Below are 57,101 nucleotides of genomic sequence, written 5' to 3'. Positions count from 1 at the left end.
CATCGCCCACGACCTCGGAGTGGTCCGTCACGTGTCGGACCGGATCGCCGTCATGTACCTCGGCGAGATCGTCGAACTCGCCGAGACGGAAGCGCTGTACGACGCCCCCGCCCACCCTTACACGCAGGCGCTGCTCTCCGCGGCCCCGGACATCGACGACGGCACCCCGGCGGCGGACGTACCGCGCCGGGAACGCATCGTCCTCACCGGCGAAGTGCCCAACCCGGTGGACAAGCCGACGGGGTGCGCGTTCCGCACCCGCTGCCCGTACGCCCGCGAGCGCTGTGCCCTGGAACGCCCCGGACTCACGCGGACGCCCTCCGGCCGGCACACGGCCTGCCACTACCCGCTGATCGACTGACCACCGCCAACTCTCTTGTCAGGGGCGGGGTTCACCCAAGCGAGGCCGTCCTCGGAGGCCACCAAACCGCCGGCACGGACGGGGGTCTCCTCCTCCAAGGGCCCGCCGAACACGCCCCGTTCCTGCAGGATCGCGCCTTCCTGGAACACCTGGCGGACGGTGGCGGACTCCAGGAGCGGGTTGCGCAGGCCGTCGGAGCCGGGAAGGCGGCCCACGGCCCGGTCGAAGTCGGAGGAAGCTGCCGTCAGGCGCGCACCCGCGGCCCCGGGCCCGGTGAGCGACGCGTCGCCGGACGCCAGGCCGCCCACCAGCTCGACGAACGCCTCGAGTTCGGTCGCGCCGACGTTGGTGAGCTTGCGCGCCTTCCAGAAGTACGACCGCTCGTCCTGGTGCATGTCGTAGAAGGAGACCAGGAACTCGTAGAACAGGCCGTACTCGTGCCGGTAGCGGGCCTCGAACTCGTCGAACAGGCGGCCCTCGTCCAGGACTCCCGCGAGGCCGCTGTTGATCGACCGCGCGGCGAGGAGGGCGCCGTAGGTGGCGAGGTGCACGCCGGAGGACAGGACCGGATCGACGAAGCACGCCGCGTCTCCGACCAGCACCATGCCGGGCCGCCACAGCCGGGACTTCCAGTACGACCAGTCCCTGCGCACGCGGACCTCGTCGTACGGCGCCTCGGTCGCCCGGGGTACTCCGTCGAGGAGGTCCCGGACCTCGGGGCACGCGTCGATCAGGCGGCGCCAGGCGGCGGCCGGGTCCCGCTGGATCGCCGCGGCGTTCTCCTGGCTCACCACCGCGCCCACGCTCGTCAGGTCGTCCCGCAGCGGGATGTACCAGATCCAGCCCTCGTCGAAGGCGGCGCAGAAGATGTTGCCGTCGTTCGGCGCGGGGAGCCGCTCGCCTCCGGCGAAGTAGCCGAAGACCGCCATGTTCCGGAAGAAGTCGGAGTACGTCCGCTTCCCGCCGACGCGCGCGTGGATCCTGCTGCCGTTGCCGGAGGCGTCCACGACGTACCGGGCCCCGGCCTCGCGGGGCTCTCCGTCGGGGCCGGTCCACCGGACGCCGCGCACCCGCTCCTCGTCGGCAAGTACGCCGGTGACCCGGCAGCCCTCCCGTACGTCGACGCCGACCCGGCGGGCGTTGTCCAGGAGGATCGTGTCGAACCGGGACCGCTCGACCTGGTAGGCGAACGAGGTCGGATCGGCCAGCCGGGGCGACAGCGCGAACGAGAACTGCCACGGGTCCCGGCCGCGTCCCCAGCGGAACGTACCGCCGCGCTTCGGTTTGAAGCCCGCGGCGGCGACCTCGTCCTCGACACCCAGGATGCGGCACACGCCGTGCACGGTGGAGGGGAGCAGCGACTCGCCGATCTGGTATCTCGGGAACGTGTGCCGCTCGACGAGGAGAACGCGGTGGCCCTTCAGGGCGACGGCCGCCGAGACGGTCGCCCCGGCCGGACCGCCTCCGACGACGATGACGTCGTACTCCTCCATGCTCTTCGAGTGACTCACCGGTCTCCTTCCGTCGTGCGCGCGTCGATCCAGGTGCGGATCGCCGACGCCGTGGTCTCGGCGTGCTCCCGCATCATCGTCACGTGGTCGCCGGGGACGTCCATGACGTCGTGCGGCACCGGCCAGGACGTCCGCCAGCCGTCGCCGTCCTCGGCGGCCGCCATGGCCGGGGTGGGCTCCAGCGGGCGGACCAGGAGCGTGGGGGTGTCGACGGGCTCGGGGTCCCAGCCGAGGAAAAGGCGGTGGTAGGCGCCGATCGCGGCCAGGGCGCTGTCGTCGACCCCGATGACGACGGGCTCTGCGAGGTTCCGGGAGACCGGGGCGCCCAGGGACAGCAGCCATTCCTTGTCCATGGTGGCCTCGTTGACGTGGTAGGTGTCGATCAGCACGAGGCCGGCGGGTGCGGTGCCGATGCCCTCCAGGTAACGGGTCACCTCGTGGGCGACGTTGCCGCCCGCGGACCGTCCGACGATCACGAAGGGCTTGTCCCCGACGTGCCGCAGCACGGTCTCGGCATGCGTACGGGCCAGTGCGGCAGGGTCCTCCGGCACGGCGGCGCCCCCACCGATGCCGGGATGCGGGAACTCCACCACGTCCAGGTCGCCCTCGAAGCACCGGTGGAAGCGCGGGTACTCGCCGCCTTCGGACGCGTACGACGGGTGGTGGGCCGGGAAGTAGACGACGGTCGGCCGCCCCGTGCCCCGGCGCCCGCCGGCGCGGCGGATCGGCGGCAGGGCATGCTCGCGCGCTTGTGCGGCGGTGAAGGTCGGCAGGGCCCAGGACGCGGTGACCAGCAGGTGCATCGCGGCCACCGGACGGCCGCTGCCGCTGACCTTGCCGAACAGCGAGGAGAGGGAGAGGGTGTGCGCGGGCCGTTCCGCCTCCGGCGCGGGCAGGGATCCGTCCAGCAGGCCGAGCAGACCGCGGGCCAGGTCCTCCGCCGTGGGGTGCTCGAACACCACGGCCGCGGACAGCCTGAGCTTCAGGGCCAGGCTCAGCCGGTTGCGGATCTGGACCGCGGTGAGGGAGTCGAAACCCAGGTCGGCGAGGGCCTTTCCGGTGGGCAGCGCGTCGGCGTGCGGGTAGCCGAGGATCGCGGCCACGTCGGCGCGCAGCAACCGCGTGAGTGCCGCCTCCCGTTCGCCGGCCGGCACCCCGGCGAGCAGCTTTCGCCACGCCCCCGGCTCCAAGGTCTGCTCCGGGCCGGGCGCGGAGGTTCCGCCGCCCGAGGCGGTCGGCCGGGCCGGACGCACCAGTCCTCGCAGCAGGGGTGGCAGGGGTTGTCCGGCGGACCGGAGCGCGGCCCGGTCCAGCAGGATCGGCGCCAGCACGGGCGCGTCCGCTCCCAGCGCCGCGTCGAACAGCGCCAGGCCCTGCTCCGTGGAGAGGCCCGGGAACCCGCCGCCGTCACGGGACCCTGCTGGTGCGGCCATTCCTGCGCCGTGCTCCCACGGGCCCCAGGCCAGGGAGACCGCGGGCAGCCCCTGTGCGGTGCGATGGCGGGCGAGGGCGTCGAGAACGGAGTTCGCCGCCGCGTAGTTGCCCTGGCCGGCCCGGCCCAGCAGACCCGAGGCCGAGGAGAACAGGACGAACGCCGACAGATCCAGGTCCCGGGTCAGCTGGTGCAGATGCCAGGCCGCGTCCGCCTTGGGCCGCAGTACGGTCGCCATCCGCTCGGGGGTCAGCGCGGCCAGCACGCCGTCGTCGAGCACGCCCGCCGCGTGCACCACACCGGTCAGTGGAGGCTCACAGCTCTTGATCACCTCGGTCAGGGCGGCGCGGTCGGCCGCGTCACAGGCGACGATCCCGACCTCGGCGCCCAACTCCTCCAGGGAGCCGCTCAGTTCTTCGGCTCCCGGTGCCTGCGGGCCACGGCGCCCGGTCAGCAGCAGATGCCGTACGCCGTGGCGGCAGACGAGGTGCCGGGCGACTTCCGCGCCCAGTGCCCCGGTGCCTCCCGTGATCAGCACGGTGCCGTCGGGTCCGAAGGCGGGGCGGACGGAGCCGGCATCCGTGCCCTGGCCCAAGGACGCGGTCAGTCGTGGCACCGTCACCTGCCCGGCCCTGACGCGCAGTTGGGGCTCGCCTCCGGCCACCGCGGCGGGGAGCAGCCGCAGGGACTCGGGCCGTCCGTCCACATCGACCAGGACGACACGTCCGGGCAGTTCCGACTGCGCGCTGCGCACCAGCCCCCAGACCGCGGCTCCGGCCGGATCGGGCACCGGCGCGGTGGCGTCCCGCGTCACCACCAGGAGCCGTGACCCCGCCGTGCGCGGATCGTCCTGCCAGTCCTGCAGCGCCCGCAGCACTGTGCCGGTCAGCGCGTGTACGGCGGGCAGCGGATCGGCGTCCGCCGGCGGGCCGATGGCGGTGACGACCACGCACTCGGGGTCGGTCGGATCGTCCGTCCTCCCGATGCCGGGGAGGAGCCCGCCGAGGTTCAGCTCGTCCGGGCCGAGTACCGCCCAGCGCGCGGCTTCCGCGTGGTCGGGATGGCCGGGCAGTACCGCGTCGATCCAGTCGGGGCGCAGCAGGGCACGTCGTACGACGTCTGCCGCCGGGCTCGCCTGCCCGGCCGGGAGGTCTCGGGTGGCCAGGGAGTCGACCCGGGCCACCGGACGCCCCATCGGGTCGGTGAGGGTGAGCGAGATCGTGTCCGGGCCGGCCGGGGTCACCCGCACCCGCAGCTCCGACGCTCCGGCGGCGTGCAGGCGCACGCCGTTCCACGCGAACGGCACCCGGGCCGGGCGGCCCGGCTCGGGTTCGGGCGCGGCGAGGAGCGAGGCGTGCGACGCGGCGTCGAACAGCGCGGGGTGGAGGCCGAACCGGCCGGCCTCCGCCGCCTGCGACTCGGGCAGCCGGACCTCCGCGAAGAGTTCGTCGCCGCGCCGCCATGCCGCCCGGACACCCCGGAACGCGGGCCCGTAGGCGAGACCGGCGTCCGCGAGGGTGTCGTACGCGCCGGTGAGGTCCACCTCGGCGGCGCCCCGCGGCGGCCACTGCCCCGGCTCGGTCACCGCCGGCCCCGTCCCGGGCTCCTCGGTCGCTCGGCCCAGCAGCCCGGTGACGTGGCGGGTCCAGGAGGCCTCGGGGTCGTCCGCGGCGGATGCGTCGGCCTCGTCGGACTCGTCGGCCTCGTCGGCCCGGGAGTAGATGTCGACCTGCCGCCGCCCGGAGTCGTCCGTCTCGCCCACCACGACCTGAAGGCGTACCCGCGCGGTGCCGGGCAGGGTGAGCGGCGACAGGACCACGAGTTCGTCCACGGTTGCGCGGCCCACCTCGTCGCCCGCCCGGGCGGCCATCTCCAGGAACGCCGTCGCGGGCACGAGGACCGTCCCGCCGATCACATGGTCGGCGAGCCACGGCTGGGTCAGGGTGGACAGCAGCCCGGTCAGCACCGTTCGGCCGGTACCCGGGACCGCGAACGCCGGGCCCAGCAGCGGGTGATCCCCCACGGCCGCGGCCGAGCCGAGGGGCGGGGCGTCCAGCCAGTACCGCTGCCGCTGGAAGGCGTACGTCGGCAGGTCCACGCGCCGCGCGCCGGTGCCCGCGAACACCGCGGACCAGTCGACGCGCGCCCCGCGCACCTGGAGGCGGGCCACGGCGGACAGCAGCGTCTGAGGTTCCCGCTCGCCGCCGCGCGTGGCCGCGACGAGGACGGGACCGCCCCGCGCGGCGAGGGAACCGTCCCCGTCGGCCAGGCAGTCCTCGGCCGCCGCGGTGAGCACGGGCCCCGGACCCAGCTCCAGGAAGGCAGCGACCCCGTTGTCCCCGAGCCACCGCACGGCGTCGGCGAACCGCACCGGCAGCCGGGCGTGCCGCACCCAGTACTCCGGGGAACACAGCTCCCCCGCATCGGCCTGTCGGCCCGACACGGCGGAGACCACCGGGATCCGTGGCGGCCGGAAGCTCAACTCCCGTACGACCGCGTGGAATTCGTCGAGCATGGGCTCCACGAGGGGGGAGTGGAAGGCGTGGCCCACCCGCAGTCGTACGGTCCTGCTGCCACGCGCCTCGAACCCGGCCGCGACGGCGAGTACCGCGTCCCGCGCGCCGGAGATCACCACCGAGCGCGGCCCGTTCACGGAGGCGACCGCCACCCGGTTCCCGGCGTCCGGCAGCGCGGCGAGGACTTCGTCCTCGGTCGCGTCCAGGGCCACCATCGCACCGCCGTCGGGCAGCGCCTGCATCAGCCGGCCACGGGCCGCGACGAGTGCGGCCGCATCGGGCAGGTCCAGGACGCCGGAGACATGGGCCGCCGCCAGTTCCCCCACGGAGTGACCGGCCAGGAAGTCGGCCCGCACCGCCCAGGACTCCAGCAGCCGGAACAGGGCCACCTCGAAGGCGAAGAGTGCGGCCTGGGTGAAGTCGGTACGGTCGAGCAGGGCCGCCTGAGGTGAACCCGGCTCGGCCTCCGTCACCGTACGCAGCGGGTGTTCGAGACCGTCGTCCAGTTCCCGGCAGACCTCGTCGAAGGCTGTGGCGAACACGGGGAACGTGGCGGCGAGTTCGGCTCCCATGCGGGCGCGCTGCGCGCCCTGGCCGGTGAACAGGAACGCCGTACGCATGCCGGGGTCCGCCAAGCCCCGCACGGTTCCCGCTGCCGTGCCGTCGGCGAGCGCCCGCAGCGCCTGGAGCATCCGGGCCCGGTCGCCGGCCGGGATCACCGCCCTGTGGGTCAGGGCGGGCCTCGACACCGCCAGGGAGAAACCGATGTCGGCGGACGACTGGCCGGGCCGGTCCGCCAGATGGGCCGCGAGCCGTCGTGCCTGGGCGCGCAGGGCGCCTTCGTCGGCTCCGGAGAGCAGCCAGGGCACGGGCAGGGGCAGGGGGGAGTCCGCCGGGTCTTCGCGGGAGCTTCGAAGCGTCTGCTTCTCGGGAGTCGGTGGGGGCTCTTCCAGGATCACGTGCGCGTTGGTCCCGCTGATCCCGAAGGCCGACACGCCGGTGCGCCGCGGCCGGTCCTCCGACGGCCACGGCCGGGCCTCGGTCAGCAGTTCGACCCGGCCGGAGGACCAGTCCACGTGCGGCGAGGGCTGCTCCGCGTGCAGCGTCCGGGGCAGTTCCCCGTGCCGCATGGCCTGCACCATCTTGATGACTCCGGCGACCCCGGCCGCCGCCTGGGTGTGCCCGATGTTCGACTTCACCGAGCCCAGCCACAGCGGGCGTTCGCGGTCCTGCCCGTACGTGGCCAGCAGCGCCCGTGCCTCGATGGGGTCGCCCAGCGTGGTGCCCGTACCGTGCGCCTCCACCGCGTCCACGTCGCTCGCCCGCAGCCCCGCGTCGGCCAGCGCCCGCGTGATCAGCCGTTCCTGGGCCGGTCCGTGGGGTGCGGTCAGGCCGTTGGACGCGCCGTCGGAGTTGACGGCGGAACCGCGCAGCACGGCCAGCACCGGGTGGCCGTGGCGCCGCGCGTCGGACAGCCGCTCCAGCAGCACCAGTCCCACGCCCTCGCCCCAGGCGGTGCCGTCGGCCGCCGCCGAGAACGACTTGCAGCGGCCGTCCGGTGCCAGGCCGCGCTGTCGGCTGAAGGCGATGAACGGCTTGGGCGTCGACATCACGGTGACCCCGCCGGCCAGGGCCAGGGAGCACTCCCCCGAGCGCAGCGCCCGGGCCGCCATGTGCAGCGCCACCAGCGAGGACGAGCACGCGGTGTCGACCGTGATCGCGGGACCGCGCAGGCCGTACACGTAGGAGATCCGGCCGGAGGCCACGCTGCGGGCCGAGCCCAGACCCAGATGCGCCTCCAGATCATGGGTGCGGTGGAAACGGGAGGAGTAGTCGGAGTGCATCACGCCGACGAACACGCCCGTGTCGCTCTCGCGCAGCGAGCCCGGCGCGATGCCGGCCCGCTCCCACACCTCCCAGGAGGTCTCGAGGAGGAGCCGCTGCTGCGGGTCGGTGGCCAGCGCCTCCCGGGGCGAGATCCCGAACAGGCCCGCGTCGAACTCCGCGGCCCGGTGCAGGAATCCGCCGCTGCGGGTGTACGAGGTGCCGAGGCGGTCGGGGTCGGTGTCGTAGAGGCCGTCCAGGTCCCAGCCCCGGTCGGTGGGGAACTGCGAGATCGCGTCCCTGCCCTCCGACACCAGCTGCCACAGCTCCTCGGGAGAGTGGACGTCGCCGGGGTAGCGGCAGCCCATCGCGACGATCACCACCGGATCCTCGCCGACCGCTCCGGGAACCGGCCGCGCGGCGGAGGTGCGCTCCCCGGCCGCCGGCTCGAAGAGGGCGGCACGCAGGTACCCGGCCACATCGGACGGAGTCGGGTGGTCGAAGACCAGCGTCGTCGGCAGGTCCACGCCGGTCGCCGCGCCCAGCCGGTCGATCAGCGTGACGGCGCCCACGGAGGTCAGCCCGAGATCGGTGAAGGGGGTGTCCGCGTCGAGGGGGTCGCCCGGAGCGTCACCGCGGACCGCGGCCGTCTCGGCGAGCACCGTCTCGCGCAGGACGCGTTCCCGCTCCTCCCGCGCCAGGGTCAGGAGTCGCTCGCGCAGGGAGGCGTCGGTCGCCGGGGGCGGGGCGGACCGGTCGTCGGGGGCGAGGCGGGCCACTGTGGGGACGACCGCATGGCGGGCGATCTTGCCGGAGGCGGTGCGTGGGACGGCGGCGATCTCGTGGATCTCGACGGGCACCTTGTACTCGGACAACCGGGTGCGGCACTCGGCCAGCACCCGCCGCGGGTCGATCCCGTCGGGGCCCGGTACGACGAAGGCCACCGGGACCTCGCCGAGGACGTCGTGCGCCCTGCCCACGACCACGGCGTCACTCACGCCGGGACAACGCAGCAGGGCCTGCTCGATCTCCGTGGGGTGGATGTTCTCGCCGCCGCGGATGATCAGCTCGCTGACCCGGCCGGTGAGGGTGAGGTGGCCGTACTCGACGCGGCGGCCGAGGTCCCCGGTGCGGTACCAGCCGTCCTTCAGCGCGGCGGCCGTCGCCTCGGGCTGGTTGTGGTACCCGGTCATGAGCCCCGGCCCGCGCACCCAGATCTCGCCCTCGTCGCCGTCCGCGACATCGTTGCCACCGCGCGGATCGACGACCCGGACGTCCATGCCCGGCACCGGCGGTCCGCAGGAACCATCGACCCTGAGCCCCTCCGGAGGGCTGACCGCGATCATGCCGCAGGTCTCGGTACTGCCGTACGCGTTCAGCAGTGGCGCGCCCAAGGTCTCCTCGACCGCCGTGTGCAGCGACGGGGGACACGGTGCGCCCGCGACGACGCACAGCCGCAGCGCCGGGCGGGAGGACGACGAGGCCTTGCCGGCCGAGGACATCAGCTGGTGATACGTCGTGGGAACGCCCGCCAGCACCGTGAAGGGCCCGCCGAGTTCTTCGGGCGGCGAATGGAGCTCCTGCCACAGCCCTCCGGGCGGAAGGTGTTCGCCGGCGATCCTGGCGCTCGCGCCGACAGCGGTGACGCCCAGGATCGCGAAGGAGTGCCCGAAGGAGTGGAACAGTGGCAGCGGCCAGAGAACCCGGTCCTCGGACGAAAGCCCGAAGACGGGGGCGTAGACGGCCGCCGGCGACCACAGTGCGGCGCGCTGCGTGGACAGCACTCCCTTGGAACGGTGGGTGGTTCCCGAGGTGTAGAGCATCCAGGCCGGGTCGTCGAGCCCGAGCCCGAGGCCGTCGCCGGGCGGCCCACCGGGGTCCGGGGACCCGTCGTCGCCGACGGCGGTCCGGAAGAGGACGGTGCTGTCCGGGGCGTCCGCCGGAACGGGGCCGGCACCGGTGAGCAGGATGCGCAGACGGTCGTACTCGGGCTCCAGCCGCCGGAGTTGAGCCAGGTGCGCGGTGTCGGTGACGAGGACCGAAGCTCCGCTGTCCCGCAGGAAATGGGCGAGTTCGGCGTCGGAGGAGCGCGGGTTGAGGAGGACGCCGACCACTCCCGCCCGCACGGTGGCGAGGCAACTCTCCACCAGCTCCACGCGGTTGCCCAGGCAGATCGCGACCCGGTCACCGCGGCCGAGGCCCGCCCGGGTCAGATACGCGGCCAGCCTGCCGGTGCGCCGCTCCAACTCGGCGTAGGTGACGCTCCGTGAGGAGTCGGAGAACGCGACACGCTCCCCCGACAGCTCGGCGTGCCTCCTCAGTAACTCCGGTAACGGCCGGATCAGCTCGTCGTGCCTCATACGCCCTGCCTCCCCGATGCTCGGCCGTCGGCCAAGCCCCTTGCGGTACACGGGCGTCGAGCCTAGTGGCGAGGAGAGCGCGAAACGCGGGGAAAGATCGAACTCACAGGTCGAGAACGAGGCGGGGCCCGCACGAGCGGGAGACGCAGATGAGCATGGTGTCGCCGGTGGCCCGCTCGTCCTCGCTGAGCAGGGAGTCGCGGTGGTCGGGTGTGCCGTCGAGTACGTCGGTCTCGCAGGTGCCGCAGGTGCCTTCGCGGCAGGAGAAGTCCACGTCGACTCCGGCCTCCTCCACGGTTTCCAGCACCGAGCGGTCGGGCGGCACGGTGAGCGTGAGCCCGGTGCGGGCGAGCACCACCTCGAAGGCCTCGGCGGTGCGGGTTTCGGCTGTCCGCACCGGGGCGAACCGCTCGACGCCCAGCGTGCCGGTCGGCCAGTCGGCGCACTGTTCCTGCGCCGCCCGCAGCAGGGGTTCGGGGCCGCAGGCGTGCACCAGGGTGCCCTCCTCGGGTGAGCCGAGGAAGGCGGCGAGGTCCAGCAGGCCGTACTCGTCCTGCGGGCGGACGAGCACTCGGTCCCCGTAGGGCGTGAGGCGGTCCAGGAATGCCATGGAGGTACGGGTGCGGCCGCCGTACAGCAGACGCCAGTCGGCCCCCGCGGCCTCGGCCGCCTCGACCATCGGCAGGATCGGCGTGATGCCGACACCGCCGGCGATGAACAGATGGCGCGCGGCCGGCCGCAGCGGAAAGTTGTTCCGCGGCCCGCGGACGCGTACGGCGGAACCTTCCGGGAGGTGGTCGTGGACGTACGCGGAGCCGCCGCGGCCCTGCGGCTCACGCAGGACGGCGATCCGCCAGGCCTCCCGGTCGGCAGGGTCCCCGCACAGCGAGTACTGGCGGATCAGGCCGCCCTCCAGGAGCAGATCGATGTGCGCTCCGGCGGTCCAGGACGTCAGGGGCCGGTCGTCCGGGCGGCGCAGGGTGAGGGAGACGACGCCGTCGGCGGCGCGGGTACGGGTCGCCACGACGAGGGTCTGCTCGTCCGGGGGCAGCTGGTCGGTCATGGTGGGTCAACCTGGTCTCGTGCGGGGGATGCGGGCAGGTCAGGCGACGGCGTCGACGGCGCGCTCGGCGACCATGTGGGCCGTCTCGTTCACCGAGTGCGGAACGACGCGTCCGCCCGGCAGCCGTCGCACCCGGCTGACCGAGGTGTAGTCGGGGTGGAACCAGAACATGCGGGAGAGGCCGAGCACCGTCGCCAGGTAGGTGTTGGTGATGCCGCCGTGGCACACGACCGCGACCCGCCCGCCGGGGTGGGCGTCCAGGATGGTGTTCATGCCCCGCGCCGCCCGGGCCCGGAAGGCGTCCCAGTCCAGGTCGGGCACGAAGTCCTCGTACCGTCCCTCGGAGAGCGCCACCGACCGGGGGTCGTCCGCGCGGATCTGCTCCGGCGGTGTGTAGGGGTGCGAGACGTCGGTGTCCCATTCGCGCAGGTCGTCCAGGACGGTGGCGGTCATGCCGGTGAGCCGCTCCAGCGGCGCGACCGTCTCGCGGGCCCGCTGGAAGGGGCTGGTGTAGAGGGCGTCGAGGTCCTCGTGCACGAGCCAGGCGGCGAGGCGTTCGGCCTGGGCGGTGCCCTCCGGCGACAGCCCCGGGTCGTAGACGCCCGCCAGGGGGAGGCCGTGCCGGATGAGGAGGAGTTCGGTCATGGTGATCCTTCGTATGTACGGGTGGCGGGCGCGGGTTCTTCCGTGACACAGGCTCTTAGCCGGCGATGGTCCGCTCGGAGCGCCAGTAGGGGCGACGCATCGCGCGTTTGTCCAGCTTGCCCATCGCGTTGCGCAGCAGGCTCGGGACGAACTCGTAGGACTTGGGACACTTGTAGGCGGCCAGCCGGTCGCGGCAGAACCGGTCCAGCTCCTCGGCCGACGGCTCGTCCGCGGCGGGCACTACCAGCGCGCGCAGGGACTCGCCGAAGTCCGGGTGGGGCACGCCGATGACCGCGACCTCGGCGACCGCGGGGTGCCGGCGCAGTACCGCCTCGCTCTCGGCCGGGTACAGGTTGACCCCGCCGGAGACCACGACGTCGGCGGCCCGGTCGGTGATGAAGATGTAGCCGTCTGCGTCGACGTAGCCGATGTCGCCGAGCGTGAAGAGACCCGGCGCGAGATAGGCGGCCTTGGTCTTGTCCGGGTCCGCGTGGTAGCGCACTCCCCGGCCCTCGGGTGCCTGGAACGCCAGCAGTCCGAGCTCGCCGGGCGGCAGAGGACGGCCGTCGTCGTCGGTCACCAGGACCTCGAACGGAGGCTGGACGCGCCCGACCGAACCCGGATGCGCCAGCCACTCGGTGCTGCTGATGCGTGCCACGGTGCCCGCCTCGCTGGCGCCGTACGACTCGGTCAGCACCGGGCCGAACCACTCGATCATGGTCCGCTTCACGTCCGGCGGGCACGCGGACCCGGTGTGGGAGACCTGGAGGAGGCTGGAGACGTCGTACCGGCCACGGACCTCTTCCGGCAGGGCGAGCAGGCGTTGGAAGTGGGTGGGGACCATGACCGTGGAGGTGACCCGCCACTCCTCGACGCGGCGCAGGAACGCCTCCGCGTCGTACCCGCCGAGTACGACGACCTGCTGTCCGGCCGCCAGGTGCCGCAGGGACGTCAGCGGCGCGTTGTGCTGCAGTGGGCCGCACACGAGGTGCGGTCCCGGCGGGAATCCGGGCCGGTCGGCCATCGCGGCCACGTAGGCGGAGCTGTCCGCGACCGGACCGCCCACCCAGCGCACCTCGGTGCCGCGCGCCCGGCCGGTGGTTCCGGAGGTGTAGACGAGGGGCGGGCGGGCGGCCCGACCTGTGGGGTAAGTCCACCCGTCGGGCGCCGCACCCAGCCACAGGTCCCAGTCGAAGGCGTGCCCGATCGGCGGTGTTCCGTGCATCACGACCGGCAGGCCCAGTTCGCGGGCCGCCTCCAGGGCGGTGACCGCGCCGGCGGGGCCGGAGACGATCCCCGTCACGCCCGCGTCGATGATCTGGTCGACGAGTTCGCCCACCATCAGGTGCCGGGAGGTGGCGACGGTTCCCACTCCGGCGCGCAGGCCGGCCAGATGGGCCACCAGGGTCGGGATCGCGTTGTCGCCGAGGACGGCGACCCGGTCGTCGGGGCCGGGTGCGATCTCCAGCAGCCGTGCCGCCGCCCGCGCGACCTGGTCGGCGAGCTGCGACCAGGTCAGCACGGCCTGATCGTCGACGAGAGCGGGCTCGTGGGGTGTCTCCTGGGCGCGACGGTCTAGTGGTAGCAGAGACATGGCTCCTCCGGCGGCTCCTCGGGCCCCTCCCGGTGCGTGGGAGAGTCGATGCCGAGACTGTAGCGTTTATCAAGAAAGTGCGGAACACTCTGACCCGAGCCGGAAGCATCCGCCCCTGGCTTTGGCGGGCAAGGGGCCGCACATCCCGGTCCCTGTTACTGAAACCGTCATCTGGTAACTGTCCTTGAGGAGGAGCCATGTCCCAGCCCGATCTGGACGCATGGCGCACACAGGTCCGGCAGTGGCTGGCCACCGTGCTCGAACCGGCCCGGGAAGCCGAGGCCACGGGTGACCTCGCCGTCTTCCACAACCTCCCGGAGGGCGAGGAACGCCTGCTGCTGGAACGCTGCCGCGTCTACCAGCGCGCCCGCTTCGACGCCGGGTACCAGGCCCTGACCCTCTCCGAGGACAAGGGCGGAGCGGGCCTGACCGCCGCCCACGTGGCGGCCTTCGCGCAGGAGGAGTCGGCCTTCGAGGTGCCGCCCTCCACCGAGCTGATCAGCGTCACCGTGCGCCTGGTCGCGATGGCGGTCTCCCTGTTCGGGACGGCCGAGCAGCGTCAGGACCACGCCCGGGCGTTCCTGCGTACGGACCTGCTGGCCTGCCAGCTCTTCAGCGAGCCCGGCGCCGGATCCGACCTCGCCGCGCTGCGCACGCGCGCCCGGCAGGAGGGCGACGAGTGGGTGATCGACGGTCAGAAGGTGTGGACCTCGGGAGCCCAGTTCGCCGACTACGGGCTGCTGCTCGCCCGCACCGATCCGGACGTCGTCAAACAGGCGGGCATCACCGCGTTCCTGGTCCCGATGGACGCGCCCGGCGTGGAGGTGCGCCCCATCCGCCAGATGAGCGGCGGTGCCTCGTTCAACGAGGTGTTCCTCAGCGGCGTACGCGTTCCGGACCGGCTGCGGATCGGGCGCCCAGGGCAGGGATGGGAGGTCGCCACCACCACCCTCGCCTTCGAACGGACCGCCTCCGGCACCGGCAACCGGCGCAAGGGCGGCACCTTCCCGGACGTGCTCGCCCTCGCGCGCTCGCTCGGCCGCACGGGGGATCCGCTGGTCCGCCAGCAGCTCGCCGATTTGTACGTACGCACCGCGCTGCGTGCCGCCACCGTGGACCGCGTCGCCAGGACGAGCGCCACCGGCGGCCGACCGGGCCCCGAGGCGTCCCTGACCAAACTCATGGCCTCCGACCTGCTGAGCCGCACCGGACAGGTCGCCGCCGAGCTGATGGGCGCCCGGATCAGCGCCGACACCGGGGAGCCGGGCACGTTCGCCTGGACCCAGCACCTGCTGGGCGCCCCCGGCTACCGGCTGGCCGGTGGCACCGACCAGATCCAGCGCAACCTCATCGGCGAGCGCGTACTGAAACTGCCGCCGGAACCACGGGTGGACCGGGTGCCGTTCTCACAGCTCCCCGGCAACTGACACACCGGCCGCTACGGCCATCACGCCATCTCGTCATCACAAAGGAGTGACATCCATGGATCTGGGACTGACAGGTGCGAAGGCACTGGTGACCGGTGCGAGCCGGGGTATCGGCCGGGCCATCGCGGGAACCCTGGCCGCCGAGGGCTGCGCGCTGGCGCTGTGCGCCCGGGGCGAGGAGGCGCTGGCCAAGGCCGCCGCCGAGTTGCGCGGCGAGGGGGCGACGGTGTTCGCCGAACCGGTCGACGTCACCGACCCGGCCGCGCTCGCGGGCTTCGTGGAGCGGGCGGCCGGCGAACTGGGCGGCCTGGACCTGCTGGTGTCCAATGTCTCGGCGGGCAACGTCAAGGGCCCCGAGTCATGGGAGGCCAGCCTGCGCGGTGACCTGATCCCGTTCGCCGGACTGGTCGAGGCGGCCATGCCCCACCTGGAGGCCTCCGACCGGGCAGCCGTCGTCGCCATCGGCACCACCAACGCCTCCGACACGGCCCGCCCCGCCGGAGCCAACTCCTACTCCGCCATGAAGGCCGCGGTCGTCCAGCATGCCTCCGCCCTGGCGCACGCGCTCGCTCCGAAGGGCATCCGCGTCAACACGGTCTCCCCCGGCCCGATCGACTTCCCCGGCGGCGCGTGGGAGACCATCCGCACCAGCCGCCCGGAGGTCTACGAGGAGGTGCTGGCCAAGCTGCCGATCGGCCGCTACGGCACCGCCGAGGACGTGGCCGCGGCGGTGGCGTTCCTGCTCGGGCGGACCGGCTCCTTCTGCGTCGGCGTCAACCTCGTGGTGGACGGCGGGCTGCTGACCCGCGTCCAGTACTGAGCCGTGGCGGGCCCGGCCGGCCGCCTCGACGCCGTACTGGTCTGCGGCGGCAAATGGCACGACTTCGACTACGCGCGGCTCCGGCTGCTGGAACTGCTCGGCGATCACCCGCGGGTACGCACCAGCGTCCACCAGGGCTACGACTGTGTCGCCGCGCTGGAGCAGGCCGACCTGCTGGTCACGTACACCTGCGACGTCCGGCCCCGCCCGGCCGAGCGGGCCGCGCTGGCCCGGTTCGTCGAGCGCGGCGGGCGCTGGCTCGCCCTGCACGGCACCAACGCGGTGATCGAGGCGCCGGCCCCCGGCGGGCCGCGGGTGTTCACCACTCCGCGGCTCCTCGGGGAGCTCGCCGAGGTGCTCGGCAGCCAGTTTCTCGCGCACCCGCCGATCGAGCCGTACGTGGTGCGGGTGACCCGGCCGGACCATCCGCTGGTCGCGGGGATCGAGCCGTTCACGGTCACCGATGAGCTGTACGTCTGTGAGCTGCACGGGGAGCTGGAGGTGCTGCTGCACGCCGAGTACACGGGGCCGTGCCGGGGGTTCGCCGAGGGTGACACGGCGGCGCTCGATGACGCGCCGCGGCCTGTGCTGTATCTGAAGCGGCACGGCTTGGGGGAGGTGTGCTGCTTCACCCTCGGGCACTGCCGGGGGCGGTACGACGTGCAGGACCTCGGTGTGGACGACACGGGGTGGGTGGACCGGGGCCCCTGGGAGACGACGGAGTTCCTGACAGTTCTGGGACGGTGTGTCGAGAGGGTCGTGGGTGGTGTCAGAAGCCCGGTGGGCAGCTGAGCGAACCTGGGGCGCCGCCCCGGGGGTTTTTCGCCCCCGCCGCCCCTACCCGTCCCATCCCTGGGGGCTGCCGCCCCCAGACCCCCGCTTATCGGCCTGAACGGCCTCGTCCTCAAACGCCGGACGGGCTGATTTCAGCCCCTCCGGCGTTTGAGGAGCGGGGGTCCAGGGGGCAGAGCCCCCTGGCGGGGTCTGGGGCGGAGCCCCAGAAGGATGGGACGGGTAGGGGCGGCGGGGGCGAAGAAACCACGCCCGCAGCCCGCCTCACCCGTGCGGCAGCACCACCGCACGGCCGTTGATCTCCCCCGCATGCAGACGCTCGTACGCCGCCGGAGCGTCCTCGATCGAGAACGTCTCCACATGGGAGGAAACAAGCCCCTGCCGCGCGAGCCCGACCACGTCGATGAGCTCCACCCGGCTCCCCCAGTAGGGCGCCGACGCGGACACCCCGAACGGCACACCCCCACCGAACCCGATCGCCAGAGTCCCGCCCCCGATCCCGACGACGGTCACATCCCCCGCCACCGCCACCACCGCGGCGGCCACCGCCAAGGTCGCCTCGGCCCCCACGAAGTCCAGCACCACCTCCGCCCCCGTGCCGCCGGTGAGTTCCCGTACCCGTGCCGCCGCCTCGCCATCGGAGAGCAGCGTCTCGTGGGCGCCGACCGCACTCGCCAGCTCCAGCTTCTCCTTGCTCACATCGAGAGCGACCACCCGGGCCGACGTCAGCGCACGCAGCAACTGCACGGCGAGATGCCCCAGACCACCGACACCGATCACCACCGCCGTACTGCCGGGCACCAGCTTCGGCAGGGACGTCCTGATCGCATGATACGGCGTCAGCCCGGCGTCGGTGAGCGGTGCCGCCTGCACCGGGTCCAGTCCGCCCAACGGCACCAGATGGCGGGGCGAGTCCACGACCATGTACTCGGCGAGGGCACCGGGAGAGCCCAGACCGGGCGGCATGATGCCGAGCCCGGCGGCGTGCGGGCAGTAGTTCTCCCTGCCCTCGGCGCAGGTGCGGCAGTGGCCGCAGCCCCACGGGCCGTACACGGCCACCTCGTCGCCTTCCGCCACCTCGGTGACACCGCTGCCCAGAGCGGCGACGGTTCCGACGCCCTCGTGGCCGAGCGTCATCGGCAGCGGATAGGGGAACTGTTCCTCGGGCCAGCTCATGACCGCCAGGTCGGAGTGGCACAGCCCCGCAGCCGTCACCTTCAGCAGCACCTGGCCCGGGCCCGGTTCGGGCACCGGAACCTCGACCACCTCGGGCCCGGCACCCACCGTCCGGTACTGAACCGCTTTCATCATCAGATCTCCTTGTCAGGGGTGGTTTGAGGCTCGGCGGGCGGCGACTTCCGGCGGCGTAGAGCCGCCGGTAGCGCGATCCGCCCACCCGTGAGGACCAGCGCGACGATGAGGACCGAGCCGGTGAACAGGCTCGCGGCCCACTGCGCGCTGGTGGCGAGCCCGAGCCCGGTGATGCCGGTGCCGAGCAGCAGCACCGCGAGGACGGTGCCCCAGGCGTTGAAGCGGCCCGCGCGCAGCTGGGTCGCCCCGACGAAGGCCGCCGCGTAGGCGGACAGCAGATACGGCGTGCCGGCGGTCGGCGATCCGGATCCCACCGAGGACGCGAAGACGATCCCGGCGAAACCGGAGAGCAGCGCGGACGCCACCAGGGTCAGGAACCGCAGCCGGTCGGTGCGCACCCCCTGCAGGCGTGCCGCGTCGGCGTTGAAGCCGGTCGCGTACAACCGGCGTCCGCTGGCGGTGTGTTCCAGCAGGAACCAGATGGCCGCCGCGGCGAGCAGCAGATACAGCACCGGCAGCGTGATGCCGCCCGCGTCCAGCTGGGCGATGCTCGCGAACGGCTTCGCCAGCAGCTGCACACCGGTGATGGAGCTGTCGTTGGTGACCATGGTGATCAGGGATTGGATCAGTGCCCCGGTGGCCAGGGTGGCGATGAACGAGTCGACGCGCAGCACCACCACCACGACCCCGTTGACCACGCCGATCAGCAGCGCGGCGGTCATCGCCAGGGAGATCGCCGCGCCTGGGCCCAGGCCCGTGGAGACCATGAAGTAGGCGGTCAGGACGCTGGTGAGCGACATGGTGTAGGCGACGGACAGGTCGAAGACGCGCGCGGCCAGCGGCAGTACGACGCTCAGGGCGACGAGCCCGGCCACGGCGTTGCCGTTCAGGATCTGCTTGACCGTGATGGCCGTCGGGAACGTCTCCGGTGCCCAGACGGAGAAGAGCACGACGATGACCAGCCACACATAGACGGCGCCGATGTTCCGGAACGACAGGGCCGCCGCTGCCCGCCGGCCCCACGCGACCGGGGTGGGCGCGGGTCTGTCCGGTTCGGGCGGTGGTGCGGCGGGGCTGAGTCCCGCGGCCCGGGTCGGGGTGGATGTCATGTCACTTAAGTCCCTTCCATGGCATGGACGAGCGCGGGCTCGGTGATGTCCCGGCCGCCGATCTCCCGTACGACCCGTCCGTCCCTCACCACGAGGACGCGGGTGCACAGCGCGAGCAGGTCCTGGGTGTCGGAGGAGGACACGATGACGCCCATGCCCTCGTCGGCCTGGCGCTCGATCAGGTCGTACAGCTGCAGGCGGGTGCCGATGTCGACGCCGGCCGTGGGTTCGCACAGGACCAGCACCGGTGGGCGCTGGGCCAGGCAGCGGGCCATCACGACCTTCTGCTGGTTGCCGCCGCTCAGCGTGGTGATCCGGGCGCCGCGACCTGCTGTGCGCACCCCGACCCGCTCGATCCACTCCTCGGCGAGAGCGGCCTCCCGTCCTCGGTGCAGCCGGCCGACGCGGGCGCGGAGGCGGTCGAGGAGGGGAAGGGTGAGGTTCTCCCCCACCGAGAAGTCGCCGATCACTCCCTCGCCGGCCCGGTCCGCGGGGACCAGCGGGAGGGCCAGCCGGCCTGCGTCGCGCATGTCGGTCCACCGCTCGGTGCGCTCCGGCAGCCGCAGCCTGCCGCGCACGGGCCCGGTGTGGGCCCCGCACACCGCGTACGGCACGATCTCGTGGCCGGAGCCGACGAGTCCGGTGATGCCCAGGCGCTCGCCCCTGGCCAGGTCGAAGGCGACTGAGCGCAGGGGGCCTGCCCACAGGTCGCGGACCTCCAGTACGGCCTCGGAGGGACGGGCAGAAGGCACCGGCCGGTGGTCGGTCTCCGTCTCCTCGCCCGCCATGAGCTCCGCCAGCGAGCGCGGAGTGAGGCCGGCGACGGGGAGGGTGGCGATCCGTCGCCCGCCGCGGATCACGGTGACCCGGTCGGCGAGGGCGAAGATCTCGTCCATCCGGTGCGAGACGTACAGGACGCCGGCGCCGGTGTCGCGGATCTCCCGCACGATGTCGAAGAGCCGGGCCACCTCACCGGGCGGCAGTACGGCGGTCGGCTCGTCGAGCACCAGGACACCGCGCCGGCCCTCCCAGCCCTGCAGCGCGGCGGCGATGGCCACCACCGCGCGCTGGACGGGAGAGGCCAGGGCCAGGGGCCGGCGTACGTCGATGCCGAGGCCGAACCGTTCCACCAGCGCGGTCGTCCGCCGCTCCATCTCCGGCCAGCGGATGTTGCCGATGGCCGTACGGGCGAAGCCGCGGCTGAGCGCTAGGTTGTCGATGGCGCTCAACTCGCCCACCAGGCCCAGCTCCTGGTGGACGAAGCGGAGCCGGTCGTGCCGGGAGGCGGCGACCTGGCTCAGGTCGAACGGCTCGCCGTCCAGTTCGGCCACCGCCCCGGGGTCGGCGTGGTGGTAGCCGGCGAGGATCTTGATGAGGGTGGACTTGCCGGAGCCGTTGGGTCCGATCAGCGCGTGGATCTCGCCGGGTGCGACTTCCAGATCGACGTCCTTCAGCGCCTGGGTTCCGCCGAACCTCTTCGACAGGGCGGCCACCCGCAGCACCGGCCGGGTCAACTCAGCCCCCACAGCGCCTTGAACTGCGCCTGGTAGTCCTCGACGAGCGGGAAGTCGCCGTCGGCGGAGGGGAGGTTGTCCTTGGTGACCAGCATGTTGGGCAGCACCGCCTTCTGGTCCACGTCCATGGACTGGCCGGTGAAGTGGCGGGCCAGCGCGTCGGCCTGGAGCCATGCCGTCTCGTGGGAGTTCAGCGCCATGGCCCCGTCGGTGAGGCCGCCCTCGATGTACTGGTAGCTCTGCGCGTCACCGACGTTGACGACGAGGTGCTTGCCGGTGATGCCGGCGGTCTTCAGCGCGGCCGGGACGCCCACGTTGAGCAGGCCGAGGGAGAAGACGACGTGGGTCACCTTGGGGTGCGACCTGAGGTACGACACCACGCGGTCCGGCATGTCCTTGCCGACCGCCGTGATCGGCACGTCGACGGCGTCGAGAGCGCAGCCCTCGCACCATTCCTCGTACTTGGCCGCGAACCCTTCCTTGACGGGCTTGAGGATTGTGTAGGCCGGAAGGTCGAAGTACACGGTGTCGGCCTTGGCGCCGCTGTCCGACACGACCCATGAGGCGATCATCTCGCCCTGGATGCCGACGTCCTTCGGCCCGTTCTTCAGCAGGGAGATGCCGTCGCCCACCACGTCGTCGGCGTTCGACTGGATGACGGGGATGCCCGCCGCCTTCAACCGCGCCAGTTGCTTGGCGTAGACCGCGCGCGGGAAGCCCGAGGCGACGACGGCGTCCGGCTTGTCGCGCAGGGCCTGCTCGTAGGCGGCCTGGACGGACTCCGGTGTGCCCTGCGTGGCGATCTGATTCACCGTCCAGCCGAGTTCCCCGGCGGCGGCCGTGAAGAAGTCGGCGAGGTCCTTGCAGGACTGGACGCCGCAGAGAATGAAGTCGATCTTCTTGCCCGCGGGGATCTTCTTGCCCACCGGCTCGGTGACGGGGATCCGGGCCGGGCGCTCGGCGTACTTCGCCAAGGCCGCACGGGCCGCCGCCAGGCCGGGGCTGTCCGACGCCGGCTCCTGGGACACATCGGCCGCCGGAGTCGTGTCGGTGTCGGTGCCGCACGCCGTCAGGGCGAGCAGGGCCGTGACGGGGATGATCGCGGTGAGGGCGCGGCGGACCGCGCGAGCGGGTCTGGAACTCATCGTTGAGTACTCCCACGCATGAAGGGTCGAGAAGGCTGCGTGCACCGCCGTCGTGGGGTACGGCGCGGGCCGCAGGGGTGCCCCCGCGGCGCTGCGGCCGGGGCGGGAAGACTCCGCCTCGAACCAAGAAACTTATGAGGCACTACAGCCTCAAGTGCGTCGGAGTGTGACACGCCCCGGCAGACTTGGGGAGAGGTCGGTCGCAACAAATTCAAGGCTCGCTGGCACATTGTCTCGACGACCTCGGCCAATGCGGTGCCCGAGCGGCGTCGCGAGTGTTGCCCCCGGCCGCACCCGCTAACTACACTCACTCTAAAGTTTCTGCCGGAGGAGAGATGATGGACGAAACGTCGGAGTCGGTCACCGCGCGGTGCCCCGGGCCCAGCGTCCAGGACTACCTCGCCCAGGACAGCCGCCCCGTTCCCGCCGCGCTGAAGTACGACAGGAACGACTACATCGGCAGCGAGGACATCGACTCCGCGCGCTTCGTCTCCCGAGAATGGGCGGAACGCGAGATGCGCCAGGTGTGGCGGCGCGTGTGGCAGTTCGCGTGCCTGGAGAGCGAGATCCCGGAGGTCGGCGACCACGAGGTCTACGAGATCGGCGACGACTCGCTGATCGTCGTACGGACGGCCCCCGACGAGATCCGCGCGTACGTCAACGTATGCCTGCACCGCGGCCGCAAACTGCGCACCAGCGGCGGCAACGTCGGCGAGTTCCGCTGCTCGTTCCACGGTTTCGCCTGGAACCTCGACGGCACCATGCAGACCCCGCCCTGCGCCTGGGACTTCCCGCATGTCACCCCGGAGAAGTTCTCACTCCCCGAGGCCCAGGTGGCCACCTGGCGCGGCTTCGTCTTCATCAACATGGACCCGTACGCGGAGTCCTTCGAGAGCTACCGCGGCACCTTCGACGAGTACTACATCTGGCCGCTGGAGGACCGCTACAAGTCGCTGCACATCGCGAAGGTGCTGCCCTGCAACTGGAAGGTCGCCCAGGACGCGTTCATCGAGTCCTTCCATGTGATCGCCACCCACCCGCAGATGCTGCCGTGGCTCGCCGACGCCAACTCCCAGTACGACGTCATGGCGGACCAGCCCAACTGGAACCGGATGATCAACATCCAGGGTGCGCCCAGCCCCCACGTGGCGGACTCCGTCACGGAGGAGGACGTACTGGAGACGTTCTACGACTCGCGTGCGTTCTACGCGGCGGCCCAGGGCCGTGACCTGGTGATGTCGGACGGGGAGGAAATGCCCCCGATCCCGCCCGGTGGCACCGCCCGACAGGTCCTCGCCGAGCGGATGCGCGCCCAACTGGCGGCCACCTCGCACCAGGACTTCTCCCAGACCGCCGACACCGAACTGCTGGACGCCATCAACTACCTGCTGTTCCCCAACTTCAACCCCTGGGGCGGCGCCAAGTCCAACATCATCTACCGGTTCCGGCCCAACGGGCTCGACCCCGACTCCTGCACCGCCGAGATCATCTTCATGTCGGCGCCGAAGAAGCCCGGCGAGATGCCGCCCCCGGCCAAGATCCGCTGGGTGCCGGAGGACATGCTCTTCGCGGACATCCCCGAACTCGGTGTGCTCGGGCCCGTCTTCGACCAGGACTGCGAGAACCTCCCCTACGTCCAGCAGGGGCTGAAGGCGATGCGCAAGCCGGGCATCACCCTGGCCAACTACCAGGAGAGCCGCATCCGCCACTTCAACCAGACGCTCGACCGGTGGATGAACACGTGACCCACCGTGTGGCGGTCCGGCCCTCCGGCGCCGAACTCGAGGTGCTCGACGGCGAAGACCTGTTCAGCGCCGCCCAGCGGCTCGGGTATCGCTGGCCCACCGTCTGCGGTGGCAAGGGCACCTGCCGTACCTGCTTCGTACAGGTCGACGAGGGCACCGAGAACTGTTCTCCCGTGGACCCGCTGGAACGCGAGGGCATCGAAGCCCTGCGCAGACCCGTGGACGGCCTGACCCGGCTCGCCTGCCGGCTCCGGGTCGAGGGCCCGGTGACCGTGACCAAGCGCGGCGTACGCCGCCGAGTGCAGGAGTGAGCGCCATGTCCAAGCAAGTGATCCATCCGCTGACCGGGCATGTGTACCGGCTCACCGAGGACGGTCTGGTCGAGGTGACCGACCCGAAGACCGGAGCACAGGGCACCTTCGACTTCCAGGCCCGGTGGCAGTCGGGCGAGCTGCGCCACGCCGACCTCCAGATGGCCGGCTGGGTGGGCCGCCTCGCCCGGCGGCGTGTCGACCGGCAGCCGGAGGAGTGACCCCGTGACACTCCGTACGACCCGGGTGGTCTGTCTGGTGCGCCGGCCCGACGGAGAACCGGTCCGCGGTGACTTCGCCGTCGAGGAACGCCCGCTGCCGTCCCTCGGTGAGGGGCAACTGCTCGTCCGCAACCTCTACATGAGCGTCGACCCGTCCATGCGCGGGCGGCTGGAGAGCACCGAGAAGCACTACACGCACAACTTCACGCCCGGATCGCCGCTCGACGGCCGGGCGCTGGGCGTCGTGGAGGAGAGCCGCTGTTCGTCCGTGCCGGCGGGGGCGTATGTACGTCACCAGCTGGGCTGGCGGGAGTGGGCCGTGCTGGACGCCGCGGACACCGACGGCGCCGGCCGCATCGACCCCCAACTCGCCCCGCTCCCCACCTGGTTGGGGTTGCTCGGGCAGACCGGCTTCACCGCGTATGTCGGGCTGGCCCGGATCGCCGCGCTGCGCCCCGGCGACACCGTCTTCGTGTCGGCGGCGGCCGGGGCCGTGGGCAGCGCCGCCGGCCAGTTCGCCCGGCTGCTGGGCGCGGAGCGGGTCGTCGGGACCGCCGGAGGGCCGGACAAGTGCGCCCTGCTGGTGAAGGAGTTCGGCTACGACGCCGCGGCGGACTACCGCACCGAGCCGGTGCGCGAGGCGCTGGCCCGGATGGCGCCCGACGGCATCGATGTCTACTTCGACAACGTGGGCGGGGAGCAACTCGCCGCCGCCCTGCACGCGTTGCGGACCGGCGGCCGGGTCGCCCTGTGCGGCATGATGTCGCAGTTCGGCGGGGACCGGCGGTCCGCCGACATCAACCAGCTGATTCAGGCGGTCCTCAAGCGGCTGACCCTGAGCGGCTTCATCGTCCGCGACCACGACGACCTGCGGCCGGAGTTCGAGCAGCGGGTCGCGAGCTGGCTCGGTTCGGGCCGGATCACCGCCCGTGAGACCGTCGTGGACGGTCTGGAGAACGCCGCGGGGGCGCTGCTGTCCCTGCTGGCGGGCGGCAACGTCGGCAAGATGCTGGTCCGGCTGGGCGATTCCGCGTAAGAGCCTGTGTCACATCTCCGGTCGGATCAGCGCGCGGCGTCTGGTGCGTGCGATCGCAAGGCGCCGGAGCGCCCTCGATGGGGGTGCCCCCGCGCGAGTCGGCGAAGCCGGTTCGAGCGTGGGGGAGGAGCCACGTGGGCGGTTCGGCAACGCGGCTGGGGGTTCCCCCACGCCTTTAAGGCAGTGGGGGAGTGCGTGCCAGACGCCGCGCGCCCGGCCGGAGATGTGACACAGGCTCTAAACCGCGGAGGCTTCGCCGTCAGCGCATGGGGCGTGACTCGGCCACGATGTGGGACTGCAAGGAGACCCCCACCCGGGTCAGCCCGGCCACGGCCGCACGGAAGTCCTTGATGTGCGCGGTGGTGAAGTGGTCGTCGAGGGCCCGCTGGGAGGCCCACCGCTCGTACACGCGGATCCGTCGTTCGTCGCTCGGGTCCGCGGTCATGGCGTAGTCCAGACAGCCCGGCTCCTCTTCGAGGGTCCGGTGCCCCAGTTCGACCAGATGCCCCAGCATCTTGTCGCGGTCGCCCGGCTCGTAGTCCATCCAGCCGGCGACGATGACTTCCTCTGACACGGTGGTCCTCTCCTCGGGTCAAGCCCGCGGGCCCGTCGCCCCTGTCAGCCAGGAACGACGGGCCCGCGGCGGTTTCAGATGACGAGCGCCGCCGGGGCGCTGTCCACGGTGACCGTTCCCTTGTCGCCGTCGATCGTGATCACCATTCCGTCCCGCAGCCGCCGCGTACCGCCCTCGACGGAGATGACGGCCGGAATGCCGAGCTCGCGGCAGACCACGACGGCGTGGCTGTTGAGCGCGCCCACGTCCACGACAGCGGCTCCGGCGACGAGGAACAGCGGGGTCCAGGCCGCGTCCGTGATCGGCGCCACCAGCACCTCGCCCGGCTCCAGCGCCTCGCAGGAGGCCGGGTCGGTGACCACCCGCACCCTGCCGGTGTAGGTGCCGTGGCTGCCGCCGACGCCGCTGAGCACGTCGCCCTCGACGGCGGCCTCGGTGCGTTCCTCGGTGCGCCGCGGCCAGGTGTCGATCTCGGTCTGCGCGTCCTCGGCGACGAAGAACGGCGGTTCCAGCTCGTGCAGGCCGGCGTACTCCGCGAGCCGCTGCGCGATGACAGGGCCGTAGGGCTCCGGGTCGGCGACGTAGTCGTCGAGCTCGGTGTCCAGGAGCATCATGACGTCCTCGGGCTTCGCGAAGCGCCCCGCCTCGACCCCGCGCCGGCCCAGCTCTCGTACCGCCATCCGGATCTCGTTGACGACGGTCACGCAGTTCGCCTTGGTGCGTTCGCGGGCCGGGATCCACACCTGGGCGGCGTGCATACCGGCGTCGAACATCGGCTGCGCGTCCTCGGGCAGTACGGCCCGGACTTCCCGCGCCGTCTGCTCGCGCCGCTCGGTCAGCCGTCGGTGGCGGGCGGCCGGGGAGTCGTCGTCGGCGCTGTGCCGGATCCGGTCGACCAGGGCCAGCGCCTGGACGGGCGCCGCCTCCCAGGACAGCGCGTGGATGTCCCACTCGTTGGGGCCGCGGTCGCCGGACTCGGCCAGGAACTCCTCGAACGCGTCGCGGAACGCCTTCACGTCCCCGGTCGCCCCGTCGAGCGCCCCCTCCACCGCGGCCGTGCCCCGGTCGAACAGCGCGGTCAGCTCGGTGGAAGCCGCCACCTGGCGGGACAGCGTCCACAGCCCGGTCGACGGCGAGGCCGAGTCGACGTCTCCCAGCCCGCCGATGAGGTCGAGCAGGTCGCCGGAACGGTCCACGCTCGCGCACAGCGGGCCGAGGATCGCCGGTCCGACGGACGCGGGCAGCGAGGACTCGACATGCCGCTGGAAGGTCGTCTCCACCTCGTCGAGGAGCGAGCGGGCGTGCGCCACCAGCTCGGCGTCCGACAGCCGCGTCAGGTCGGGCCGCTCGCGGCGGATCCGGCGCAGTCGCTCCCGGTCGGCGTCGGCCTCCGGGAAGGAGGTCTGGCCGAGCATCCGCTGGAGCGTGCCGCCGGCCTTGGCCGTCAGATCGGCGTCCTGGTCCTCGGGGTGCGCCACGTACACCGGGGTGTCGGAGCGCTGGCCGACGAAGGCCGTGTCGATCTGGTCCGCGGTCTGGCCCATACGGATGCCGAACAGCCGCATGTGCGACAGGTTGAGGTAGAAGTAGCCGCCGAACATGCCGACGAACGGCGGCCGCGGACCTGCCACCTCCTCCTCGCGGTAGATGCCGAACCCGACGAAACCGCGACGCCAGCCCTGCAGTCCGCGCCCCCACACCAGGGTCCAGCCCAGCGGGCTCGCCGGCTCCGGAAGGGTCTCGCCCGCGTTGGCCCGGGTGTAGTGCGGCAGCCGCTCACTGCGCTGCCAGTCCGTGATCCAGCTCTTCATGACCGAGGGCCTCCCGCCGTCCGTCCCGGTGCCTACCACTGCGCCGTGCCGCCGTCGACGCTGATCAGCGTGCCCGTGATACCCGCGCCCGCGTCGCTCGCGAGCAGCGAGGCGACGCCGGCGATCTGCTCCACGGTGGTGATCTTCTTGGTGGCGGCGTGCTCCGCGAAGCGGCCCAGCCACTCCTCGTACGAGATGCCCTCCGCCTCGGCCGCGGCCGGCCCCGCGGCCCGCATCAGGTCGGTGTCGACGGCGCCGGGACAGATGGCGTTGCAGGTGATGCCCTGGGTGCCGTACTCGAAGGCGGTCGCCTTGGTCAGGCCGTGGATGGCGTGCTTGTTGGTGATGTAGTGGCTGATCGCGGGCTTGTTGGCCTGCTTGCCCTCGACGGAGGAGATGTTGATGATGCGGCCCCAGCCGCCCGCCAGCATCTTCGGCAGGGCCCGGCGGGTGCCGTAGAAGTAGGCGTTGAGGTTCAGGTTGAGGGCGTTGTGCCAGGCCTCGTCGCTGAGCTCGTGGACGGGGGCGAAGCCCGAGGTGCCGCCCACGTTGTTGACCCAGATGTCGAGTCGGCCGAAGCGCTCCGCGGCGAAGTCCGCGAGGGCTTCGATGTCCTCCTGGCTGTTGGCGTCGCAGGGGTGGAAGGCGGCCCGGTCACCGGCGCCCATCTCCTCCAGGGCCTGCTTGCCCTTGAGTTCCGAACGGCCGCTGATCACGACCGTGGCGCCGTCGGCCAGGAAGGCCTCGGCGATGGCGCGGCCGATGCTGCGCGTGCTGCCCGTGATCACTGCGACTCGTCCGTCGAGGCTGCCCGTAGCCACCATGGTGTTCTCCCGCGAATAGTGTCGGCTCGTCACCTGGCGGCTCTTTCCAGGTGCTGGTGAATGGTGCGGTGGAAGTGCTGTAGTCCGGGCTCGTTGCGCCCGAAGACGAAGTCGGTGCCGCTGAGGGCCTGCAGGCCCTGCTGGACGCCGTAGGTGGTCGCGTAGTCCTCGTCACGGACCACCTCGTAAAACCATTCGCCGAACCGGTCGGCGGCCTGGCGTTCCTCCTCGGTGACCGCCGGTTCCCGCAGCAGGATGATCTGCTGGGTCACCGACTCGGTGGCCGTCCGGGGAAGCACCAGGGAGACGGCGATCTTCTGGCGCCAGCCGCCGGCGATCGCCAGACCGGGGAACAGCCAGTAGATCGGGCCGACGCAGTCGCCGGGATCGCGCTTGTCCGGAGACAGCTCGACCGCCTGCGCGATGGGGCGCAGAGCCGGTGCGAGGCGCTGGTGAGGGCCCCAGGTGTCGTGGGCCATCATGTTGGAGAGGTTCGTCTCGAACACCGTCTTCGGGTGCAGCGAGGCGAAATGGTACGTCTCCAGGTATCCGTCGAGGGTGACCTTCCAGTTGGGACTGGTCAGCTCCTTGGTGGAGTAGTGGTGGCACTCCCCCAGCCGCATCCCCTCGAGGAGCGGCTGCAGATCGCCCAGCCAGGCGTCGAGGTCGTGCTCGGCCGCCGGGTCCAGTGAGACGAAGACGATCCCGGCGCGCTCCCCGGCCGGCAGCCGCACCAGGCTGCGCCCCTCACGGGGCACGTCACCGAAGGTCTTCTCGGCGTACACGCCCCGCAGCTGCCCGGCGAGGTCGTACGACCAGGAGTGATACGGGCAGGTGAGACGCTTGGACACCCCGCAGCCGGGCTCCATGATCTTCGCGCCCCGGTGCCGGCAGGCGTTGATCATCGCGTGTACGGCGCCCTGGCGGTCCCGGGTGATCAGCACTGGCACGCCCAGCACGTCCAGGGCCTTGTAGGTGTTCGGCCCGGGAAGCTCCGCGGACATGGCGAGCGGCAGCGGCACGCTCCGGTGGACGGCGTCCGTCTCCCGTCGCCAGCGGTCGGCGTCGTGGTAGTGGGCGACGGGCTCGGTCCACTGGCCGTCCGCCTCGTGCGTCGTGTTGTCGCGGTAGTGCGTCATCACGCGCTCGACGAGTTCGGCGGCCTCTCGCCGCATCGTCACGGATGCGGCGTCGGTGGAACGGTCCTGGCTGATCCACGAGGAGTACTCGGGGGCCGGGGGCGGCTGACGCCGGGCGTCTGTCTCCGAAGCCTCCGGCGCACTGATCTGGACCACGTTGTCCTCACAATCCTCCCAGCCGCGAGCCGGCGAAGGGCTTCTAACGCGACAGCTGGGCTGTGACGCAAACGACAACAGCACTTAGTGTTGTCTGTCAATAGAAAGTGGTGAAGTTGCCACACGGCGGCCCGCACGCCACCTCGCTTTCCCCGGTGGCCGGAGGCTCGACGGGCCCCGGTCTTTCTGTGAATCCACTCCAGTCACGCGAGCGCGATGGCCGGACCTTCGATGAGTGGTGGTGGCTGGATGAGCGAGGACGCGGCGGCTCCGGCGCACCGGATGCCGACGCACATGACCGAGCCGTTCGAGGCGGGAGTGGTCGTACGTGATCTGGCGCTGATGGAGCACTTCTACCGCGAGGTGCTCGGCTGCCCCGCGGTGCATCGCTCGCGCATACCGGAGTCCATCGGTGCCCCGGCCGGACTGGGCGGCGAGCTCTTGGTCGTCTGGCTGCAGGTGCCCTCCGGCGGGCGCGTCAAGCTGATCCTGCCTCAGGCGCCCCCGGCACCGGCGGAGTCGACCGCGCCGCTGACCGGGCGCCGGGGGCTGTCGTACCTCACCTTCCACCTGGACGATCTGGACCCGGTGGTGGCGGCGCTGACGGCCGCGGGCGCCACGCCCCTGTCGGATCCGGCCGTCGTCCGGGCACGGGGGCGGCGGATCAGCTTCTGGGCGGACCCGGAAGGCAACGCGGTGGAGCTGGTCGACGGGCGCGGCGGCGATCCGGAGCCGGATCGGACAGAGGCGTAGTAATTAGAGAGCCTGTTCAGTAAGGTGCCACCACTGCTACTTACTGTAGACCGACATAACAAAGTCCGATTGCGTGGCACACCTCCCTCGGGCGAAGGGGCGGACGATGGCTCAAAGGGCATCAAGTACATCCAGGTCATCAAGAGCACAGAAGAAGTCGGCCGATCCGGCCGCGAACCAGGCATCCGCGCAGGTCGTCAGGGACCTGCACGAGCGCATGGTGCGCATCCGGCTGTTCGAGACCGAGGCGGGCAAGCTCATGGAGGCCGGCAAGCTTCCGGGCTTCCTGCACCTGTACGTCGGCCAGGAAGCCGTGGCCGCGGGCGTGATGGCGGCACTGCGCGACGACGACCAGATCACCTCGACCCACCGCGGACACGGGCATGCCGTGGCCAAGGGCGTCAGCTTCCGGCACATGTACGCCGAGCTGTACGGCCGGGTCACCGGAGCCTGCCTCGGACGCGGCGGCAGCATGCACATCAACGACCTCAGCCTCGGCATGCTCGGTGCCAACGGCATCGTGGGCGCCGGCGTCCCGATCGCCGTCGGAGCTGCCTTCGCCGCCCAGTACAAGGGCGAGGACAGCGTCGCCGTCACCTTCTTCGGTGACGGCGCCACCAACATCGGCGCCTTCCACGAGGGCGCCAACATGGCCGCCATACTGCGCCTGCCGGTGCTGTTCATCTGCGAGAACAACGGCTACGCCGAGTTCACCCCCCAGTCGAAGCACATGCTGATCACCGATGTCGCCGACCGGGCCGCGGCCTACGGCATGCCCAGCGTGATCGTCGACGGCATGGACGCGGCCGCCGTCCACCAGGCCGCCGCCGAGGCCGTCGCACGCGCCCGGGCCGGCGAGGGTCCGATGATGATCGAGGCCAAGACCTACCGCTTCTACGACCACCAGGGTGTCAAGGGACTGCGCCACCCCTACCGCTCGGACGAGGAGGTCGCCGAGTGGAAGACCCGCGACCCGATCGACCTGCTGGAGGCCCGCGCCCTCGCCGACGGCACCGCCACCCGCGCGGAGCTGGACGACACCTGGCAGCGCACCCGGGACGAGATCGCCGAGGCCATCGCGTACGCCGAGGCCAGCCCGCTGCCCGACACCGCCGACCTGCTGCTCAACGTCTACTCGGGGTGACCGCCATGACCACCATCACCGAAGCACCCGCCGCCGCCCCGGACGCCACGGCCCGGAAACTGACCTACGTCAAAGCGTTCAACGAAGGACTCGCGCAGGCCATGCGGGAGGACGAGAACGTCTTCGTCGCCGGCGAGGACGTCGCCGGATACGGCGGCGTGTTCCGCATGTTCGACAACCTGCTCGACGAGTTCGGCCCCCGACGGATGATCGACACGCCGATCTCCGAGGCCGCCCTGGTCGGCCTCGGCGTGGGCGCCGCGGCCCGGGGTCTGCGACCCGTCGTCGACCTGATGTTCATGGACTTCATCGGCGTCTGTCTGGACCAGATCGTCAACCAGGCCGCCAAGATGAAGTACATGTTCGGCGGCGCCCTCTCGGTGCCGCTCACCATCACCACCGCCTCCGGCGCGGGCCTGGGCGCCGCCGCCCAGCACAGCCAGAGCCTGGAGGCCTGGCTCGCGCATGTGCCCGGCCTCAAGGTCGTCATGCCGTGCGACGCGTACACCGCCAAGGGCCTGACCGTCTCGGCGATCCGGGACGACAACCCGGTCGTCGTCATGCTCAACAAGGTCCTGCTGGGCAGCAAGAGCGAGGTGCCCGAGCCGATCTACGGCATCCCGCTCGGGCAGGCCCACACCGCGCGCCAGGGCTCCGACGTCACCGTCATCGCGCTGGGCCGCATGGTGGGCGAAGCCCTCTCCGCGGCCGAGGAACTCGCCGCGGAGGGCATCGAGATCGAGGTGATCGACCCCCGCACCGTCCAGCCCCTGGACACCGAGACCATGATCGCCTCCGTGCGCCGCACCAACCGGGTCCTCGTGGTGCACGAGGCCGTCACCTTCGGCGGGCTCGGCGGGGAGATCGCCGCCCAGATCCAGGACGCGGCCTTCGACTACCTGGACGCGCCGGTCCTGCGCATCGGCGCTCCCTTCTCTCCGGTGCCGTTCTCCCCGGTGCTGGAGAAGGCCTACGTGCCCGACCAGGCCCGCATCGCGCAGGGCTGCCGCCGACTCCTCGAAAGGTCGTGACGACATGGCGGTCGAGGTTCTGCTGCCGAAGATCGGCCTGACGATGCAGGAGGGCACGATCGACGAGTGGCTGGTGCCGACCGGCACCGCCGTCTCCGAAGGCGACGCGCTGCTGCGGCTGGCCACCGACAAGGTCGACGTCGACGTCGAGGCGGAGGCCGGTGGACTGTTCCACCCCGTGGTCCCTGCCGGGGCCACCGTCCCGGCGGGGGCTCTCATCGGCTGGCTGCTGGCCGACGGCGAGCAGCCACCGGACCCGGCGGGTACGCCGATGCCGGCCGGGCCCGGGTCGAGCGGCGCACCGGCGCCGGAGGCCTCCGGCGCCCTGGTGCCCGCGCCTGGAGGTGCCTCGTCCGCGGGGTCCTCTTCTCACGGGCCGGCGGGCCTCAATGGCAGCGGTGGTCATGACAGCGCCACCGGCGTCCATGGCACGGCGGCTCCGACCGGCGCCAGAGGGCGGCTCCTGGCCTCCCCGAACGCCCGGCGGGTGGCGGCCGAGGCCGGCGTGGACATCACGGCCGTACGCGGCACCGGGCCCGGAGGCCGGATCGTCTCCGAGGACGTGGAGGACTACCTCGCCGCCGCTGCCGCCGCGCCGGGGATCCCGGCGCCCTCCCCGGTGGCACCGGCGCCCTCCGTCCTGCCCGGCGATTCCGTCATCCCCGTCTCGCCCCTGGTCCGCCGGCTGGCGAAGGAGCGGGGCATCGACCTCTCGACGGTACGGGCCACCGGTGCGGGCGGCCGGATCCGCAGATCCGACCTCGACGCCGTCAACGGGACACCGGAACCGGCGGCCGCCCGCCCCGCCCCCCGCCGGGGCACCGCTCCTCAGGCGGGTGATGTCCTCCCGCTCACCGGGATGCGCGGCACCATCGCCCGCCGGATGCACGCCAGCCTCCAGGAGATGGCGCAGCTGACGCACGGCTACGAGGTGCGGATGGACGCGGTCGTGTCCTTGCGGGCCCGGCTCAAGGAGGAATGGGCGGACAGCGACCTGCCGGTGCCCAGCCTCAACGACTTCCTGCTGAAGGCCGCCGCCCTGGCCCTGCGCGAGCACCCGCTGCTCAACGCGACGGTGCGCGAGGACGGCATCCACCTGCTCGGCGCCATCCACCTCGGGTTCGCGGTGGCCGTTCCGGGCGGCCTGATGGTCCCCGTGATCGAGGACGCGGTGGAGTTGCCCCTGCCCGAGATCGCCCGCCGGTCGAGGGCTCTGGCCGAGGCCGCGCGCGAGGGGCGGATCTCCCCGGCCCAGCTGGAAGGAGCCACCTTCGCCGTCACCTCGCTGGGCGGATACGGCGTCGACTTCTTCACCCCCGTGATCAACCCCGGCAACGTCGCCATCCTCGGCGTGGGCAGGCTCAGGGACGGTGTCGAGTGGGTGGACGACCGGCCGTCGCGGACGCAGGTGCTCACCCTGAGCCTGACCTTCGACCACCGTGCCGTCGACGGGGCGCCTGCGGCCGAGTATCTGCGCACGGTCGGTGAGTTGCTGGGCAAACCGCTCCGGCTGCTGGTCTGACCTCCTGGTGGAAGGGCTATTCGGCCGCCGGGTCGGCGATCCGCTCGGCGAGGCGGCCGACCTCGCGGACGAACGAGCGGTGTCCGAGGGAGCGGTAGACGTCGTCCCCGCGGACCTGCGAGATCGCCGCGGTCTCCAGCAGCGACAGCAGGCCCAGGGCGATGACCGCCGCCTCCGCGTCGGAGACCGACTCACGGGCCCTGCGGGTCAGCCGTACCAGTTCCTCCAGCAACTGCGTCCGGCTCTCGTGGCGCAGCGCCTCCGCCTCCTGGCTCATGCCGGCCGAGGACGTGAAGAACACGGTGGCGGCGGACCGGTGTTCGCCCAGCCAGGCCACCAGGGCGGTGACGGCCGGTCCGACGGGCGAGCCGGGCGCGTGGGCCTCCGTGAGCGCATGCAGCTCTTCGCGCAGCGCGGTGGCGAACACCCGCATGCCCTCCACGAGCACCTTGTCCTTGGAGGAGAAGTGGTAGTAGACCGCTGCCGAGGTCATCTCCGCACGGGCGGCGATGTCGGCCACCGTCACCTCGTCCGGCGACTGGGTGGCGAACAGCTCCGTGGCCGCTTCGACCACCCACTGCTTGCGCGAGGGACGGTGCGCGGCGCGGGCTCCGGATGTCGTCATGGTGTCAAGTATGCAGGGGTCCGCGTCCTCTGACAGCACACGGGTACCAGGAATTACGCCGTCCACCTGGCGGAGTTACTGGATAGCATGGTCAGTGGACAAGGCCCACAGACGCGGGTTCACGCCAGCCGCCAGGGAGCATGATGGCCACCACGCAGAACGGCAAGCAGCCCGCCCACCGACCCTCGCGCCGGCAGCACATCATCACCGCCGCCGTGCGGGTGTTCGGACGCAACGGATTCGCGGAGACCAGCATCCAGGACATCGCGGACGAGGCCCAGGTGGTCCCCACGGCCGTCTACTACCACTTCGACGGCAAGGAGGAGCTGCTCGAACTCGCCATGCGGCGGGTCTTCGACCAGCTGAACGCGGTGGTGGAGGCGGCCCGCCCGGAGTCCGAACCAGGCAGTGCGGAGGGTCTGCTGCGGGTCATCGACGCAGTGTGGGACTGGTTCGAGCAGAACCCGGAAGAGGCCCGGCTGTACCAGGTGCAGATCGCCTCGGCCAACGGCAATGTCAAGGTGTTGCGGGACGAGTTCGAGCAGCGGCACATCCAACGGGCGTACGACTACCTGCCGGAGGGCACCACGCGCAGTCCCCGGGCGGCCAAGTCACGGCACGCGGCGCAGGCGCTCGCGGTCCGCACGCTGACCAGTATGAACATTCTGGTCACCGCGCTGCGAGCGGAGGGCGGGCCGCTGTCCCAGCTGCCCCCACGGTCCGTGCAGGAGGCGGTCAGGTCGCTGGCGCTGCGGATCGTCGCCGCCGAGCAGAAGCCGACCACCGCGTCCACCTGAGGCGGTTCACCAGGGCAGTGGCTCGCGTTCGGCGAACAGCCCGCCCGTCGTGCCGTCGCCCTCGGGCAGGGTCGCCAGCCAGACCGGGGTGTCCGCGCCGGTCTCCGGACCGCGCGGCGCGGACGGACCGCCCATGCCGCTGCGCGTCCAGCCCGGATCGGCGGCGTTGACCAGGACGCCGGTGCCCGCCAGTTCGGCCGCGAGCATACGGGTCAGGGCGTTGAGGGCGGTCTTGGAGATCCGGTAGGCCGGGTGGCGGCCGGAGTCCATCAGCGCGAGCGAACCGTAGGAACTGGTGACGTTGACCACCCGTCCGTAGCCGGCCTCCACCATGCCCGGCACGACGGCTTCCGCCATGCGCCAGGCACCGGTGAGGTTCGTGTCCAGGGTCGTGCGCAGGATCTCCTCGTCGAGGTACGGGGGCCGTAGATCGCCGTCGAGGGACAGGCCCGCGTTGTTCACCAGGACGTCGATCCCGCCGGTCAGCTCCCCGGCCTCCCGGACCGCTTCGGTGACGCTCTTCGCGGAGGTCACGTCCAGGGCCAGCGGCAGCGCCGCCGGACCGATGGAGCGGCACGCCTCTTCGGCCGCCTCGAGTCTTCGCGCCCCGACCAGGACCCGTAGCCCCTGGTCCGCGAGCTGTCGGCATATCTCCACGCCGATTCCGCGCGCTCCGCCGGTGACCAGTGCGGTTCTGTTGCCGTGCCCCATGGTGTGCCCGCCTCCTTTCAAACCGTCGGCACCGATGTCAGACCGTCAGCACCGAGCAGGCGCTGATCCCGGGCGCCCCATAGACGTGGGTGAAGCCGACCCGGGGAGCTCCGGGCACCTGCGCTCCCGGTGCCCGGCCCTGCAACTGCCGTACGACCTCGTGGAACTGGCGCAGCCCCGAGGCGCCGACGGGCTCACCGCCGGCCAGGCAGCCGCCGTCGGTGTTGACGGGGATCCGGCCCGTGGGGTCGGTGTCCCCGCCGGCCAGCAGTTCCTCCTGCTCGCCGTGGCCGCACAGGCCGGTCTCGGCCAGGTGGATCAGTTCCGATCCGCTGTCGGTGTCCTGCAACTGGGCGACCTGTACGTCCGCGGGCCGTAGACCCGCGGCGCGGAAGACCGCCTCCGCGGCGTCGACGCTCGGGCTGCGGTGCGGTCCGGGCGGCAGCCAGGGCGAGAACACCTCGAACGAGCCGAACCGCCGGGTCCGGAAGGCCAGCGAGGCCAGCTTGACCGGCCGTTCGCACAGGTCGAAGGCACGATCACCGAGTGCCAGCACCAGCGCGACCGCGCCCTGTCCGGGCGAGCAGAACATGTACTGGGTGAGGGGCGGGCTGACCTCGGCGGAGTCGAGGATCTCCTGTTCCGTCAGCGGTTTGCGCCGCCAGGCCAGGGGGTGCTGTGAGCCGTTGCGGAAGGCCCGCGCGGCCACCCTCGCCAGCGCCAGTTCGGAGATCCCGTGCTCGTGCAGGTACCGCTGGGTCTTCAGGGCGAAGAACTGGGTGGTGAGCATCATGCCGGTCTCGGCGTACCAGTCGGGCAGTCCGTAGCGGGCCGCGGAGACGTTGAAGGCGCCCCGCTCGTGCTTGTCGAAGCCCACGGCCAGCCCGAGCGACGCCTCGCCGGCGCGCAGTGCGTTGGCCACCGCGAGAACCGACGAGGCACCGGTCGCGCAGCCGTTCTGCACGTTGACGAACGGGACACCGGTCAGGCCGAGACGGCTCACCAGCGTGTCGGGCTTGCCGGACACGTCGGAGCCGCCCGCCGCGTACCCGATGTCCTCCCATGCCGTGCCCGCGTCGGCCAGGGCCTCGCGTACCGCGCGCTCGGCCATGTCCATCCCGGTGACCGTCTCGTCGCGGCCGAAGGGGTGCATGCCACAGCCGACGACATAGATCTCGTCGGACCTCGCCCTGGTCATCGGTCCTCTTCCGGGTCCGGGCGGAACGCGAAGGTCAGCACTTCGGTCCCGTCCTCGTCGTGGTAGGCGGTCACCGTGGTGAGCCGGACCGGAAGCCCGATCCGTATCTCGGCGCGGTGAACCTCCAGCCGCGCCTCGACCAGCACCTCCCCGAGGTCGACATAGCCCACGTGGTACGGCTGGTAGCCCCCGGTCGGCGGCCGGTACGGAGACTTGGGCCGGAACGCCTGCAGCGTCCACGACCACACCCGCCCGTTCACCGGCAACACGTGCGCGGACATGGCTCCGTCGGAGCACTTGGGGCACGAGTCCTGCCGGGGGAAGACCACGGTGGCGCACCCGGAGCAGCGCGCACCCGTGAGCCGCGGTGGATGCACGCTCTCGAACAGGTCCTCGTCGATGAGTCTGGTGATCATGGCGTCCTGCCCTTGTCTGCGCGGTCGTCGTGCGGTCGTGCTGTGCCCGCGGGCGAAGTCACCAGCCCAGGAGTCCGGCCAGCCGTTCCCGGTGATGCGCGGCGCCACCCAGCAGGACGGCGTCGGACTGGGCGCGACGGAAGTAGAGGTGGGCGTCGTGCTCCCACGTGAAGCCCATGCCGCCGTGCAGTTGGACGCACTCGGCGGCGACGAACACGAACGCCTCGCCGCACCACGCCTGCGCCACCGCCGCCGCTTCGGCCAATGTCCCGGGCGAGTCGGCCGCCAGTACCGCTCGCACCACCGCCGACCGCGCGGCTTCGACCTGGAGCAGCATGTCGGCACAGGTGTGTTTGATCGCCTGGAAGCCGCCGATGGCCCTGCCGAACTGTGTGCGGTCGCGTACATGGGCCACCGTCATGTCCAACGCGGCCTGCGCGCCGCCGAGTTGCTCGGCGGCCAGGGCCACCAGGGCGACGTCCAGGGCGCGGCTCACGATGTCCGCCCCCTCGCCCCCGGCGGTCAGCGGCCGGGCTCGGGCGCCGGAGAAGGAGACAACCGCCTGTCCGCGGCTGAGGTCCAGGGTGGGCACCCGGCGGACCGTCACCCCGGGCTCGCGCGGGTCGGCGAGGAAGAGATCAAGGCCGTCGGCTCCGGTAGCGGTGACGACCAGACCTTCGGCGTCGGCACCGTCCAGCACGAACGGGGCGGTGCCGTCCAGCAGTGGGACGCCGCCCCGCCAGGTGACAGCCACCGGTACGGCGTCCGGCCGCCACACCCCGTCGGGCGCCGCCACCGCCAAGGCGTGCACCTTGCCCTCGGCCAGCTCCGCCAGGGCCCGGTCGGCCGTGCCGCAACCGGCCAGGACCTGCCCGGCCAGCACGGTGGAGGACAACAGCGGCACCGGCGTCAGTGTCCGGCCCAGCTCCTCGCAGACCGCCGCGATCTCGGCGAGGCCGCCGATGCCTCCGGCCGCCTCGGGCAGACCGAGGGCCGCGAGCCCGACCTGCCTGCCGAGGGTGTCCCACAACTTGGCGTCGACACCCGGGGAATGCTCGGACAGACGACGTACCGCGGCGGTGCCGCCGGCGTCGGCGCACACCGACCGTACGGTCTCGCGCAGGTCGTCCAGTTCGGCGTCCGACAGGGCCGTGCCATCGGTCACGGTGCTCGTCATCGTACGCTCCCGCTCTCGTCGTGCCGTTCCCGCACGGCACTGTGCGCCGCCGCCATCCGCGCGACCGGCACACGGTGCGCGGAGCAGGAGACGTAGTCGAGGCCCAGTTCGTCGCAGAAGGCGATGGACTCCGGGTCTCCGCCGTGCTCACCGCACACGCCCAGCTTGATGTCGGGGCGTACGCTCCGTGCCCGCTCCACCGCCAGGGCGATCAGCGCGCCCACCCCGTGCGGATCGAGCCGGGCGAACGGGCTGGCCTTCAGGAACCCGCGTTCCTGGTACGAGGCGAGCACCTGGCGCTCGACGTCGTCCCGGGAGAATCCGTAGGTGAGCTGGGTGAGGTCGTTGGTGCCGAAGGAGAAGAACTCGGCGTGTTCGGCGAGTTCGCCGGCCAGCAGCGCGGCCCGCGGTGTCTCGATCATCGTGCCGAGCCGGTACGGGACCTCCACGCCGGTGCGGGCGGCGACCGCCTCGGCGGCACCCCGGACGTACGCGGCAGCGGCGGCGAGTTCCTCCGGCAGGCTGACGAGCGGGATCATCACTTCGAGCTGGGGGCGGACTCCCGTGGCGGCGACATCGGCCCAGGCGGTGAAGAGCGCCTCGGCCTGCGCCGGGTAGAGCCGCTCGTGCAGCAGCGCCAGGCGCACGCCGCGCAGCCCAAGCATCGGATTCGCTTCGCGCAGTGCGGCGGCCCGCTGCTCCTCGGCGGCGTCCCGGGCCTCCCCGCCGGCGGGCAGGAACTCGTGCAGGGGGGCGTCCAGCAGGCGTACGGTCACCGGCCGGTGCCCGACCGCGGTCAGCAGGGCCTTGAAGTCCTCGTGCTGGGCCTGTTCCAGTGCCGACAGCGCCTCGTCGCGGGCCGCGGCGTCGGCGGCCAGGATCACCCGGCGGATCAGCGGCAGCCGGTCGCCGAGGAACTGGTGCTCCGTACGGCACAGCCCCACGCCCTCCGCGCCCAGGGCGACGGCGGTGCTCACCTCCGCGGCGGTGTCGGCGTTGGCCCGCACGCCCAGCCGGCGCATGCCGTCCGCCCACTCCAGCAGGGTGGACAGTTCGGGCGGCGGTCCGGCGACACTGACGCTCAGCGTCCCCGCGTAGACGGCTCCGGTACGGCCGTCCAGCGAGACGGCATCGCCCTCGCGCAGCACCCGGTCCCCGATCCGTACGGTGCCGGCGACCCGGTCGGCGCGCAGTCCCTCGGCGCCGCACACGGCGGGCTTGCCCGCACCCCGCGCCACCACGGCGGCGTGCGAGGCGATGCCGCCGCTGCCGGTGAGTACGGCGACGGCGGCCAGCATCCCGGGGACGTCGGCCGGAGTCGTCTCATGGGCCACGAGCACGACCTGCGTGCCGTCCGCGGCCAGTTCGAGGGCACGTTCGCTCGACAGGACGATCGCGCCGGTCGCCGCCCCCGGGGAGGCGGGCAGTCCCTTCACCAGGAGCTGCTCGCCGCCGGTCAGCCGGAGCTGGGGGTGCAGCAGTTCCTGCACCTGGGCGGGGCTGATCCGCCGTACGGCCTCTTCCCGGTCGATTGCCCCGTCGCGGGCCAGGTCCACGGCGAGACATACCGAGGCGCGCAAGGGCGGGCGCTGCTGCGCCGAGGCGGCGAGCAGGGAGATCTCGTCGTCGCGCACCTCGAAGTCGACCGACACCGGAGCGTGCAGATGGCGTTCGAGGGTGAGCAGCGAGTGCTCCAGCAGCGCCGCCGCGCCCGCGAGACGGTCCAGCGGTTCACTGGTGTGCGGCGGTGGCGCGCTGCGGCGCACACCGCGGAAGAAGGAGCCCTGGGGAGCGAAGCGGCCGGTCTCGGGGTGGCGGCTGACCGCGGTGCCGTAACCCGAGTGGTCCGCCGGGCCGATGCGCAGCGCCTGCACGTGCAAGGCGATGCCCAGATCGGCGGGGAGTCGCTGGGACCGGCGGGATCTTCGCGCGCGGGGTGAGTCCCACCGCCCGAGGACCGCTCGGGCGGCCAGCGCGAGCTGCTCCGCCGGGTCGTCGGGGAAGGGCCGGGAGGCGTGCCGGGCGACCAGGGACAGCAGCGCCTCGACCCGCGCTCGTGGCTCGGGTGTGTCGAGGAGGGCGTCGTCGAGCAGCGAGCCCGGTACGTCGAGGGCGTACTCGGCGATCATCCGCACGGTGGCGGCCCATACCTCGTACAGCGCCTCTTCGCGCCCGATGACGGCGCACAGATCGCCGGCGTTCGCCGGAGTGACGCCGAGACAGGCGAGGTCGGGTGGCAGCCCGGCGATCTCGGTCGGCGCGCTCGCCGCCAGGCGCAGCAGCAGCGGCCGGCCCGCCTCGCCGATCCGGCGCCCCGCCAGCTGTTCGACCAGTTCTACGGCGGCCCGGGCGGTGCCGGGTTCGCACAGCGACGCGGCGTCACCGGCGGGGACGGTGACTCCTGGGACCACCGGCAGGCCGAGGGCCACCAGCTCGTCCATCGCCATGCCGTGCGTACCCAGCTCGTCGGCGTCGAGTCCACGGATCCGTCCCTGGCCGTACGGCACCAGGATCCGGCCGGGGGTTGTCGGCTGTACGAGGGCGTCGGGGATCTCCGACGGCGTGAGTCGGCCCGCTTCGCGGTCGGTGACGCTCAACCCCGGCTCCTGGTGACCAGTTCCTCTTCGAGCGCCTCGTCCTGTGCCCTGCTGATCCCCAGAACCAGCAGCAGCTCCTGGTGCAGCCGCATCCACACGGTGTGGTACGAGTCGCACAGGGGCGAGGCCAGCCACTCCACCGCGCCGTCGTCGAAGCGGTCGAGGGCTTCCTCCAGGGCCGTGACATAACGCCCGCTGCCCGAGGGCAGCCCGTCCAGCCTGCGCAGCACGGGCTGGATGGCCTCGTGCACGTCCTCCAGCGACTCGCGCACCCCGGCGTCGTAGACACTGTCGCTGTGGTCGTTGACCGTGCCGTCGGGCCGGCACTGCCAGGCCGTGCACACCTCGCGCAGCTTCCGGTTGACGGGCAGGAAGGCCTCGTAGGCGGCGTTGATCCGCTGCTCCTGTTCGGAACCGGCGGCGACCCGCAGGATCCGGGACGCGGCCGCCCTGGCGGGCTCGGTCGGCAGCACCATCGGGCCCTTCACCATCGCCAGCCCGGCATCGACCAGCGGGCGGTGGTCGGACTCGGGCCTGCCGCGCCACATCCCACGCAGAACGAGGTCGACAACGGCTTCGGTGAGAGCCTCGTCTTCGATGAGGGCCTCGTCGAGAGCGTCCGTCCGGCCCACGGCAGGAGATTGCATCGCCACACCATTTCCCCGGTTCTGTTGCCCGGTTCCTCAGTTCTGTGTTGCCCGGAGGTTACGCTCCGGCGGAGGTGTTAGTGAAGAGGTAATCAAGAAACACTTTGCGGAGCGTTCGGCAGGGACGGGCCGCTGCCCGCCCTCCTACGCACCCGGGCGGTGAGGAACGCCGTCATCCGCGCCTGCGCCTCACCGCTCCCCGCCAGGCCTGCGATGAGCCGCGCCTCCTCGTCGAGGTGACGGCTCAGCCCCTCCCCCGCACCTTGGTCACGCAGCAGGCGCTTCGCGGCGCGCAGCGCCTCGCCCGCCCCGCCCGCCAGTTCGGCGGCGGTCCGGTAGGCGGTCTCGTCCACTTCGTCGTCCCCGACGGCCCGGGTGACCAGGCCGAACCGCTCGGCGTCCTCGCCCGTGAGGACCCGGTTGGTGAGGACCAGGTCCGTCGCCAGACGGGGGCCCACCAGGCGCGGCAGGAGCCAGGTGGCCCCGCAGTCCGGGGTGAGCCCCATCGCCGTGTACGCCAGCCGGAAGCGCGCCGACTGTGCGGCCAGGACGATGTCGCCGACCAGGGCGAGACCGATTCCGCCGCCCGCTGCCGCGCCGCGTACGGCGGTCACCACGGGCACGGGCAGCTCGTACAGAGCCCGCACCGCGGCGTGTGCGGCGGTCGCCACGGCGTGCACGTAGGCGCCCGTCTCCTCGCCCCGGCCGGCGAAGGCGCGCAGGTCACCGCCCACGCAGAAGGTGGCGCCGGCCGCCCGCAGCAGGACCGCGCCGCCCGGGTCGGCGGCCACCTCGGCGGTCGCGTCGCGCAGCGCCTCGGCCGTCGGGAGGTCCAGGGCGTTGCCTCTTCCGGGGTCGTCCAGCCTCAGCTCGACGACTGCGTCGGGATGGCGGACGACCCGGACCGGCTTCGTGCTCATGGGGGTCTTCTTCCGTCGTCGAGGCCCGCTCCGGTTCGAGCGCACCTCGGACCAAGCGCTTCACACATCGAGCGCCACCCAGCAAGATACTGAAGACGCTGTACAGTTTCTAGAACGCGACGGGCGCCGATGCCCGGAGCTCTTCGGCGGGAGGAACCGTGCCCATCCAGTTCGACATCGATCCGCCTGTCGCCCGACTCGCCGCGGCCACCGCGGAGTTCGTGCGCGAGGTCGTGATCCCGGCGGAACGCGAGTGCGGCGGGTCCGTGCACGACGCTCCGGAGACCCTGCGCGAAACTCTGCAGAAAGGCGCCCGCGAGGCAGGCGTGTTCGCGCCGCATGTGCCGGCGCGGTGGGGCGGGCACGGGCTCGACCTGCGCGGGCAGGCGGTGGTGTTCGAGGCCGCCGGGTACTCGCTGCTGGGTCCGCTGGCGCTGAACTGCGCGGCCCCGGACGAGGGCAATATGCATCTGCTGGAGAAGGTGGCCACGGAGGAGCAGAAGGACCGGTTCCTGCGGCCGCTCGCCGCCGGCGAGGTGCGGTCCTGCTTCGCGATGACCGAACCGGCTCCGGGAGCCGGCGCCGACCCCCGCTCCCTGCGGACCACCGCGACGCGGGTCCCCGGCGGGTGGCGCATCGACGGGCGCAAGTGGTTCATCAGCGGGGCCCATGGCGCCGGCTTCGCGATCGTCATGGCCCGCACATCCGGCAGTCCCGGCGCCCCGGGCGGCGCCACCATGTTCCTGGTCGACGCCGACACACCGGGCATGCGCGTCGTCCGGGACATCGAGACCCTGGACGAGGGGCTCTTCGCGGGACACAGCGAACTCGCCTTCGAGGAGTGCGTGGTGGGCGAGGACCGGGTGCTCGGTGCCGTGGACCGGGGCTTCGAGAACGCCCAGGTCCGGCTCGGCCCCGCCCGTATGACCCACTGCATGCGCTGGCTGGGAGCCGCCCGTCGCGCCCAGGACGTCGCCCTGGAGCGGGCGGGCAGCCGGACGGCTTTCGGCTCCGTGCTGGGAGACCTCGGCATGGTGCAGCAGATGCTGGCCGACTCCGAGATCGACATCGAGGCGAGCCGCGCCCTGATCCTGCGCACCGCCTGGGAGCTGGACACCGGCTCGGCCGCCGCCCCGCAGCTCACCTCGGTGTCCAAGACCTTCGTGGCGGAGGCGGTGAACCGGGTGGTCGACCGGGCGGTGCAGATCTGCGGAGCGCTCGGCATCTCGGCCGCCGACGCCCCGCTGGCGCGCCTGCTCCGGGAGGTACGGCCGTTCCGGATCTACGACGGCCCCTCGGAGACGCACCGGTTCGCCATCGCGCGCCGCGCGGTGAAGCCGTACCGGCAGCCCCGTCCGGAGGCCGCCGCCGACTCGTGACAGCATCGGCTCCTGCGCGGCCTCCCTTATGGGGAGGCCCTGTCGGAACCGATCTCGGAAGGCGAGGCGGCGTAAACGACCGCGATCCGGGGTGGAAGAGCCTGCCCAGCGCCGTCATCGCGGATGTGGTCGAAACGGAGCCGCTCTCCGGAGGTGCGGTCAACGACGTCTGGCGGCTGACGCTCACCGACGGGACCAGACGGGTCCTCAAGGGCTCCGCCCGAGTGCCGGCCGACCTCTTCGCCCTCGAAGCGGAGGGCCTGCGTGCCCTCCGTGACCAGGGGAAGCTCCGAACGCCCCGGGTGCTGGAGGTGAGTTCCCGTCACCTCCTCCTGGAGTCACTGGAAGCCCGCCCCGACACCGACGGCTTCTGGGAGGCGGCCGGCCGGGCCGTGGCACGGCTGCACACGGTACGGGGGGACCGGTCCGGCTGGCACACCAACGGATGGCTCGGCCTCCTCCGCCAGGAGAACGCGTGGACCGACAGCGGCCACGCGTTCTCGCCGAGCGCAGAATCCTTCGCTACGTCCGGGAACCCAAGGTCCGGCAGGCCTTGGAGGCGGCGGATCTGGCAGGCCTGGAGCGCTTCTGCGACCGCTTGCACTTGTTGGTCCCGGAGGCTCCGAGCGTGCTGAACCACGGCGATCTGTGGCGCGGCGACGTCGTGGCGGACTCCGACGGCGACCCCGCGTTCATCGACCCGGCGGTCTGCTGGATGTGGGCGGAATCCGAACTCAGCATGCTGTACTGCACCGACCCGCCTCCGGACTGCTTCTTCGGCGCCTATCAGGAGATCTCGCCCCTCGCCGACGGCTGGCAGGAGCGCATGCCCCTGCTGAACCTGCGCGAACTCCTCAGCGTGGTCGCGCACTTCGGCGCGGTGGGCGACCACGTGGCACGGATCCGCGAGATCGTACGGGCATTTTCCTGACCGCTTCCCGACCGCTTCGCGACCGCACAGCGCGACCGCGGCCCGATGCGAGTCCTTCCCGGGGTATTGACGCGCCCCTCACCCGCTGTCATTGTTTCCGCCACATAGACATCTGATGTCTGACGTCAGACATCAGATGCGCCAGGCACCTCTCCCCCGAAACTCAGGGATTCGCGATGTCACTCCCGGACGATCTCGCCGAGCAACTGCTCACCGCCATCATCGACGGCGCGTATCCGCCTGGCTCCGCCCTCCCGCCCGAGGGCGAGTTGTCCGAGCAGGGAGGTGTCAGCCGGCTGACCGTGCGCGAGGCCATCAAGCAGCTGCGTGCGCAGAACGTCGTCCGTGTGGTGCGCGGCCGAGGCACCTACGTCAACCCGCCCGACCGCTGGACGGCACTGGACGCAGTGGTCAGGGCCGCCTCGCGCACCGCGAGCGGGGCGCTGTCGGAGCAGCTGATCGAGGCCCGGCGGCTGATCGAGAACGGTGCCTGCGAGCTGGCCGCCTCCCGGCGCGACGAGTCGCATCTCGAAGAGCTGCGGCGGCACCTCGCCACCATGCGGGAGGCCGCCGAGGCCGCGGACACCGAGCTGTTCGTCCAGGCCGACATCGACTTCCACGACACCGTCATGCGGGCCACCGGCAACCTCTTCGTTCCGCTGCTCTTCGAGCCCTTCGGCGCGCTGCTCGTCGAGGGCCGCCGGCAGACGTCCGCGGTGCCGGAGATCCGTACCAACGCCATCGCCCACCACGAGCAGGTGCTCGCCGCCCTCGAGTCGGGCAGCTCGGAGGCGGCCCGCACGGCGATGAACGCCCATATGAACCAGACGGCCGACGACCTGCGGACGCACGTCATCAAGCGCGACCTCGACTGAGCGCGCACGTCTGCGCCGCCCCGGCGCGAACCACCGATCTGACCCTCCCTTCCCCTCAGGAATCCGCCCCTTCCCCTCAGGAATCCGCCATGTCTGTGTCCCTCCCTGCCCGGACCGGGCGCACCGCGCTCGACGGACTGCCGCCCGTCCGTGAGGTGTCCGCCGCCGAAGTGGCCGCCCGGATCGCCGGCGGACCACGTCTGGTCGTCTTGGACGACGATCCGACCGGCACCCAGACCGTCGCCGATGTGCCGGTCCTCACCTCCTGGACCGTCGACGACCTGCGCTGGGCACTGCGCCAGGACAGCGGCGCCTTCTTCGTGCTCACCAACACCCGGAGCCTGTCACCCGAGGACGCCGCGGTCCGCAACCGGGAGGTGGTGCGGGCGCTGCACGAAGCCTCCGCCGCCGAGGGCACCGGCTATGTGCTGGCCAGTCGTGGCGACTCGACGCTGCGCGGCCACTTCCCGCTGGAGACCGACGTCCTCGCCCAGGAGCTCGCCGCCGTGGGGGCCGGTGCCCCGGACGGTGTGGTGCTCGTCCCCGCGTACATCGAGGCTGGGCGGATCACCATCGACTCGTACCACTGGATGCGTACGCCGGACGGCGGACTGCTGCCGGTCGGCGAGAGCGAGTTCGCACGTGACGCGACGTTCGGCTACCGCAGCTCCGCGCTGCCCGAGTGGGTCGAGGAGAAGACGGGCGGGCGCGTCGCCGCCGCCGACGTACTGCGGATCACCCTCGACGATGTGCGGGTGGGCGGCCCGGCGCGGGTGGCGGAGCTGCTGTCCGGCCTCCGTGACGGCCGCACCGCGGTCGTCGACGCCGTCTGCGACGACGATCTGCGGGTGCTGGCGCTCGCCTTGGCCGAGGCCGAGGAACGGGGCGCCCGGCTGCTGTACCGGGTCGGCCCCTCGTTCGTACGGGCGCGGGCCGGACAGGCCGGGCGGGCGCCGCTCACCGCCGGGGAACTGCGGCCGCTGCGCGGCGACGCCCCGCACGGGCTGATCGCGATCGGCTCCCATGTCTCGCTGACCACACGGCAGTTGGAGCGGCTGCGGGAGCGCGGCGGGATCGCCGAGTACGAGCTGGACGTGGCGCTCCTTCTCGACGACGAGCGGCGGGAGGCGCATGTCGCCGACGTGGCGGCCCGCGCGGCCGGCGCGCTCGAGTCCTCGGACGCCGTGATCCGTACCTCGCGGGCCCTGGTCACCGGTGCCGACGCCGAAGAGAGCCTGGCCATCTCGCGCCGGGTCTCGGCGGCGCTGGTGGAAGCGGTCCGGCTGGTCAACGCGGCGCGCAGGCCCGCGTTCGTGATCGCCAAGGGCGGCATCACCTCCAGTGACACCGCCACCCACGGTCTGGAGATCCGCCGCGCCTGGGCGCGCGGCACCCTGCTGCCCGGCATCGTCTCGCTGTGGCAGCCCGTCGACGGCCCCGCCGCCGGCATCCCGTACATCGTCTTCGCGGGGAACGTCGGCGGCGACGAGGCCCTCGCCGACGCCCTCGACCTGCTCAGGAGCGCCTGATGCTGCTGCACGGAACCGACGCGCTGAAGGCCGCGGCCGCCACCGGACAGGCGCTGCCCGGGTTCGTCGCGTACAACCTGGAGACGGTGCAGGCCATCACGGCTGCCGCCGAGACCGCGGGACGCCCGGTGCTGATCCAGGCGGGCGCCGGTCCCTTCCGGTACGCAGGACAGCAGGCGTTGATGCGGCTGGCGCTGGACGCTGCCGACCGCTCGACGGCTCAGCTGGGGGTGCACCTGGACCACAGCCGGGACCTCGACGAGATCACCGCGTGTCTGGAGGCGGGCTACACCTCGGTGATGGTTGACGGCTCGCATCTGCCGTTCGCCGACAACATCGCGCTGACCAGTGAGGCCGTACGGCGGGCAGGTGACTACGGCGCCTGGGTGGAGGCCGAGTTGGGCGCCCTCGCGGGCGACGAGGACGTCTCCACCGACGCGGTGGCATCGGCCGCGGCCATGACCGACGCGCGGCAGGCGGCCGAGTTCGTCGCCGAGACGGGCGTGGACGCCTTGGCCGTCGCGGTGGGCAACGTACACGGCTTCACCAAGGAACCGGTGCGGCTGGACCTGGACCGTCTCGCGGCGATCCACGCGGCCGTGCCGGTGCCCCTGGTCCTGCACGGCGCGAGCGGGCTCCCCGTCGAGCAACTGCGCGGCGCCCTGGCCCGCGGGGTCGCCAAGGTCAACGTCAACGCGGAGCTGCGGCGGGCCTACCTGGAGGCCCTCCGCGACCACCTCCCGGACGCGCTGCCCGGCTCCGACGTCGTCGCGCTCTGGTCCGCCGCCCGCGACGCGGTCACCGCCGCCGCCCTGACCGTCATCGACCGACTGAGTCAGAACTTGTGACATCAGACATCTACGTCTGATGTTGCCCTCCGGGCCCTCCCCAGCCCCGGAATCCCTTTCCCGCTCGCCCTCTACCAGGAGGACAAAGATGTCTCCCCGTCCCCGTACCGCCGTGCTCGGTCTCGGTGCCATGGGTCTGCCCATGGCCCGGCGGCTGGCCGGTGAACTGCCTGTCGTCGTGTACGACATATCCGCCGAACGGCGCGCGCTGCTGACCGCCGAAGGCGCCGTCGAAGCGGCGTCCCCCGCCGAGGCGGCCCGTGAGGCCGACGTGGTGCTGCTCGCGGTGCGCGACCGCGCGCAGGTCGAAGGCGCGCTGTTCGGGCCGGACGGCGCCGCCACGACGCTGCGGCCCGGAGCCGTGGTGGTGCTCACCAGCACGGTGGGCCCCGAAGCGGCCCGCGCCGTCGCCGAACGGCTCGCCCCGCAGGAGGTCCTCCTCGTGGACGCGCCGGTCAGCGGCGGCCCCGTACGGGCCGGCAACGGCGATCTGCTGATCGTCGTCGGCGCCGAGGACACGGCGCTCAAGGCGGCCCGTCCGGTACTCGACCTGCTCGCCTCCACCCTCACCGTCATCGGCCCGCGGCCCGGCGACGGCCAGGCGCTGAAGGCCGTCAACCAACTGCTGGCGGGGGTGCACATCGCCGCCGCCGCGGAGGCGGTCGCCCTCGCCCGGGGCCTGGGTCTCGACCCGGCCACGGTCGTGGACAGCCTCAAGCACGGGGCGGCCGGCTCCTTCATGTTCGCCGACCGCGGGCCGCGCATGGTCGAGACCTACGAGGACGGGCCGGACCCGGAGGTCAGGTCCCGGCTGGACATCTTCGTCAAGGACATGGGCATCGTGACGGGCATCGCCAAGGACGCCCATGTGCCCGTGCCGCTCGCCGCCGCCGCCGAACAGCTCTATCTGCTCGGCGAACACGCGGGCCTGGGTGACCGTGACGACTCCTCCGTCGTCACCGTGCTGTCCCCGAAGAACACGAAGGGCACGACGAAGGACACGAAGAACACGAAGGACACGAAGGACATGCAGAAGGCGATCAGAGCGGCGGGAGACACACGATGAGCCACAACACCCTGCTGATCATCGCGGTCGCCGGTGTCGCGACCCTGCTCCTGCTCATCCTCAAGGCCAAGGTCCAGCCCTTCGTCGCCCTCGTGGTCGTCAGCATCGGCGTCGCGCTGTCCGCGGGCGTACCCGCCGCCGACCTGGTGAAGACCATCGAGGACGGCATGGGGGCCACCCTGGGCCACATCGCGACCATCATCGCGCTGGGTGCGATGATCGGCCGGATCATCGAACTCTCCGGCGGCGCCCACGCGTTCGCGCACGCGCTCATCGACAAGTTCGGCAGCAAGCGCACCCCGCTGGCGCTGACGGTCGCCGGATTCGTCCTCGGCATCCCGGTCTTCTTCGAGGTCGGCCTGATCATCCTGATGCCCATCGCGTACGGCGTGGCCCGCGCCTCCCGCAAGCCGCTGCTGGTGTACGCGCTGCCGATGGGCGCCGCGATGCTCACCGTGCACGCCTTCCTGCCGCCCCACCCCGGCGCGGTGGCCGCCACGGAGGCGATCGGCGCCAGCCAGGGGCTGGTCCTGCTGATGGGCGTCCCGCTCACGGCGGTCGTCGTCCTGCTGGGCTACCTGGTGTCACGGCGTCTCACCCGCCGCGAGTACCCGATGGATCCCGCCGTGTACGCCGAGGTGTACGGCGACGAGAAGTCGGCCCCCGCCGACGGAGCAGGCGGCACGGACACCGGGCCGGACGGCACCGCGTCGCCCGCTCCCGCAGGCGACGGGCACGGCACCGCCGTCCTCACCAGGCCCGCCGGTACGGCCACGGAGGTCCGGCCGCCGTCGCTCGCCATGGTGCTGACCCTGATCGTCACCCCGATCCTGCTGATCCTGCTCGGCACCCTCGGTCAGAACCTGCTCGCCGACGGCTCCACGCTCCGCGCGGTCCTCACGGTCCTCGGCGCCCCGATGGTGGCCCTGCTGATCGACGTCACCCTGTGCGCGTACTTCCTGGGCGCCCGGCGCGGCTGGAACCGTGCGCGCATCGCGGACGTGATGGGCTCGGCGCTGCCGTCCGTCGCGATGGTGATCCTGGTGGCGGGCGCGGGCGGCGTCTTCGGCAAGGTCCTGGTCGCCAGCGGCATCGGCGACGCGATCGCCGACGTACTGGAGCGGACCGGGTTCCCCGCACTGGTGCTGGCCTTCGTGACGGCGCTGGCCCTGCGGGCCGCCCAGGGCTCGACCACGGTGGCACTGATCACCACCGCGGGCATCCTCACCCCGCTGCTGCAGCGCGCCGATCTGTCGACCGGTCAGCTGTCGCTGGTGGCGCTGGCGATGGGCGCGGGCGGCCTGTCCGTCTCGCACATCAACGACGCCGGGTACTGGATGTTCACCAAGCTGGCCGGCCTCGACGTCTCGGCCGGACTGCGCACGTGGACCGTCCTGACCACCGCCATGGGGCTGATGGGCTTCGGGCTCACGGCCTGTCTGTGGCCCCTGGTCTGAGCCCACTGGCACGTCGCTCGTTGTACGGCGCCGCGGTCCCGGGGACCGCGGCGCCGCCACGCCCGTGGGACTCCGCGCGGTCCGGCGCCCGGGCATCACCAGGCCACGGGCAGCTCCCGCACCCCGTGGATCGCGCGCCCCTCGAACGCGTACTCCTGGGCGGGAGAGCCGGTGACCAGAAGGGGCAGCGGCAAGGTGAAGTGCTCGACGAGATCGGCGGGTTGCTCCTGTTTGACGAGGCCGTCGAGGAGTTCGTCGGTGAGGCGCCGTATGGCCGGCCGCAGTTGCTCGACCCGGCGGAAGGTGAACTCGGGGATGAGCATGCGGCGCAGCCGGGTGTGGTCGGGCGGGTCCATCGCGAACAGCTGGCCGGGGGTGCGCGGCGGTGTCGTCGGCTGGAGCCCGGGGAAGCCGGGCCGGACGTTCTCCGAGCTGAACCGTGGGTCGCTCAGGACGGCGCGGGCGTCCTCGTGCCGGGTGACGAGCCAGGGTGGTTGTCGCCCCACAGGGTGATCCTGTCCAAGGGCCGCTCCGTGATCCAACGTCCGTATTCGGCGGCGGGATCGAGGAGGGCGGTGACGGGGCAGGGGCGGCGGCGTGGGGCCCGTCGGGTGCATGGTGGGGGCTCCAGTGGTCAGGGGGAGGTGATGCCGGCAAGGGTGAGGAGGAGGTCCTTGACGTCGGTCGCGTCGATCTCGTCGCGCGCGGGACCGGGCAGCGAGCACAGCAGGACCGGGCTGTCCTGCGGGTCCTGCGGCAGCCGGCCGTGGCTGCCGCGCACGCCGGAGGGGTCCAGAGGGACGGTCTTGATGCGGTAGCGCAGGCCGGCCTTCTTGCGGGCGACCTGGCCGATGGCGCGTGCTTTCACGCCGGGCACGGTGGGGTCGTAGAGGAGTTCGGCGGGGTCGTAGCCGGGCTTGCGATGGATCTCGACCTGGCGGGCGAAGTCCGGGGCGCGGTCGTCGTCCAGCCAGTAGTAGTACGTGAACCAGGCGTCGGAGTCGGCTACGGCGACCAGCTCTCCCGCGCGTTCGTGCGCGAGTCCGTGCCGCGCCTTGCCCTGCTCGTCGAGCACCTCGTCCACGCCGTCGAGGCCGGCCACGATCTCGGCGGTCTTGGCGAGGTCGGCGGGGTCGCGGACGTAGACGTGGGCGACCTGGTGATCGGAGACCGCGAAGGCGCGGGACGTCCAGGGGTCGAGGTATTCCATGCCGTCCTGGGTGTGGACTTCCAGCAGGCCTGCCCGGCGCAGCGCGCGATTGATGTCGACCGGGCGGGATGCGGGCGCGATGCCGTACTCGCTCAGGATCACCACCGTGGCGTCCTCGCGCCGGAAGTGGTCGAGCAGGGGGCGCAGCGCGTCGTCGAGCCGACGGGCCTCGCGGGCGGACTGCGGCGAGTCGGGGCCGGAGCGCTGGGGTTCGTAGTCCAGGTGCGGTACGTAGACGAGGGTGAGGTCGGGGCGGTGCTCGTCGAAGATCTGGCGGGCGGCGGCGAGGATCCACTGGCTGGAGGGCATGCCCGCGTTGGGACCCCAGTAGGTGAAGAGGGGGAACGGGCCGAGTCTGCTGGTGAGTTCGTCGTGCAGGGCGGGCGGCCGGGTGTAGCAGTCGGGTTCCTTGCGGCCGTCGGAATAGTAGACGGGGCGCGGGGTGACGGTGAAGTCGACGTCGGCACCCATGGCGTACCACCAGCAGACGTTGGCGACCTTGTAGTCGGGCTTCGTCCTGCGCGCGGTGTGCCACAGTTTCTCGCCGCCGACCAGGGCGTTGTGCTGGCGCCACAGGAGGACTTCGCCCAGGTCGCGGAAGTACCAGCCGTTGCCGACGACGCCGTGTTCGGTGGGCGGCACGCCGGTGAGGAGGGTGGACTGCACGGAGCAGGTCACGGCGGGCAGCACGGGGTTGAGGCGGGCCTGGAAGCCCTGGGCGGCGACGGCCGAGACGGCGGGCATGTGGCGCAGCATGCGGGGGGTGAGGCCGACGATGTCGAGGACGACCAGTCTCGTCATGAGACGGGTTCCTTTCTCAGGAGTGTTTCTTGGGTGAGGCCGAGTTCCTCGAACCGGTCGCGGGTCCAGGCCAGTTCGGCGGCGAGGCCCGCGACGAGGCCCTCGCGGTCACGGGGCCGCAGGTGTTCGGGCAGGACCGACCAGGTGTAGGTCTCGACCTCGACGTGGTCGCAGAGGGCCTGCGGGCCTCCCAACAACTCGCCCAGGGCGGTGGTCAGTTCGGCCGCCGTGGTGCGCAGTGGCGGTTCGGGCTCGGCGTGCAGCGGGGCGTGGAAGTGGACCCGCCAGGCCGAGCCTGCGTCCAGGCCTCCGTCCAGGGCGTCCGGGAGGTCGTCCACGCCGGTGACGTCGCCCTGCGGGGCCGTCCGGGTCTGGTGCAGGAAGCGGGGTTCGGCGAACCGGGCCAGCGCGCGCCGCGCCTTCGGGTCGGCGGGGTCGTCGGCCTGGAGGGCGCTGGACGCCTGCACCTTCACGACCGGGAGGCCGGCGTCGGCGAGCCGGCGCAGCGCTGCCGCCGGTTCCTCGAACTGCACGGCGAGATGGCAGGTGTCCAGGCAGATCCCGAGCCGCTCGGGGTCCACTCCCCCGAGTTCCCGGGCCGCCTGGACGGTGTTCTCCACCAGGCATCCGGGTTCGGGCTCGAAGCCGACCCGGATCGTACGGCCCGTCTCTCGCTCCACGTCGGCCAGTTCGGCCGCCAGTCGGTCCAAGGCCCGGCGGGCCATGTCCCGGGCGTCCGTCTGCCACGGGGTGCGTCAGGCCAGGGGCAGGGTCGAGACGCTGCCGCGCCGCGCGTCGTCGGGCAGCAGTCCGGCGAGGACCCGGGCGCAGTCGACGGTGTAGGTCAGGCGAGCGGGGTCGGTCCAGTCGGGCAGGTAGACGTCCTTCTTGACGACCTCGCGGTGGAAGCCGCCGTAGGGGAAGGCGTTGAGGGTGACGGTCTCCAGGCCGCGTGCGGTCAGTTCGGCGCGCAGGCGGAGTACGGCGTCGGGGCGGGTGGACAGGTCGGTGACCACGTCGCGGGCCAGCCACAGGCCGATGCCGAGCAGGCCGGCGCCGAGGGTTTCCCGTACGGGCTCGGCGTAGGCGGCGAGCTGGTCCACCACTCCGTCGAGGTCCTCGGCCTGGTGGACGTTGCTGCAGTAGGCGAGGTGGACAATCGTTCCGTCGGCGTGTCGGAAGCGCACTACGGGGTCACTCTCCGCCGCGCTTGATCGAGTTGCCCTCGAACAGGGCCGTGTCGTCCGGATCGACGTCATCCCGCTTGACGTCTTCGAGGTCCAGTCGGCCGCTCTGCCCGTAGAAAGCCACCGGGTTACGCCACATCACCTGGTCGACGGTGTCGTCGTCGAAGCCGGCGGCGAGCATCGCGTCGGCGGTCCTGCGGGTCTTGAGGGGGTCGCTGCGGCCCCAGTCCGCGGCCGAGTTGACGAGCATCCGCTGGGTGCCGTGCTCCTGGAGGATCCGCACCATGCGGTCCTCGGTCAGCTTGGTGTGCGGGTAGATGGAGAAGCCCATCCAGCAGCCGCTGTCGGCGACCATGGCCACGGTGAGTTCGTTGAGGTGGTCGACGAGGACGTGCTCGGGCGGGATGCCGGACTCGCGGACCACGTCGAGCGTGCGGCGGGTGCCGACGGCCTTGTCGCGGTGCGGGGTGTGGACCAGCACGGGCAGCTCGTGCTCGACGGCGAGTTCGAGCTGGCGGGCCAGGGCCTCGTCCTCCTCGGGGGTCATGGAGTCGTAGCCGATCTCGCCGACGGCGACCACCCGGTCCTTGGCCAGGTAGCGCGGCAGGACGTCCAGCACCCCGGCGCAGCGCGGGTCGTTGGCCTCCTTCGGGTTGAGGGCGATGGTGCAGCGGTGCTGGATGCCGAACTGCGCGGCGCGGTACGGCTCCCAGCCGAGCAGCGCGTCGAAGTAGTCGGTGAAGCTGTCCACCGAGGTGCGCGGCTGGCCGAGCCAGAACGACGGCTCGACGACCGCCCGTATGCCGGCCGCGTACATCGCCTCGTAGTCGTCCGTGGTGCGTGAGGTCATGTGGATGTGGGGGTCGAAGATGCGCATCATGCGGCTCCTGCGGGCGCGGTGGCGGAGTAGGCGGCGAGGGCCCGTGCGGCGGCGGCGCGGCGGTCGGGCACGGGTGAGTCGGTTTCCGCGGGCAGCCCGGAGGCCTGCAGCGTGCCGGGGTGCGCGCGGACGACCGGCCAGACGTCGGCGGGAACGTCCCGGCCGGCGGCGACCCGCTCGTGGGCGAAGTCGACCAGCATGCGAGCGAGTTCGCGGTCCGCGCGCTCCGGGATGCCTGCGACCCGGTCGAGGGGGATGTCGCAGAAGACGCACTTCAGTACGGCGTGCCGGTAGCCGTCGTAGTCCAGGTGGCGTGCGGCGTACGGGCCGAGGGCCGCCTCGATCAGGTCCGTGTCGTTGCCCCGCAGCGCCGCGCGCACCAGCGGCAGTCCCAGGTCGGCGAAGGAGGCGTCCGCGTCCTCCAGCAGCGCCAGCGACCGCAGCACCGCCCGTTGCTCGGCGGCGTCGCCGTACCGGTGGAGAGCGGTGATCTCCTCGGCGAGCGCCGCTCCGCGCAGCGGCAGGGCGGCGAGCAGCCGGGCGCGGGCGGCGTCCGCCACCGTCCAGCCGGCGACGAGCGATCCGCGCCCGCAGCGTCGGCCGACGGCCGGGAAGACGGTGCGCACGGCTGCCGGGTCCTGGCCCACGCGGGCGACGGCATCGGTCAGCCAGCGTTGCGCCTCGGCGGTGAGATGCAGGTCGAGGGCGGTATGGATGCGTGGGTCCAACGCGCATACCTCCTGTTCGGATGCGCGTACGGCGACGGCCGTACGGGGGTGGGGGTGGGTGGTGCTCGCCGGAGTCGGAGTGAAGGAACGTTTCCGCGTCAGAAGGGCTCGGCAGCCTTCAGGAACTCCAGGGAGCGGTGGGCGACTTCGGGGGCGTTCAAAGACGCGCCCTGGATCTCCACCGAGACCGGTCCCTGGCAGCCGGAGGCCTTCAGGGCGGCCAGGACGGGCGGGAAGTCGATCTCGCCCGTACCGAATTCGAGGTGTTCGTGCACACCGCGCTTCATGTCCTCGATCTGCACGTTCACCAGATGCGGCACCGCCAGCCCGACGCAGTCGAGCAGGGGCAGCTCCTCGACGCAGTGGGCGTGGCCGATGTCGAGCGTGATGCCGAACAGGTCGGGGTCGCCGAGCCGCTGCCGCAGGTCCAGAACCCGTTGCACGGTGTCGACGAACATGTACGGCTCGGGCTCGAACCCCAGGGCCACGCCGTGCTCACGGGCGATGCCCAGGACCTCTTCGCAGCCCGCGGCCAGCCGCTTCCAGGCCTCCTCCTCGGGCATGCCCTCCGGCGCCGGTCCGCTGCACAGATGGACGGCCGGGGCACCCAGGTCGGCCGCGACGCGCACCGCGCGCGCCAGCAGGTCGACGCGCCGCTCGGCGCCCTGGGCCGACATCAGGGTGGGGGTGTGCTTGTGCCACGGATCCAGCAGGTACGGCGATCCGGTCTCGACCATGACGGCCAGACCGAGCCGGTCCAGCCGCCGCGCCAAGTGGCCGACCTGCCGGGGCAGATCGGCGGCGAAGGGGTCGAGGTGACCGTGGTCGAGGGTGAGGCCGACCGAGTCGTAGCCCAGGTCGGCGAGCACGGTCAGCACGTCGTCGAGCCGGTGGTGGGCGAAGCCGTTGGTCCCGAAGCCGAACCGCAGCCGTCCCGCGGGCTCAGGTCCCGCGGGCTCAGGTCTCGAAGGCTCAGATCTCGCGGACTCAGATCTCGCGGACTCAGATCTCGCGGACCCAGGTCCGTCGAGCGCGGGTCTCGCGGACTCAGATCTCCCGGACCCAGGTCCGTCGAGCGCGGGTCTCGCGGACTCAGATCTCCCGGACCCAGGTCCGTCGAGCGCGGGTCTCGCGGACTCAGATCTCGCGGACCCAGGTCCGTCGAGCGCAGGTCTCGTGGTCATGTGGGCGACACCCTCCGGGCGAGTCTCCGCGCCAGCGGGTGCGCCACGGCCAGGACACCGGCCAGGCCCGCTCCACCGCCGCCCGCGGTGAGCGCCGCCTGCAGGGGCATCAGCGACATGATCCCGGTGCCGACGGCATCACGGACGTTCGCCGCGGACGGCTCCCGCGCCGCGCGTGCCTGCGCCGTGCCGTACGAGGCGAGGTAACCGAGCGCGCCGGCGGCGGCGCCGATCCGTGCCGCCCGGC

46 protein-coding genes and 3 pseudogenes (1 of these 49 running past the window's edge) are annotated in these 57,101 nt (G+C 72.1%); 21 read left to right on the top strand and 28 right to left on the bottom strand.

What is annotated here, in order from left to right:
• Positions 1-361: the 3' portion of an oligopeptide/dipeptide ABC transporter ATP-binding protein gene (locus tag CLM62_RS39625; protein WP_218835661.1), read on the top strand. Its footprint begins 683 nt before the window's first position; the window shows 361 of its 1,044 coding nt (coding positions 684-1,044); its start codon lies off the left edge, out of view; the stop codon is at positions 359-361.
• On the opposite strand, the gene CLM62_RS39620 is transcribed toward CLM62_RS39625, so the two are convergent.
• The 5 genes from CLM62_RS39620 to CLM62_RS39600 all read right to left on the bottom strand — a co-directional run bounded on the left by CLM62_RS39620 (position 343) and on the right by CLM62_RS39600 (position 13,306).
• Positions 343-1,854, bottom strand: a complete 1,512-nt coding sequence (locus tag CLM62_RS39620; protein WP_095754778.1) for a tryptophan 7-halogenase — start codon at positions 1,852-1,854, stop codon at positions 343-345. The genes CLM62_RS39625 and CLM62_RS39620 overlap by 19 nt on opposite strands.
• 14 nt (positions 1,855-1,868) lie before the next feature.
• The gene (locus CLM62_RS39615) at positions 1,869-10,004 is read right to left on the bottom strand and encodes a type I polyketide synthase (protein ID WP_095754721.1); all 8,136 of its coding nucleotides are present in this window, start codon (positions 10,002-10,004) and stop codon (positions 1,869-1,871) included.
• Between the two features lie 103 nt (positions 10,005-10,107).
• Entirely contained in the window at positions 10,108-11,067 is a 960-nt protein-coding gene (locus CLM62_RS39610) for a PDR/VanB family oxidoreductase (RefSeq protein ID WP_095754720.1), read from the bottom strand.
• 39 nt (positions 11,068-11,106) lie between these two features.
• Entirely contained in the window at positions 11,107-11,712 is a 606-nt protein-coding gene (locus CLM62_RS39605) for a histidine phosphatase family protein (RefSeq protein ID WP_095754719.1), read from the bottom strand.
• Positions 11,713-11,767: 55 nt separating this feature from the next.
• Positions 11,768-13,306, bottom strand: a complete 1,539-nt coding sequence (locus CLM62_RS39600) for an AMP-binding protein (RefSeq protein WP_095754718.1) — start codon at positions 13,304-13,306, stop codon at positions 11,768-11,770.
• 197 nt (positions 13,307-13,503) lie between these two features.
• On the opposite strand from CLM62_RS39600, the gene CLM62_RS39595 reads away from it, so the two are divergent.
• From CLM62_RS39595 to CLM62_RS39585, 3 genes are read left to right on the top strand one after another with little or no spacing between them, the layout of a single operon-like run.
• A complete protein-coding gene (locus CLM62_RS39595; RefSeq protein WP_095754717.1) occupies positions 13,504-14,733 on the top strand; it encodes an acyl-CoA dehydrogenase family protein in 1,230 nt (409 codons plus the stop codon).
• Positions 14,734-14,788: 55 nt separating this feature from the next.
• Positions 14,789-15,553 (top strand): SDR family NAD(P)-dependent oxidoreductase, encoded by a 765-nt coding sequence (locus tag CLM62_RS39590; protein ID WP_095754716.1) that lies wholly within the window; start codon positions 14,789-14,791, stop codon positions 15,551-15,553.
• Between the two features lie 3 nt (positions 15,554-15,556).
• Complete coding sequence (locus tag CLM62_RS39585; RefSeq protein ID WP_095754715.1) at positions 15,557-16,345, top strand: ThuA domain-containing protein; 789 nt, start codon at positions 15,557-15,559, stop codon at positions 16,343-16,345.
• Between the two features lie 264 nt (positions 16,346-16,609).
• On the opposite strand, the gene CLM62_RS39575 is transcribed toward CLM62_RS39585, so the two are convergent.
• From CLM62_RS39575 to CLM62_RS39560, 4 genes are read right to left on the bottom strand one after another with little or no spacing between them, the layout of a single operon-like run.
• Positions 16,610-17,653, bottom strand: coding sequence for an NAD(P)-dependent alcohol dehydrogenase (locus CLM62_RS39575; RefSeq protein ID WP_095754777.1), 1,044 nt, complete (start codon positions 17,651-17,653; stop codon positions 16,610-16,612).
• A gap of 2 nt (positions 17,654-17,655) precedes the next feature.
• Positions 17,656-18,765, bottom strand: a complete 1,110-nt coding sequence (locus tag CLM62_RS39570) for an ABC transporter permease (protein WP_095754714.1) — start codon at positions 18,763-18,765, stop codon at positions 17,656-17,658.
• Positions 18,766-18,770: 5 nt separating this feature from the next.
• Positions 18,771-20,291, bottom strand: a complete 1,521-nt coding sequence (locus CLM62_RS39565) for a sugar ABC transporter ATP-binding protein (protein ID WP_179382420.1) — start codon at positions 20,289-20,291, stop codon at positions 18,771-18,773.
• Entirely contained in the window at positions 20,276-21,424 is a 1,149-nt protein-coding gene (locus CLM62_RS39560; RefSeq protein WP_095754712.1) for a substrate-binding domain-containing protein, read from the bottom strand. Before CLM62_RS39560 ends, CLM62_RS39565 begins: the two co-directional genes overlap by 16 nt.
• Positions 21,425-21,762: 338 nt before the next feature.
• Here CLM62_RS39560 and CLM62_RS39555 point away from each other — a divergent pair, with 338 nt between their 5' ends.
• Genes CLM62_RS39555 through CLM62_RS39540 form a run of 4 tightly spaced genes read left to right on the top strand, consistent with a single transcriptional unit; the run spans position 21,763 to position 24,737 of the window.
• Positions 21,763-23,169: an aromatic ring-hydroxylating dioxygenase subunit alpha gene (locus tag CLM62_RS39555; RefSeq protein WP_257004354.1), complete on the top strand. Its 1,407-nt coding sequence runs from the start codon at positions 21,763-21,765 to the stop codon at positions 23,167-23,169.
• Positions 23,166-23,480: a 2Fe-2S iron-sulfur cluster-binding protein gene (locus CLM62_RS39550; protein WP_095754710.1), complete on the top strand. Its 315-nt coding sequence runs from the start codon at positions 23,166-23,168 to the stop codon at positions 23,478-23,480. Before CLM62_RS39555 ends, CLM62_RS39550 begins: the two co-directional genes overlap by 4 nt.
• Before the next feature lie 5 nt (positions 23,481-23,485).
• Positions 23,486-23,701 (top strand): transposase, encoded by a 216-nt coding sequence (locus CLM62_RS39545; RefSeq protein ID WP_095754709.1) that lies wholly within the window; start codon positions 23,486-23,488, stop codon positions 23,699-23,701.
• Between the two features lie 4 nt (positions 23,702-23,705).
• The gene (locus CLM62_RS39540) at positions 23,706-24,737 is read left to right on the top strand and encodes an NADP-dependent oxidoreductase (protein WP_095754708.1); all 1,032 of its coding nucleotides are present in this window, start codon (positions 23,706-23,708) and stop codon (positions 24,735-24,737) included.
• Positions 24,738-24,996: 259 nt separating this feature from the next.
• On the opposite strand, the gene CLM62_RS39535 is transcribed toward CLM62_RS39540, so the two are convergent.
• From CLM62_RS39535 to CLM62_RS39520, 4 genes are all read right to left on the bottom strand, one after another.
• Positions 24,997-25,311 (bottom strand): putative quinol monooxygenase, encoded by a 315-nt coding sequence (locus tag CLM62_RS39535; protein ID WP_095754707.1) that lies wholly within the window; start codon positions 25,309-25,311, stop codon positions 24,997-24,999.
• Between the two features lie 74 nt (positions 25,312-25,385).
• A complete protein-coding gene (locus CLM62_RS39530) occupies positions 25,386-27,122 on the bottom strand; it encodes a PEP-utilizing enzyme (RefSeq protein WP_095754706.1) in 1,737 nt (578 codons plus the stop codon).
• 32 nt (positions 27,123-27,154) lie between these two features.
• Positions 27,155-27,979: an SDR family NAD(P)-dependent oxidoreductase gene (locus CLM62_RS39525; RefSeq protein WP_257004353.1), complete on the bottom strand. Its 825-nt coding sequence runs from the start codon at positions 27,977-27,979 to the stop codon at positions 27,155-27,157.
• Positions 27,976-29,241, bottom strand: coding sequence for an aromatic ring-hydroxylating dioxygenase subunit alpha (locus CLM62_RS39520; RefSeq protein WP_095754704.1), 1,266 nt, complete (start codon positions 29,239-29,241; stop codon positions 27,976-27,978). Before CLM62_RS39520 ends, CLM62_RS39525 begins: the two co-directional genes overlap by 4 nt.
• A 249-nt stretch (positions 29,242-29,490) precedes the next feature.
• Between CLM62_RS39520 and CLM62_RS39515 the strand changes: the two genes are divergently transcribed.
• The 4 genes from CLM62_RS39515 (at position 29,491) to CLM62_RS39500 (ending at position 33,691) form a co-directional block, all read left to right on the top strand.
• Positions 29,491-29,994 (top strand): VOC family protein, encoded by a 504-nt coding sequence (locus CLM62_RS39515; RefSeq protein ID WP_257004352.1) that lies wholly within the window; start codon positions 29,491-29,493, stop codon positions 29,992-29,994.
• A 106-nt stretch (positions 29,995-30,100) separates the two neighbouring features.
• Positions 30,101-31,138: a thiamine pyrophosphate-dependent dehydrogenase E1 component subunit alpha gene (locus CLM62_RS39510; RefSeq protein WP_257004351.1), complete on the top strand. Its 1,038-nt coding sequence runs from the start codon at positions 30,101-30,103 to the stop codon at positions 31,136-31,138.
• Between the two features lie 5 nt (positions 31,139-31,143).
• On the top strand, positions 31,144-32,169 hold the full coding sequence (locus CLM62_RS39505; protein WP_095754702.1) for an alpha-ketoacid dehydrogenase subunit beta: 1,026 nt from the start codon (positions 31,144-31,146) through the stop codon (positions 32,167-32,169).
• Between the two features lie 4 nt (positions 32,170-32,173).
• Positions 32,174-33,691 (top strand): 2-oxo acid dehydrogenase subunit E2, encoded by a 1,518-nt coding sequence (locus CLM62_RS39500; RefSeq protein ID WP_095754701.1) that lies wholly within the window; start codon positions 32,174-32,176, stop codon positions 33,689-33,691.
• 16 nt (positions 33,692-33,707) lie between these two features.
• Here the strand turns inward: CLM62_RS39500 and CLM62_RS39495 are convergent, their stop codons facing one another.
• Positions 33,708-34,316 carry a TetR/AcrR family transcriptional regulator gene (locus CLM62_RS39495; RefSeq protein WP_095754700.1) on the bottom strand — a complete coding sequence of 203 codons (609 nt, stop codon included), beginning with the start codon at positions 34,314-34,316 and terminating at the stop codon, positions 33,708-33,710.
• Positions 34,317-34,459: 143 nt separating this feature from the next.
• On the opposite strand from CLM62_RS39495, the gene CLM62_RS39490 reads away from it, so the two are divergent.
• The gene (locus CLM62_RS39490) at positions 34,460-35,113 is read left to right on the top strand and encodes a TetR/AcrR family transcriptional regulator (protein WP_257004350.1); all 654 of its coding nucleotides are present in this window, start codon (positions 34,460-34,462) and stop codon (positions 35,111-35,113) included.
• Between the two features lie 6 nt (positions 35,114-35,119).
• Here the strand turns inward: CLM62_RS39490 and CLM62_RS39485 are convergent, their stop codons facing one another.
• The 7 genes from CLM62_RS39485 to CLM62_RS39455 all read right to left on the bottom strand — a co-directional run bounded on the left by CLM62_RS39485 (position 35,120) and on the right by CLM62_RS39455 (position 42,779).
• The gene (locus tag CLM62_RS39485) at positions 35,120-35,824 is read right to left on the bottom strand and encodes an SDR family NAD(P)-dependent oxidoreductase (RefSeq protein ID WP_095754698.1); all 705 of its coding nucleotides are present in this window, start codon (positions 35,822-35,824) and stop codon (positions 35,120-35,122) included.
• Between the two features lie 37 nt (positions 35,825-35,861).
• Positions 35,862-37,022: a thiolase family protein gene (locus CLM62_RS39480; RefSeq protein ID WP_095754697.1), complete on the bottom strand. Its 1,161-nt coding sequence runs from the start codon at positions 37,020-37,022 to the stop codon at positions 35,862-35,864.
• Positions 37,019-37,438, bottom strand: coding sequence for a Zn-ribbon domain-containing OB-fold protein (locus CLM62_RS39475; protein ID WP_095754696.1), 420 nt, complete (start codon positions 37,436-37,438; stop codon positions 37,019-37,021). Before CLM62_RS39475 ends, CLM62_RS39480 begins: the two co-directional genes overlap by 4 nt.
• A 58-nt stretch (positions 37,439-37,496) precedes the next feature.
• Positions 37,497-38,615, bottom strand: a complete 1,119-nt coding sequence (locus tag CLM62_RS39470) for an acyl-CoA dehydrogenase family protein (RefSeq protein ID WP_095754695.1) — start codon at positions 38,613-38,615, stop codon at positions 37,497-37,499.
• Positions 38,612-41,212 carry a putative PEP-binding protein gene (locus CLM62_RS39465; protein WP_257004348.1) on the bottom strand — a complete coding sequence of 867 codons (2,601 nt, stop codon included), beginning with the start codon at positions 41,210-41,212 and terminating at the stop codon, positions 38,612-38,614. Before CLM62_RS39465 ends, CLM62_RS39470 begins: the two co-directional genes overlap by 4 nt.
• Complete coding sequence (locus CLM62_RS39460; protein ID WP_095754694.1) at positions 41,209-41,859, bottom strand: hypothetical protein; 651 nt, start codon at positions 41,857-41,859, stop codon at positions 41,209-41,211. The genes CLM62_RS39465 and CLM62_RS39460 overlap by 4 nt, the downstream gene beginning before the upstream one ends.
• A 92-nt stretch (positions 41,860-41,951) precedes the next feature.
• Positions 41,952-42,779: an enoyl-CoA hydratase/isomerase family protein gene (locus CLM62_RS39455; protein ID WP_095754693.1), complete on the bottom strand. Its 828-nt coding sequence runs from the start codon at positions 42,777-42,779 to the stop codon at positions 41,952-41,954.
• A gap of 158 nt (positions 42,780-42,937) precedes the next feature.
• On the opposite strand from CLM62_RS39455, the gene CLM62_RS39450 reads away from it, so the two are divergent.
• The 8 genes and pseudogenes from CLM62_RS39450 to CLM62_RS39420 all read left to right on the top strand — a co-directional run bounded on the left by CLM62_RS39450 (position 42,938) and on the right by CLM62_RS39420 (position 50,864).
• On the top strand, positions 42,938-44,158 hold the full coding sequence (locus CLM62_RS39450) for an acyl-CoA dehydrogenase family protein (RefSeq protein ID WP_095754692.1): 1,221 nt from the start codon (positions 42,938-42,940) through the stop codon (positions 44,156-44,158).
• Positions 44,155-44,598, top strand: a pseudogene (locus CLM62_RS53305) (fructosamine kinase family protein); the annotation flags it as partial. The gene CLM62_RS39450 and the pseudogene CLM62_RS53305, both read left to right, overlap by 4 nt.
• Positions 44,599-44,603: 5 nt before the next feature.
• Complete coding sequence (locus CLM62_RS52365; RefSeq protein WP_373559232.1) at positions 44,604-45,089, top strand: fructosamine kinase family protein; 486 nt, start codon at positions 44,604-44,606, stop codon at positions 45,087-45,089.
• A 176-nt stretch (positions 45,090-45,265) separates the two neighbouring features.
• Positions 45,266-45,964 (top strand): FadR/GntR family transcriptional regulator, encoded by a 699-nt coding sequence (locus CLM62_RS39440; protein WP_095754691.1) that lies wholly within the window; start codon positions 45,266-45,268, stop codon positions 45,962-45,964.
• An 89-nt stretch (positions 45,965-46,053) separates the two neighbouring features.
• Positions 46,054-47,493, top strand: a complete 1,440-nt coding sequence (locus CLM62_RS39435; protein WP_095754690.1) for a four-carbon acid sugar kinase family protein — start codon at positions 46,054-46,056, stop codon at positions 47,491-47,493.
• Positions 47,493-48,341 carry a class II fructose-bisphosphate aldolase gene (locus CLM62_RS39430; RefSeq protein ID WP_095754689.1) on the top strand — a complete coding sequence of 283 codons (849 nt, stop codon included), beginning with the start codon at positions 47,493-47,495 and terminating at the stop codon, positions 48,339-48,341. The genes CLM62_RS39435 and CLM62_RS39430 overlap by 1 nt, the downstream gene beginning before the upstream one ends.
• A gap of 88 nt (positions 48,342-48,429) precedes the next feature.
• Complete coding sequence (locus CLM62_RS39425; RefSeq protein ID WP_095754688.1) at positions 48,430-49,407, top strand: NAD(P)-dependent oxidoreductase; 978 nt, start codon at positions 48,430-48,432, stop codon at positions 49,405-49,407.
• Complete coding sequence (locus tag CLM62_RS39420; RefSeq protein WP_095754687.1) at positions 49,404-50,864, top strand: SLC13 family permease; 1,461 nt, start codon at positions 49,404-49,406, stop codon at positions 50,862-50,864. The genes CLM62_RS39425 and CLM62_RS39420 overlap by 4 nt, the downstream gene beginning before the upstream one ends.
• Before the next feature lie 95 nt (positions 50,865-50,959).
• On the opposite strand, the gene CLM62_RS39415 is transcribed toward CLM62_RS39420, so the two are convergent.
• The 7 genes and pseudogenes from CLM62_RS39415 to CLM62_RS39385 all read right to left on the bottom strand — a co-directional run.
• Positions 50,960-51,370 carry a cytochrome P450 gene (locus CLM62_RS39415; protein WP_179382419.1) on the bottom strand — a complete coding sequence of 137 codons (411 nt, stop codon included), beginning with the start codon at positions 51,368-51,370 and terminating at the stop codon, positions 50,960-50,962.
• A 128-nt stretch (positions 51,371-51,498) separates the two neighbouring features.
• Positions 51,499-52,875 (bottom strand): alkaline phosphatase family protein, encoded by a 1,377-nt coding sequence (locus CLM62_RS39410; protein WP_095754686.1) that lies wholly within the window; start codon positions 52,873-52,875, stop codon positions 51,499-51,501.
• A pseudogene (gene eboE, locus CLM62_RS39405) lies at positions 52,872-54,062 on the bottom strand (metabolite traffic protein EboE). Before eboE ends, CLM62_RS39410 begins: the two are co-directional and overlap by 4 nt.
• A 7-nt stretch (positions 54,063-54,069) precedes the next feature.
• The gene (locus tag CLM62_RS39400) at positions 54,070-54,939 is read right to left on the bottom strand and encodes a TatD family hydrolase (RefSeq protein ID WP_179382422.1); all 870 of its coding nucleotides are present in this window, start codon (positions 54,937-54,939) and stop codon (positions 54,070-54,072) included.
• Positions 54,939-55,670 (bottom strand): EboA domain-containing protein, encoded by a 732-nt coding sequence (locus CLM62_RS39395; protein ID WP_095754684.1) that lies wholly within the window; start codon positions 55,668-55,670, stop codon positions 54,939-54,941. The genes CLM62_RS39400 and CLM62_RS39395 overlap by 1 nt, the downstream gene beginning before the upstream one ends.
• 98 nt (positions 55,671-55,768) lie before the next feature.
• A complete protein-coding gene (locus CLM62_RS39390) occupies positions 55,769-56,599 on the bottom strand; it encodes a sugar phosphate isomerase/epimerase (protein WP_095754774.1) in 831 nt (276 codons plus the stop codon).
• A gap of 251 nt (positions 56,600-56,850) precedes the next feature.
• Positions 56,851-57,101: pseudogene (locus CLM62_RS39385) on the bottom strand (prenyltransferase); the annotation flags it as partial.

Source organism: Streptomyces sp. SA15 (assembly GCF_002291145.1).
Lineage (GTDB): Bacteria > Actinomycetota > Actinomycetes > Streptomycetales > Streptomycetaceae > Streptomyces.
The sequence above is the reverse complement of the archived record's forward strand: the minus strand, read 5'-3'. Positions and strand labels throughout refer to the sequence as shown.

Excerpts from the sequence above, each read along its gene's own strand:
- CLM62_RS39620 (WP_095754778.1), bottom strand. The coding sequence starts at position 1,854 with ATGGAGGAGTACGACGTCATCGTCGTCGGAGGCGGTCCGGCCGGGGCG.
- CLM62_RS39615 (WP_095754721.1), bottom strand. The coding sequence starts at position 10,004 with ATGAGGCACGACGAGCTGATCCGGCCGTTACCGGAGTTACTGAGGAGG.
- CLM62_RS39610 (WP_095754720.1), bottom strand. The coding sequence starts at position 11,067 with ATGACCGACCAGCTGCCCCCGGACGAGCAGACCCTCGTCGTGGCGACC.
- CLM62_RS39605 (WP_095754719.1), bottom strand. The coding sequence starts at position 11,712 with ATGACCGAACTCCTCCTCATCCGGCACGGCCTCCCCCTGGCGGGCGTC.
- CLM62_RS39600 (WP_095754718.1), bottom strand. The coding sequence starts at position 13,306 with ATGTCTCTGCTACCACTAGACCGTCGCGCCCAGGAGACACCCCACGAG.
- CLM62_RS39595 (WP_095754717.1), top strand. The coding sequence starts at position 13,504 with ATGTCCCAGCCCGATCTGGACGCATGGCGCACACAGGTCCGGCAGTGG.
- CLM62_RS39590 (WP_095754716.1), top strand. The coding sequence starts at position 14,789 with ATGGATCTGGGACTGACAGGTGCGAAGGCACTGGTGACCGGTGCGAGC.
- CLM62_RS39575 (WP_095754777.1), bottom strand. The coding sequence starts at position 17,653 with ATGAAAGCGGTTCAGTACCGGACGGTGGGTGCCGGGCCCGAGGTGGTC.
- CLM62_RS39570 (WP_095754714.1), bottom strand. The coding sequence starts at position 18,765 with ATGACATCCACCCCGACCCGGGCCGCGGGACTCAGCCCCGCCGCACCA.
- CLM62_RS39560 (WP_095754712.1), bottom strand. The coding sequence starts at position 21,424 with ATGAGTTCCAGACCCGCTCGCGCGGTCCGCCGCGCCCTCACCGCGATC.
- CLM62_RS39555 (WP_257004354.1), top strand. The coding sequence starts at position 21,763 with ATGGACGAAACGTCGGAGTCGGTCACCGCGCGGTGCCCCGGGCCCAGC.
- CLM62_RS39545 (WP_095754709.1), top strand. The coding sequence starts at position 23,486 with ATGTCCAAGCAAGTGATCCATCCGCTGACCGGGCATGTGTACCGGCTC.
- CLM62_RS39530 (WP_095754706.1), bottom strand. The coding sequence starts at position 27,122 with ATGAAGAGCTGGATCACGGACTGGCAGCGCAGTGAGCGGCTGCCGCAC.
- CLM62_RS39515 (WP_257004352.1), top strand. The coding sequence starts at position 29,491 with ATGAGCGAGGACGCGGCGGCTCCGGCGCACCGGATGCCGACGCACATG.
- CLM62_RS39510 (WP_257004351.1), top strand. The coding sequence starts at position 30,101 with ATGGCTCAAAGGGCATCAAGTACATCCAGGTCATCAAGAGCACAGAAG.
- CLM62_RS39505 (WP_095754702.1), top strand. The coding sequence starts at position 31,144 with ATGACCACCATCACCGAAGCACCCGCCGCCGCCCCGGACGCCACGGCC.
- CLM62_RS39500 (WP_095754701.1), top strand. The coding sequence starts at position 32,174 with ATGGCGGTCGAGGTTCTGCTGCCGAAGATCGGCCTGACGATGCAGGAG.
- CLM62_RS39495 (WP_095754700.1), bottom strand. The coding sequence starts at position 34,316 with ATGACGACATCCGGAGCCCGCGCCGCGCACCGTCCCTCGCGCAAGCAG.
- CLM62_RS39490 (WP_257004350.1), top strand. The coding sequence starts at position 34,460 with ATGGCCACCACGCAGAACGGCAAGCAGCCCGCCCACCGACCCTCGCGC.
- CLM62_RS39485 (WP_095754698.1), bottom strand. The coding sequence starts at position 35,824 with ATGGGGCACGGCAACAGAACCGCACTGGTCACCGGCGGAGCGCGCGGA.
- CLM62_RS39480 (WP_095754697.1), bottom strand. The coding sequence starts at position 37,022 with ATGACCAGGGCGAGGTCCGACGAGATCTATGTCGTCGGCTGTGGCATG.
- CLM62_RS39475 (WP_095754696.1), bottom strand. The coding sequence starts at position 37,438 with ATGATCACCAGACTCATCGACGAGGACCTGTTCGAGAGCGTGCATCCA.
- CLM62_RS39470 (WP_095754695.1), bottom strand. The coding sequence starts at position 38,615 with ATGACGAGCACCGTGACCGATGGCACGGCCCTGTCGGACGCCGAACTG.
- CLM62_RS39460 (WP_095754694.1), bottom strand. The coding sequence starts at position 41,859 with ATGCAATCTCCTGCCGTGGGCCGGACGGACGCTCTCGACGAGGCCCTC.
- CLM62_RS39455 (WP_095754693.1), bottom strand. The coding sequence starts at position 42,779 with ATGAGCACGAAGCCGGTCCGGGTCGTCCGCCATCCCGACGCAGTCGTC.
- CLM62_RS52365 (WP_373559232.1), top strand. The coding sequence starts at position 44,604 with ATGGCTCGGCCTCCTCCGCCAGGAGAACGCGTGGACCGACAGCGGCCA.
- CLM62_RS39440 (WP_095754691.1), top strand. The coding sequence starts at position 45,266 with ATGTCACTCCCGGACGATCTCGCCGAGCAACTGCTCACCGCCATCATC.
- CLM62_RS39435 (WP_095754690.1), top strand. The coding sequence starts at position 46,054 with ATGTCTGTGTCCCTCCCTGCCCGGACCGGGCGCACCGCGCTCGACGGA.
- CLM62_RS39430 (WP_095754689.1), top strand. The coding sequence starts at position 47,493 with ATGCTGCTGCACGGAACCGACGCGCTGAAGGCCGCGGCCGCCACCGGA.
- CLM62_RS39425 (WP_095754688.1), top strand. The coding sequence starts at position 48,430 with ATGTCTCCCCGTCCCCGTACCGCCGTGCTCGGTCTCGGTGCCATGGGT.
- CLM62_RS39420 (WP_095754687.1), top strand. The coding sequence starts at position 49,404 with ATGAGCCACAACACCCTGCTGATCATCGCGGTCGCCGGTGTCGCGACC.
- CLM62_RS39410 (WP_095754686.1), bottom strand. The coding sequence starts at position 52,875 with ATGACGAGACTGGTCGTCCTCGACATCGTCGGCCTCACCCCCCGCATG.
- CLM62_RS39400 (WP_179382422.1), bottom strand. The coding sequence starts at position 54,939 with ATGCGCATCTTCGACCCCCACATCCACATGACCTCACGCACCACGGAC.